Genomic DNA, 56,306 nt, shown 5'->3' on the forward strand with positions numbered 1-56,306 from the left:
GGGTGCCCCCCGTCGGCCAACTTCTTCAAACTGGTCGGGCCCCCGGCGTCCCCGGGCGCCCGACTTGTGCCCCCAGTAGGGCTCGAACCTACGACCTGCGGATTAAAAGTCCGTAGCTCTACCAACTGAGCTATAGGGGCGCGGAGGAACAGTGTAGTGCGGTCGGGGCCGGAAGCCCCAATCGGGGGAGTTCGTGTCGGGAGGCGGGATGGATGGGGAAGTCGGCGTGGCACGCCCGGGTGCGTCGCGCGGCGCGCGAGGATGGGTAACGCGCCGTGTGGAGGGGGCGATGCAGGCGGTAAACATTTGGTACCCAGCTTTGTTCATCTTACCCGGATCTGGATATCATCCAATCATGTTGGCTGACAATCTCTTTGGATTTGCAGGGGGTGAACGTCCCGGGGCGGGGAAGACTCGTGGCATGAGTTGGCGGGCGAAGTGTGGGCGGCGGTCGGGCGCCCGGGTTGCCGGTCGGCTCGAGTGAACCTCCCTGGGCCGCTGGCTAATTCGCGCACCCATCGGACGACGCGTTTAGGTTGCCGAATATTTGCCGTAACAGAAATCGGAATCGGATGGCGCGCTTACTCCTCGGTTTGCCGCGTGTCGGAACGGGATTCCGGGTACCGTGACGCCTTGGTGAATTCCGAAAGAATCGCCGACTCGGTCGGCGCCGCGGAATTCGGATTGTCGTTGCTGTGTCCGAAGGCGCCGCGGCCGGTCCGGCCGGCCACGGTTCGACGGAACTCGATGCCGCAGGAGGAGGCACGTTCGAGACGAAGAAATGCCCGGATGCGCACCCCCTGCGGCGCACCCGGGCAGGCAAACTATACCAGCTGGTGTGTTTCAGGTTTTTCGCGAGTTTTCGTACCGAGAGTTTGAAATCGGGCGAAAACCGGGTTTGAAGTATCGATAAAAACTCATGAATTCGCGCCGAGGGTCCGTTCCTTCGGGGGTGGCTGATTGGCGGCGAGTAGGCTTCGGAGGCGTTTCGAGCATGGCACGGCAGCAAGAGCGGGCGCGCCGGACACGGGCGGCGATTATCAGGTCCGCCGCCGTTGAGTTCGGGAAGAGCGGCTATGCCGCTGCATCGCTCAACCGCATATTGGAAGGGTCGCGTGCCACCAAGGGCGCCATGTACTTCCATTTCGATTCGAAAGAAGATCTGGCGCGCGCGGTGCTGGAGACGGCGGTGGAACGCTACCGCGCCTCCGCCGAGCGCTGGCTGGCCCGAACGGACCTGAGTCCGTTGGACATCCTGCACGGGGTGGTCGACGAGATCGCGCTGCGGCTCGAGCACGACATCATCGTGCAGGCCGAGTACCGCTTGATCATCGAACCGGATTTCTACCGTGACGTGCAGGCGGGCGGCGGTCGCATCCTCGGTCGCACGACCAGGGTGCTCACCGTCCGCGCGATCGACCACGGGCAGCTGCGAGCGGACGCCGATCCCGATCGGTTCACCCGCACGCTCGCGGCCGCGCTGGCCGGCCAGCGGTACATGGTGGACCTGCTCGGCGGACAGGTCGATCTGCGGGCGCGGTTCGAGGAGGCGCTGGAGGTCGTGGTCGAGGCGATGGCCACCCCGGAATGGCTGGAGAAGTTCCGCAGCGACGGCTGGCGCGCGCAAGCCCGCTTGGAGGAACTCGGTTTGAGCCTCTGACCAGCCGGTTTGGGATTCCGGTCCGGTCTGTCATAAGCTATCCCAGCTCCCAACGGACAGCCGTTGAAAGCCGGTCCGGAGAAATCCGGGACGAGCCCCCTTCGTCTAGCGGCCTAGGACGCCGCCCTTTCAAGGCGGTAGCGCGGGTTCGAATCCCGTAGGGGGTACGGTCTTCGGATCGTTGGTAGCAGAGCATGGCCCTGTGGCGCAGTTGGTTAGCGCGCCGCCCTGTCACGGCGGAGGTCGCGGGTTCGAGTCCCGTCAGGGTCGCAAAGAAGCGCCGGAGATTTCCGGCGTTTCGCGTATGGCATTCACTTCGGGTGCCTGCGGCCAGGTAGCTCAGTTGGTACGAGCGTCCGCCTGAAAAGCGGAAGGTCGCCGGTTCGATCCCGGCCCTGGCCACTCCACTCGTAGGCGGCCCATGCTCACGGAGAGCGTGGGCCGTTCTCGTTTCGTCATGTTCTGTGGGGGTGCAACCCCCACGCCCCGCGTGGCGGGCTTCGCCCCCGGACCCCCGGACTTGTGGTTGCGTCTGGTGGGTGTCGTCCGGGTGGTTCCCGGGATCGCGCCCTGGGCCGCTACGTTCACCGAGTTTCCTTGGTGGTCCATGTCGATCGGTGTCCCTTGGATGGCCTGTGCCGACGGGCCTACCTTGGTTGATTTCTGTCGATAGGTCTCCCTGGTCGACTTTTCTCGAGGGATCTCCCTTGGTTGGTGCATGTCGACCGTTCCTCGGTGGAGTCAGTTCCAACGCTCCTCGGTTGATCGAGGTCGACCGGCGGGCGGCCCCTGATTGATCCCTGCCGAGGGTGTCCATGGGCGACGCTGTCGACCGGGTCTCGCCGACCGAGTGAGGGTTGATGCGCGATTGCCTGGGCGTGGCTGTCGGTCCGATGTGGTGAATCCCACAGCGGTGCAGAGAGGTTCACAACAGGAGCCGCGGTCGATCTGCGTGTCGCGGGTAGGCTGGCGCGGACATGTCGACCCTTCTCCTTGCGCTCGCGGGGTTCGCCTTCCTGGACTCGCTCGATCTGCTGCTGATCGGCGTCACCGCGGCCGTGGTCTACGACAGCAGGCTGGGCCGTCGCTCGCCGCTGGTGGGCGGTCTGAGCTTGCTGGCGGGCGTCTTCGCCGTCACCACCGCCTTCGGCGTCTGCACCGTACTGGGTATCGGCTTTCTGACCGATCTGATCGACTTCCGGATAACTCCGGCGGTGCGGTATTGGGGTGAGCTCGCCGCCGGCGTGGTGTTGCTCGTTCTCGCCGGCATTCGGATGACCGGAACCGCGCCCCCGCAACCGGCGACTACCTTGCGACGTCGGCCGTGGATGCTCGCCGGGATCGGCGTGGTGATCGGAATCGCACAGGCGCCGACCGCGGTCCCTTATCTCGCTGGGCTCGCGATGATCTCCGCGCGAAATCCGCTACCTACGTTGTGGCCGCTGATCATCGTCGCTTATTGCGCGTTCGCATTGCTGCCGCCGTTGGTGATACTCGGCCTCGCGATGCGGCGCACGACCGGAGCGCGGCGGATGTATCGGAACGTAGTTCGCGTTATCACCGCTTACGGGCCGAGTTCGGTGCGGATACTCTTCGCGATCTTCGGTGTGGTTCTCCTGTGGGACGCGTTCGTCCATTACCAGAGCCTTTGGTAGATCTCGGCGGTGAATGGCGTCGCCAGAAGCGCGATGGGTCCACGGAAATGCGGTTGAGGTGTGGTGTTCGGTGGGATGCTGAGGGCATGGCTGAGCGCTGGTATTACTGCTTGAAGCACAATCGGGCCGAGCAAGGGCGGCAGTGCTGGTTCCGCGACCGGATGGGGCCGTATCCGGACAAGGCGACGGCGGAACGAGCGCTCGAGATCGCGCATGCGCGCAACGAGCGAGAAGACGCCCGCGATCGGGCCTGGCGCGACGGAGACTGAGGCGGCACGGGAGCAGCCTTCCCCCGGACGGTGAAGTTGATCTTGAGCCGCAGGTCGCGGGCTCGGACGCCGTCGCGCGGGGCGCGGCCGCTCAGCTCGCGATCAGGAGTATCGAGTACGGTTCTCCAGAACTCGACGATTGCTCGGAGGTCCTGGCGTGGGCTGCGAGCGGAAACCAGGATCAGCAGGGAGGGCGACCCTTGAGGGTTACCGTTGTTGTGCCGACCTACAACGAGCGGGAGAACTTGCCGGTTGCGGTGGAGCGGCTGACCGCGCTGCCGGTGCCCGACTTGCACGTACTCGTGGTCGACGACAGCTCGCCGGACGGCACCGGCGAGGTGGCCGACAAGCTCGCCGCCGAACTGCCGAACGTGGTGGGTGTGCTGCACCGGACCGAGAAGGACGGTCTCGGCCGGGCGTACGTCGCGGGTATCACCCGGGCGCTGGATGAGGGCGCCGACGTGGTGATCCAGATGGACGCCGACCTGTCGCACCCGGCCGAAGTCATCCCGGCCATGCTGGAGAAGCTGTCGACTACCGAGGCGGGCGTGGTGCTCGGTTCCCGCTACGTCCCGGGCGGCTCGACGGCCGCCGAATGGAAGTGGTACCGCAAGGCGCTGTCGGCCTGGGCAAACTTCTACGTGAACCTGATCCTGCGTTTGGGCGTCAAGGACGCCACCGCGGGCTTCAAGGCATGGAAGGCCGACACGCTGCGCGCCATCGAGGTGGCCTCGATCCGCAGCAACGGCTACTCCTTCCAGGTCGAGATGAACTACCGCACCATCAAGAAGGGGTTCGTGATCGCCGAGGTTCCGATCCGGTTCGAGGAGCGGACGCTCGGCGCGTCCAAAATGAGCCTCAAGGTGCAGCTCGAGTCGGCGCTGATGCCGTGGAAGCTGCTGTTCGGCCGCGCGGTCTGAGCCACGCCAACAGGTCCGCTTCCGCGGGGAAGCGGGACCCGCTGTTGTATCCGGTCAGCGGCCGAGCCGGTTGCGCATCGCCTCGAGGCCGACGACGAGCGCCGGAGCCAGCACCACGTGCATGGCCGACAGGGCGAGGGTGCTGACGAGGTCGAAATCCGCCGCGAGGGTCAGGCCGATGGTCGCCACCGCCAGCGCCGCGCCGACCACCTGAGCCACCCGCAGCACGCCCACCCACAGGTAGGACAGCAACGCGGCCGCGATCATGCCGATCATCAGTGGCACGGCGGAGGAGACGACTACCACGCTCGCCGTGACCTCGGAAGTCTCACCGGCATCGGTCGTCTCGAACGAGCCGCCGGCTGCCAAGCCGAGCATCCATACGATCAGGTTGACCGCCACCGTGACGGCGACGCTACCGAGGATCGCGACCGGCCGGTTGACGGCGGGAATGCGGAGGGCGGGTGCTGTGGTGGTCGACATGATGGTCTCCTCGTCTGAAGTATTCACTCCGGTGGAGACCATGATGAAACCTCAATAATTATTGAGGTCAATACCGCTGTCGGGCGCGGGCGCAAACCGGCCGATCAGCGGGGCCAATCCAAGAGCGTGTCGATGAACAACTGGCGCACCTGCGCCACGTTGTGGTCCATATCGCCGGGATCCCACGCGCTGACGTCGATCGGGTCCAGGATCGCCACGTCCACCGTTCCGGGGCGGGCGACCATCGCGTTGCGCCAGCAGACCTCGCCCGCGTTCCGGATGACGACCGGGATCACCGGCACTCCGGCCTGCATCGCGATGTGAAACGCGCCTTTCTTGAACGGGCCGACCTCGGGGGTGTAGGAGCGAGTTCCCTCCGGGGACACCGCGACCGACAAGCCGCCGCGTAAAGTCTCCACCACCGGTCGCAACGCCGCCTTGGCCAGCTCGGTATTCCTGCGATCGATGAACGTCGCGCCGACGAAGCGCATGAGCGGCCCGAAGACGGGATTCTTGGTCAGCTCTTTCTTGCCGATGGCGGTCACGCCGCCGCCCAGTACGGCGGGCACGATGATGATGTCGAACTGACTCTGATGGTTGAACAAGAAGACCGCCGGGCGAGGCGATCGCGCGTTTCGCGCGCCGGTGACCCGTAGATGCACTCCCGCGATGCGCAGCGTATTGCGCGCCGCGTGCGCCATCAGCGCGTCGGCCATCAGCTGCCGGTCCTTCGTCGGCGCTTTCGACGCGACTCCGTACAGCGCTCCGCCGAGCAGTCCGGCGAAGCCCGCGGTGGTGCGTGCGTAGTCGCTCGCGCGCGGCGGGCGGCGCGGCCGGAACGTCACCCTGGCCCAGTGCTCCCGGTCGGCCATCTCGGCCAGCGCGTCGTCGGGATTCACCGTCACCGGATGACCTACCAGCGACAGCGTGGGCTGGTCGGCGATCGCGCCCGCGTAGGCGTAGCTGTCTTCGAGATCCACCTCGTGCGCGGCGGCGAACTCGGCGACCGCGTCGGCCTTGCCGTTGCGCCACAGCGTCTTCCCATCGGGATAGCCGGTGAGCACGCCGTCGCGGGTCGCCATGGGCGTGTACAGAACGTGTTCGATGCCCAGCTGCGCCGCGGCGGGCGTCACCTGGAAGCCGGTCAGCGAACTGACCAGCACGACGGTGTGCCCGGCCGCTTGGTGGGTCCTGATCAGCTGCCACGCTTCGGGATACAGGTGCCCGTAGAGAGTGCGCTTGAACAGGCGCCTGCCCAGGTCGTCCAGTTCCTGCTCGAAGCGTCCGGCCAGCGTCTCGGAGAGCTCGCGCAAGAACTGGCTGTATTCGCCGTCGGTCATGTGGTTTCGGATGCCGCCGAGCAGCACGTCGGCGGGTTTGCGGCGGCGCAGCCCGTGCCGGGGGCCGGGGCCGTCGACGACCGTGCCGCCGAAATCGAAGAACGCGGCGACCGCGCGGCCCTGCGGCCCGGAGCGGATGGCGGTGATCGCGGCGTCGAGGTCAGCGCGCGCGTCGGTCATCGAGCCTCCTCCAGGGCCGCGCTATTTCCGCGTCGATCGTTCACCGCGCCTCCAGGTTGGACGGGTCCAGGGCGGCGGCCTGCGCGATGCGGGCGCCGATGGCGCGCAGGCGCTCGGCGAACTCGATTCTGCGCCGTGCCAATTCCGTGCGAAGCCGGGTCGATTCCGCGCCGGGGGTGGCGGGTTCGTCGTCGGGCACGGTTTCCAGCAGGCCGTAGTTGTCGGCCAGCTTCAGCGCGCTGGTGAACAACTCGGTGGAGACCGATTCCGGGCTGTGTAACCGTTGCTGCAGCATCATCTGCTTGCCGACGGCCACGCACTCGGTGATCAACTCCTTGCGGTCGATCTGCTCGCCCACATCCCGGCCGGCCAGCCGTTCGGCCACCACCAACTGCGCGTCGACGAACGAGCGCAGCACGCGGTGGGCCATCGTGAAGCCGGAAGCGGTGAGCTTCGCCAGGATGTCCGAGCCGAGGGTGTCGCGGCGGGAGTGGCTGTACCATTCCGGATCCACCAGCAGCATCTCCGCGACCATCTGGTCGGCGAACTCACCGCGCTCGGGGAAGAAGAACTCGAACTTCAGCAGGTCGCGCAGCCGGAACGCCTCGTCCCAACCGCTCTGTAGGGCGTCGGTGTCGCCGGCGTCGACCGCGGCGAGGATGGACAGCTCGAGGATGGCTCGGTTGACGAACCAGTGCACAGCGCTGTTGCGGTAGAAAGCGGCCTCCAGATGCGCGCCGGACTCGATGGAGTACACCGGCTCGATCCCGCCGCGATATACCGTGACCACCTTCGTCAGCGAAAGCTGTTCCAGCACCACGGCCAGGCCCTGCTCGTCGCGTAGCGCGTCGAGTTCACCGCGCGGCAGCTCGCGCTTGTCGATGTAGCCGAGCACCGGGGCGAGCACCGTGCGCACCTCACCGAGGGTGAGTGCGCGTCCGTCCACACCCAGCAGCGCCAGGGTGACCAACGCGTTGACCGTGATCGGAGTAACCGCGTTGATCCCGACCGCGACTTCGAACGCCAGCCGCTGCACGGCCTTCCGCTCCAATTCGGCGACTTCCGGCGGGTCGCTGTCGACGACTCCGGCTTCGGTGCGTGGCGGCGGGATCGGCTCCATGTGATGCAGCGGGATGGTCAGCGGGGGGGAGGTCATCGGATCGCCGTGCGCGGCGAGCCGGTCGCGCGCCGACAGCGGCTCGCCGAAGCGGACGTACACGTGCCCGGCGGAATGCTGCTGACTCCGGATGTAGCGCGCCAGCCAGGTCAGCCCCTCGGGCTTCTTCTTGCCGCCGACCTGCTCGGTGGCGATGGCTCCGAGCTCGTTGAGCCGCTCGTAGGTGATGGAGACCGGAACCAGCATGACGTCATCGATACGGTTCGAACGCACCGCCGCGGCGAGGTAGTTCAGCAAGCCGTAGCGTGGCGGGCGCAGCTTTCCGGTGCGGGTGCGGCCGCCTTCGAAGTACCACTCCAGGTTGAAGCGCTTGGCCAGCAGATAGGCGAAGTACTCTTCGACGACGGCCTTGTAGACCTCGTCGTCGCCGAAACTGCGCCGGATGAACACCGTTCCGGTGCGTCGGGCGATCGGGCCCATCGGCCAGAAGCCGAGGTTCGCGCCGCCGATCACGTGGTTCGGCGGGAAGTCGTTGCGGGCCAGCACGTCTCCCAGTACGAACGCGTCGACGTAGGAGCGGTGCGAGGGCAGGAACACCAGCGGATAGCGGCGGTTGAGGTCGCGCAACCCGGTCAGGCCGGACTCGTCGGGGTCCACCTTCCAGGTCGAGGCGTGCACCGGCCGCATGGCTTGGGTGAACAGGTCGGAGACCAGCCTGCTCTGGGCGGCGACCAGTTCGTTGAGCGCCTTCTCCGCGCGGCGGTACACCTCGTGCGGGCTCGCCCCGATCTGATCGGCGATCAGCTCCAGCCTGCGCGAGAAGTCGGGGGAGTCGAGGATTTCCTCCGCGACCAGCCTGGGCACCTTGTACCGGTCACCGATGACGGTGCGTTCGGCGCGTTCGAGCGCCACCACCGCCGCGCGCACGACGGCGCGGGCGAACGGCTCGGCGTTGCCCTTCTCGAACAGCGCCGAAGCCTCCGGGTGGTTCACGCGCAGTTCGCTGAGCCGGGCGGGCGCGCCGGTCAGCACGACGTACCGGTCCGGTGACTTCGACAGCAGCCTGCGCTGCGCCAGCCGGTTGGGCTTGCGCGGGTTGGTGAGCAGGACGAGATCGGCGAAGGTGACCCGGCGGACGCCGTCGCGCTCCGGCGGCAGCCACAGCACGCGGATCGGCACCACGAGCGGATCGTCGCGCCTGCCGACCAGCCGGGTGGCGACGGCGCCCGGGTCCAGGTCCAATTGGGTGACCGGCGCGTCGGTGCCGAACTCCGCGCCGATCCCGCCATCGGCAAGCCACTTGCCGACGAGTTCGCGCTCCACCCCCGAGGCGGCGTCGATCAGGGCCACCACCGATTGCGGTGCGGTCCCGGGCCGGGCTGTCGCGGGTGAATCGCCGCGGTGATCGATCATCGATGTTCTTTCCCTCCGCAGGTGACGCTCTCCACTATTCAATCCCGGCGGGTCTACTCCGCGCAGGCAGTCGGCACGGTGAGTTCGGACCAGGCGGCAGGGATGTCGTGCGTGCGCGGCCGGTCGAGCGTTCCCGCGGCGAAGCGCGATCGGTCGCGGGGGACGGGTCCGCGATGGCGCGCGGGCCGCGTAGCAGCACAGATTGCGTTGCGCGTCGTTCGATTACGCGCCGACCGTCCGCTCGAATTGATCGCTCCTGGTTCGCGGTGTGTTCGCGAGCACACCCGCGCGACGAAGCAGGTAATGCTAACCTTACCTCCATAAGTTAGGCCAGGGTAACCTTTGGAGGATCGTTGTCGACCACGGAACGCCTGCGGGTTGAGTATGTGACCGATCCGGCGGCAGCGATGTCCCGGCTGGCGGGGGCGGATCGGTTCGGCGAGTACGTGATGTACGAGCGTCCGGAGGAATGGGTGTTCGCCGCCGATCCGATCGGCAGTGTCGAACTGGATGTGCGGGAACTGCGCGTCACCTGGGAAGGCCGGACGACGACCAGTGCCTGGCAAGGCAATCCGGCGGGGGTGCTCGACCGTGCGCTCGCCGCGCTGCCCCTCGAGGGCCGAAACGCATACGGATGGATCGGATTCGAGTTCTGCGCGTGGACCCTCGACGCCACCGAGCACTTGGACTCGCGCACCACGGTGGCGCATCTGATGATCCCCCGTATCGAGGTCCGGGTCGGTGAATTCGGCGTCCGGATATCGGGCGCGACGCCGGCGGAGACCGGAGACATCCACGACCTGATCGCGCAGTCGCAGGACACCGAACCGCCGCGGGCGCATCCGGCCGATATCCGCATCGATCCCACCGGGTACCGGGACCGGGTTGCCGAGGCGGTCGGCGAGATCCAGGCCGGGCGGTACCAAAAGGTCATCCTGTCCAGGAAGGTCGATCTGCCGTTCGCGGTCGACGTTCCGGCCACCTATCGGCTCGGGCGCGCCCACAACACGCCGGCGCGGTCGTTCCTGCTGCGGCTCGGCGATTTGGAGGCGGCCGGCTTCAGCCCCGAACTGGTCGTCTCCGTGGACGAGCAGCGGGTGGTGACCACCGAGCCGCTGGCGGGTACCCGCGCCTTCGGTCGCGGCGCCACCGCCGACCTCGCCGCCAGAGCCGACCTGGTCACCGATCCGAAAGAGATCGTCGAGCACGCGATTTCGGTCCAGACCTCGTTCGCGGAGATCGCGGCCGTCGCCGATCCCGGCACACCCGCGGTCTCGGACTTCATGGCCGTGCGCGAGCGCGGCAGTGTGCAGCATCTGGCCTCCACGGTGCGCGGCAGGCTGGCCGCGGGCCGGTCCAGCTGGGACGCGTTGGAGGTGCTGTTCCCGTCGGTGACCGCTTCGGGAATCCCGAAGCGTGCGGGAGTCGACTCGGTGTTCCGGCTCGATCACGACCCTCGCGGGTTGTATTCCGGTGCGGTGGTGACCGTTTCACCGACCGGCGCGCTGGAGGCGACCCTCGTGTTGCGCGCGGTGTATCAGAACACCGAAGGTGCGTGGCTGCGCGCGGGCGCGGGCATCGTCGGGCAGTCGCGGCCCGAGCGCGAGTTCGAGGAGACCTGCGAAAAACTGGGCAGCATCGCGCCCTACGTGGTGAAGGCATAGCCTTCGGCGCCACTACTGCTCGGCGCGCAATGCTTTCTTGTCGATCTTGCCGACCGCGGTGACCGGCAGCTTGTCACTGCGGCGCAGGACGTCCGGCAACTTGTAGGTGGCAAGGCCGCGGTCGGCGAGGAAGGTCTTGATCTGTGCCAGCGTCGGCATCTCGCCGTCGACGACCAGTACGGCGCAGACCTTTTCGCCCAATGCCGGGTCGGGCAGCCCGACGGCGGCGGCATGCCGGACGGCGGGATGGGCGAGCAGATGTTCCTCGAGCTCGTCACAGGAGATGTTCTCGCCGCCGCGGTTGATCACGTCCTTGATCCGGCCGGACACCACGAGATGCCCGCTGGGCAGGCGGCGGACCAGGTCGCCGCTGCGGTAGAAACCGTCGGGGGTGAACGCGCGGGCGTTGTGCTCGGGTGCGCGGTAGTAGCCGCGAATCGTGTACGGCCCCCTGGTCAGCAGTTCGCCCTCCGCGCCGGGCGGCACATCGTTGCCGTCACCGTCCACCACGCGGACCTCGTCGGCGGGTGAGAGCGGACGGCCTTGGGTGGTGTGCAGCAGTTCGGCCGGATCGTCGAGCCGGGTGTAGTTGAGCAGGCCCTCGGCCATGCCGAACACCTGTTGCAGGGTCGCGCCCAGCGCCGGGGTCACTTCCTTCGCGTTGACCTCGGCCAGTCGCGCGCCGCCCACTTGCAGCAGACGCAACGAGCTCAGGTCGGCCGTCTCCCATTCGGTGGCGGCGCACCAGAGCTGGGCCAGCGGCGGCACCACCGCGGTGACCGTGACACGGTGCCGCTCGATCGCGGCGAACGCGCTCTCGGGGCTGGGGTCGCCGACGAAGGCGACCGCCGCCCCGACTCCGATGGTGCCGAGGATCCCGGGGCAGGCCAGTGGGAAGTTGTGTGCGGCGGGCAGCGTCGCGAGATATACGTCCTGTTCGGTCAGTTCGCACACCTCGGCGCTGGCGGTGGCGTTGTAGACGTAGTCGTCGTGAGTGCGCGCGATCAGCTTCGGCAGGCCGGTGGTGCCGCCGGAGACCAGCATGAGGGCGATGTCGCCCGGATCGCTCTCGGGTAGCTCGCCGCCGTCGCACGGGATCGAGGTCAGGGCGGTGAACGGGCCGGGGTCCCCGAGCACCAGGACGTGGCGCAGCGAGGGCACCGCCGCCCGCACGGTCGTGGCCAGTTCGCGGTAGTCGAAGTCGCCCACCCGGTCGGCGACGATGTACCCGACCGCGTCGGAAAGCCGGGCGAGGTGCTCGATTTCGGCCCGTCGATGCGCGGGCAGACTCAGCACGGGGATGATCCCGGCGCGCAGCAGGCCGAACAGCACGGTCAGGAACTCGGGCACATTCGGGAGCTGGACCACCACGCGATCGCCGGGAGCGATGCCGAGCGAGAGCAAGCCGTGGGCCATCCGGTCCGCGGCGGCGTCGATGTCGGCGTAGCTGCGCGCGCCCTCCGCATCGAGCAGCGCGGGACGCTGTGGATACCGGCGTGCGGTGGCGCGCAGCATGTCCCCGAGCGGGCGTCCCGCCCAGTACCCCGCGGCTCGATACTCCGCGGCTGTGTGCGCCGGAAAGGGGACGTAGCCGTCGCGGTGCGCGGACTCGGTCGGTGTGGTAGTCACGGTCTGCCTCACAAGAATCAAGCCAAGATGTGCCTTATATAGGTTAGGCAACCCTACTTCACGCCGTCTCGCGCGTGTCCGGATCTGCCGCTCGCGGCTACCGCGCACTAGACTTTTCGCTATGACCAGGTGGGATACCTCGAACATTCCCGACCAGAGCGGCAAGAAGTTCATCGTGACCGGCGCCAACAGTGGCTTGGGGGCCGAGACGGTGCGCGCGCTGGCCGCGGCGGGGGGCGAGGTGGTGCTCGCTTGCCGGAACGTGGCCAAGGGGGAGCGCGTGGCCGCCGATCTCGGAGACCGGGCTGTCGTGCGCGAACTGGATCTGGCCGATCTCGCGTCGGTCCGGGCGTTCGCCGAGAGTGTCGACGGGGCCGACGTGCTGATCAACAACGCGGGCGTGATGGCTCTGCCCGAGGGCCGCACCGCCGACGGATTCGAAAAGCAGATCGGCACAAATCATCTCGGTCACTTCGCGCTCACCGGCCTGCTGCTGGACAAGATTTCCGAACGGTTCGTCACCGTCTCCAGCGCCGCGCACCAGATGGGCCGGATCGATCTCGACGATCTCAACTGGGAGCGGCGCAAGTACCAGCGGTGGGCTGCCTACGGGCAGGCCAAGCTGGCCAACCTGATGTTCGCGCGCGAGCTGCAGCGCAGGTTGACCGCTGCGGGCTCCTCGAAGCTCTCGGTCGCCGCGCACCCCGGCTACGCGGCCACCGAATTGCAGTCGCACACCGAGTCGATCCAGGATCGGCTGATGTGGCTCGGCAACCGGCTGTTCGCGCAGGGCGCTGCGATGGGCGCGCTGCCGACGCTGTACGCCGCGACCACCGACGTCCGGCCCGGCGGTTACTACGGGCCGACCGGGCTCGGCGGCACGCGCGGTTTCCCCGGGCCGTCCGGCTCGTCGAAGGCGTCCAAGGACGAGAAGGTCGCCGCCGAACTCTGGGAGCTGTCGGAGAAGCTGACCGGCGTCACCTACGACTTCACGAAATAGCCGCCGCTTCAGGCGCTGTGATCCACATCGCACCCGCCGTTGTCACACTCCGGCGCACCGCGTCGTCCTCTTGACGAACCCAAAGCAACGACAAGGGACGGACATCATGGAACAGCGCTTCGAACTCTTCACCAACCCGGTCGGCGGCAGCTTCGTCAAGCGGCTCACCATGGCCTCCAAGGTGATCAACGACTCGACCCTGCCCGCCGCCACCTATGAGTTGGTCAAGATTCGCGCCAGCCAGATCAACGGTTGCGGCTACTGCACCGACATGCACACCAAGGACGCCGCGCACGCGGGAGAGACTTCCGCGCGGCTCAACCTGATCGCCGCCTGGCACGAGGCCACCGTGTTCACCGAGGCCGAGCGCGCCGCACTCGCGCTCACCGAGGAGGCCACCCGGATCGGCGACGGACGCGCGGTCAGCGACGCGGTATGGGCGGACGTGCGCAAGCACTACGACGACGACCAGATCGCCGCCCTCATCGCCGCCATCGCGATGATCAACGCTTGGAACCGGATGAACGTCATCGCCCGGACTCCGGCCGGAGATTACGTGCCCGGCCAGTGGGGCTGAGATGTGGCATGCGGCACTGCTCGTTCACCGATCGGTTGCGGGCTGGTACTGTGCCTGACGTGCAGCGCGTGTATTTCTGGTTTAGCAAGCCGGCCCTGGGTGGGCTGGTCTGCGGCAACCACGTGCGCTGACGAACTTCCACCCCGAGCCGGACGTTGGACCGGCTCGGCGGAATTCTCGTCCGTGGGTCGGTCCCGAGAAAAGGAACCCACGACATGACAACCGCAGCCGACGTCGACGCGCGGCATTCCGATCTGGATGATCAACGCACCCTGAACATCAGTCCGCTACGTTCGCCGGCGGAGGTGCGTCGCGTGCACCCGATCACCGATGCCCTCGCCGACACCGTCCGTGCGGGCCGCAAAGCCACCGTCGACGTGCTGAACGGGTCTGACGATCGCCTGATGGTGATCGTCGGCCCGTGCTCGGTGCACGACCCCGCCGCCGCGCTGGACTACGCGCGCCGTCTCGCGGCGAAGGCCGCCGAGCTCGACGACCGGCTGCATGTGGTGATGCGGGTCTACTTCGAGAAGCCGCGCACCAGCCTGGGCTGGAAGGGCCTGATCAACGATCCGCATCTGGACGGCTCGTTCGACGTCAACACCGGTTTGGGATTCGGCCGCAAGCTGCTGGTGGACATCACCGCCCTCGGTCTTCCGGTGGCCTGTGAGTTCCTCGACCCGATCACTCCGCAGTACATCGCAGACCTGGTGTCCTACGGCGCGATCGGCGCGCGCACCGCGGCCAGCCAGGTGCACCGCCAGCTCAGTAGCGCGCTGTCGATGCCTGTCGGGATCAAGAACGGCACCGACGGCGACGTCCAGGTGGCGGTGGACGGTGTGCGCGCCGCGGCGGCCAGTCATGTGTTCCCCGGCACGGATCTCGACGGCCGCTCCGCGCTCATCCGCACCACGGGCAACCCCGACTGCCATGTGATCCTGCGCGGCGGCAGCAACGGCACGAACTACGACGCGGCCTCGGTCGCCGAGACGTGCCTGCGGCTGGAGAAGGCTTTGCTGCCTCGGCGCGTCGTCGTGGACGCCAGCCACGGCAACAGCAACAAGGACCACAACAAGCAGGTCGACGTGGTCGCCGAGATCGCCAGGCGATCGGCGGCGGGTGAGTCCGGCGTCGTCGGCGTCATGCTGGAGAGCTTCTTGGTGGCGGGTCGCCAGGACCTCACCCTGGGCCACGCCGACGAGCTCACCTACGGGCAGTCCATCACGGACGCTTGCCTGGACTGGGAAACCACTGCCGCCCAGCTGGACCGCTTGGCCGACGCGGTGGGGCAGCGGCGCGAGCGCTGAATCCGTCCGGTGGGCCAGGCGCACCTTTCCGAGGACCCGCCCTCCGCGGGCGGTGCACGGTCGGGCTCGTGTCCGGGCAGACGAAGCGGAATTCCTCGTCTGCCCGGACACCAGCCACCACTGCTCGAGAACGTTCGGCGCGAAGACGCCGGTGAGCCATGCCAACCGAATCGAAGCGGTCTCTCCGCACTGTCGGCGGGGCGGTCGGCTCGCGCGGACCAGCAACAGGATGTCCGGCAGCGCGCGGGTTGGATCAAGTGCAGATCAGGCCGGACAGATCGCCGGACGAGATGGTCCGGACGCTGAAGCCTGCTCCGGTCAAGTGTTCGGTGAGCCGGGCGAGCGGCGGTCGCGGGCCGGTCGGATTCGCGGTGTCGGGTGCGCCGTAGCCGTAGAACAGGCACAGTGTGCCGCCGGGCGCCAGCAGCCGCCGGATCAGGGTCAGCTCCGCGGTGGGACGTTTGGTCCAGAACAGGTTGACGTTCACCGCCAGGACGCTGTCGAAATCACCTGCGCCGAGCCCGGTCTCGCGCAGTAGCAAGCCCTCGTCCAAATCCGTGAGATCGGCGTGCACCAGCCGGACACGGCCCGACTCCAGTTGCGCGGCATACCGGACACGGGCGCGACGGATCGCCGTGGCGGAGCGCTCCACCCCGACGATCGTCCCGTCGACCGCCTGCTCGGCGAGGTAGGCGAAAGAATCGCTGGAACCGGGACCGTCTCCAGAACGCGGTCGGCCTGCCGCACGGCCATGGTCCGTACGATCCAGGCGAATCGCGAATCGGCTGTCATCCGCGCCGCCTACGACGTGGCGTCCGAGCTGACGGACGCCTGGGTGATCGGCGTCCGGTCACCGATGATCTCGGCGGGCCAGTCGTTCGCCGGGCCGGGTGGGTCGGTGCGCAGCCGGGCGGCGAGCCAATGGTCGCGGCGCCGTCCGCGCTGGATGCTGCCCAGCCTGGACATGCCCTCGTACCGGAATCCGGCGCGCCGCGCGACCGCGGCCGACGCGTAGTTGCCCACGAACGCGCGCCAGGCGATCCGCTCCAGGGCCAGGCCGTCGGCGCGGAAACCGAACTCGCACACCAGCTCGATCGCCTGGGTCATCAGGCCGCGCGACCGCTGCGCCGGAGCGAGCCAGAAACCGATCTCGGCCGCGCTCTCGTCGAGTTCGCCGAGACCGATCATGCCGACGACCGGTCCGTCGGCGCTCAGCCGCACCGCCCACGTCGGGCTGCGCGCCGCCCAACCCGGGACGACCATCTCCTGGACGAAGGTCACGGCGCTGTCGCGGACGTACGGCACGGGGATGGTCACCCACTCCGCGATGGCCGGATCCTGGCAGCACTCGGTGATGGTGTCGATATCGTCCGTCGTCGGGGCCGACAGCCAGATCGTTCCGTTCGACAGCACATGGTGATCCATCGGGTCATGCTGCCACGGAAGGGTCCGGCGAATCATCCGGTTTCCCCGGCCGCCGATGCCGCAGGGGGCGGTTCGGGAAGCGAACCGTAGACTTCCCCTCGATGGTTGCCGCGCTGCTTTCCGACCTGTTCGAGTCTCATCGGGCGCATCTGCTCTCGGTCGCCTATCGGCTGACGGGCAGCGTCGGCGATGCCGAGGACGCGGTCCAGGAGAGCTGGTTGCGTTTGGCCGGTGCGCACCAGTCCGAGATCGATGACCTGCGGGCTTGGCTGACGACCGTGGTGAGCCGCATCTGTCTGGACCGGCTGCGTAGTGCGGCGGCGCGGCGGGAAAGGTACGTGGGCCAGTGGCTGCCGGAACCCGTGGTCACCGCGCGCACGCCGTCGAGCGCGCCCGACCCGCTGGAAGCCGTGGTGCGCAAGCAGGAGTTCCGGTTCGCGGCGCTGGTCGTGCTGGACACCCTGACGCCGCCGCAGCGCGTGGCCTTCGTGCTGCACGACGGGTTGTCGGTGCCGTTCGACGAGATCGCCGACATCCTCGGGATCTCGGCCGACGCCGCGCGGCAGCTGGCGGTGCGTGCCCGCAAGGCGGTGACGCAGACGCCGCGGCCGGTGCCCGATGCCGAGCACGAGGTGGCCGTGCAGCGTTTTCTGACCGCGCTGAGCTCCGGTGACGTGACCGCCGTCGCCGCGGCGCTGCATCCGGACGCGGTCATGATCGGCGATGCCAACGGCACCACCGCCACCGCGATCAACGTTCTGCACGGTGCGGATCGCATCGCCCGCTTCTACCTGGGCCTGGTGCGCAAGTACGGGCTGGAGAAGGCGCCGGTCTACGAATTCGTGTCGGTCAACGGACAGTTGGGTCTACAGGTCGCGGCGCGTCCGGCAGCGGAGGGCAGGGCCGGTTATCCCGCGCGGGTCGTCGGCTTCACCGTGCGTGACGGTCTGGTCTGGGGTACCTACGATCTGGCGAACCCGGCCAAGCTGGGCGGCGTCCGGCTGGACTGAGGCCGGATACATAGCTGTCCGCTATCGCGAGGCTGCCGATTTCCCCGGCTGGGCTAGTCTCCGGTTATGCTCCCGCGACACCAGACCGTTGCCCGCCTGCGCCCCTTCGCCTCCACGATCTTCGCCGAGATGACCGAACTCGCGGTCCGGTACGACGCGGTCAACCTGGGGCAGGGGTTTCCCGACACCGACGGTCCCGTGAGCATGCTCGAAGTGGCGCGCCGCGCGATCGCCGACGGTCTCAACCAGTACCCGCCGGGGCGCGGGATGCCGGTGCTGCGGCAGGCGGTCGCCGCCGACCGGGCCCGGCGCTACGGGACCGACTACGACCCGGAATCGCAGGTGCTGGTGACGGTGGGCGCGACCGAGGCGATCAGCGCCGCGGTGCTCGGTCTGGTGGAGCCCGGCCAGGAGGTCGTGCTGATCGAGCCGTACTACGACTCGTATGCCGCGGCCGTGGCTCTGGCCGGCGCCCGGCGGCGCACGGCCCGGCTGGTGGCCGAGGGGGATCGGTTCGTCCTCGACCTGGACAGCCTGCGCGCCGCGATCACCCCGCAGACCCGGATGCTCATCGTCAACTCGCCGCACAATCCGACCGGCACGGTGCTGGACCGCTCGGATCTGCGGGCGATCGCCGAAATCGCCTGTGAACACGACATCCTGGTGCTCACCGACGAGGTCTACGAGCACTTGGTGTACGACGGCGCGGAACATGTCAGCCTGGCCACCTTTCCCGGCATGGCGGAGCGGACGATCGTGGTGTCCAGCGCCGCGAAGACTTTCAGCGTCACCGGATGGAAGACGGGGTGGGCGTGCGGGCCCGCCGGCCTGATCGACGGCGTGCTGGCGGCCAAGCAGTTCCTGACGTTCGTCGCGGGTGGACCATTCCAGCCTGCGGTCGCGCACGCGATCAACCACGAGCTGGGCTGGGTAGCGCAGTTGCGGGACGCGTTGTCGGACAAACGCCTTCGTCTCTCGGCGGCGCTGGCCGACACCGGGCTGCGGGTGTATCCGAGTGCGGGTGGCTACTTCGTGGTCGCCGATATCACCCCGCTCGGCGCCGCCGACGGTCTGGGGTTCTGCCGTGAACTGCCGAAGCGTCTCGGTGTGGCCGCGGTGCCGGTCAGCGTGTTCGCCGACGACACCGCCGCGTGGAACCATCTGGTGCGGTTCACGTTCTGCAAGCGTGACGAGACCCTGGACGAGGGAGTTCGCCGACTGCGCCGGGACTGATCACGGAAACCTTGCCGTGGATTGTCAGGTTTCGCTGGCAAGGTGCTCGGCATGGCAACCCAGTACTACACGGCAACCAGCTTCGACGGATATCTGGCCGACTCGGAGAACTCGCTGACCTGGCTGTTCGAGGTGGACGGCGCGGACGAGGCACAGACGAGCATCGCGGGCTTCCTCGCGCAGGTCGGCGCCATGTGCATGGGCGCGACCACCTACGAATGGATAAGGACCAACGAACCACCGGAGACTTGGCGCGAGAACTACGGCGACCTCCCGTGCTGGGTGTTCACCCATCGGGTTCTTCCGGCGATACCCGGTGCGAACCTCCGGTTCGTCTCCGGAACGGTCGAGTCGGTACACCGGGAGATGGCCGAGGCGGCCGGTGAGCGCAACATCTGGATCATCGGTGGCGGTGACCTGGCCGGGCAGTTCGCCGACGCGGGACTGCTCGACGACGTCATGGTCAGCGTGGCTCCGGTGACACTGGGCGCGGGTGCGCCGTTGCTGCCGCGGCGCATCCTGTCCGACCGGTTGCGACTCGTCGGCGTCGAGCAGGCCGGTCAATTCGCCGAACTGCACTATCGCCTGACCGAACCATCCGAACCGTCCGAACCGCGCTGAGCCGAGCGCTTGCCGCACCGCCCTCGCATCGGCTCAGGCCGGTGCGGGGCGGGCGCGGTCGGTGGCGAGCAGGGCGGCGATCGCGCCGAGCATCGTGCCGGTGACGTATCGCTGGGTGCGCAGCCAGAGCGGGCGGTCGGTGAGGAACGTCGCCAGACCGCCCGCGCCGAGGACGATCAGACCGTTCACGGTGAGCGCCACCGCGATCTGCACCACACCCAAGCACAGGCTCTGCAACCACACTGTGCCGTACTCCGGCGTGACGAACTGCGGGATCAGCGCCATGTACATGATCGCGATCTTCGGATTCAGCAGATTGGTGACCAGCCCCATCGTGAACAGCCGTCGCGCGGGGTCCGCGGACAGCGCCGAAGGCGTGAACACCGAGACGCCCCCTGGCCGCACCGCTTGCCAGGCCAGCCACCCCAGATAGGCGGCCCCCGCCAGCTTCACCGCCAGATACAGCCCCGGGACCACCGCGAACACCGCGGTGATCCCCGCTGTCGCCGCCGCCAGATACACCCCGAACCCGGCCGCCACCCCCGCCAACGACACCAACCCGGCTCGCCGCCCCTGCGACACCGTCCGCGACACCAGATACATCATGTTCGGCCCCGGCGTGAGCACCATCCCCAACGCCGCCACCGCAACTCCCGCCGCCGCCGCCATCTCGATCATGCCCCCGATCCTCACCCGCCCCACCGGCCCCTGTCGCGGTCCAGTCGACGGTTGCTGGTCGTCGTCGTACCGGAGAAGGCTCCGCACCCGCGCTGGGCCTCGGCGGTGGCCGTCTCGGGGAAGACATCGCACCGTTGCGGCGTTACACCCGGTCGCTGCCACCCGCGCCCGGCGGGAAAGGCCGGTAACCTGCGAGGTTGTCGGAGGGGTCGGGGAGAATGGCGGGGAATCTATCGGAGGAGGGACTGTGAACGACGGTCCGCTGATCGTGCAGAGTGACAAGACGCTGCTGTTGGAGGTCGACCACGAGGCCGCCGACGCGGCGCGGCAGGCGATCGCGCCGTTCGCCGAGCTGGAGCGGGCGCCGGAGCACGTCCACACGTATCGGGTGACGCCGCTGGCGCTGTGGAACGCGCGGGCGGCCGGGCACGATGCCGAGCAGGTCGTGGACGCGCTGGTCAGCTTCTCCCGCTACGCGGTGCCGCAGCCGTTGCTGGTCGACGTGGTGGACACCATGGCCCGCTACGGCAGATTGCAGCTGGTCAAGCACCCCGCGCACGGGTTGACGCTGGTCAGCTTGGATCGCGCGGTGCTGGAGGAGGTGCTCCGGCACAAGAAGATCGCCCCCATGCTCGGCGCGCGCATCGATGACGACACGGTGGTGGTGCACCCGTCCGAGCGCGGCCGGATCAAGCAGACGCTGCTGAAGATCGGCTGGCCCGCCGAGGACCTCGCGGGCTACGTCGACGGCGAGGCGCACGCGATCGAACTGGACTACGCGACCGACGGCTGGCATCTGCGCGACTACCAGCAGATGGCCGCCGACTCGTTCTGGGCGGGCGGCTCCGGGGTGGTGGTGCTGCCCTGCGGCGCGGGCAAGACGATGGTCGGCGCCGCGGCGATGGCCAAGGCCAAGGCGACCACACTGATCCTGGTCACCAACACGGTGGCGGGCAGGCAGTGGCGGCGCGAGCTGCTCGCGCGCACCTCGCTCACCGAGGACGAGATCGGCGAGTACTCCGGTGAACGCAAGGAGATCCGCCCGGTGACCATCGCCACCTACCAGGTGATCACGCGCCGCACCAAAGGCGAGTACAAGCACCTGGAACTGTTCGACAGCCGCGACTGGGGTCTGGTCATCTACGACGAGGTGCACTTGCTGCCCGCCCCGGTCTTCCGGATGACGGCCGATCTCCAGTCCCGCCGCAGGCTCGGCCTGACCGCCACGCTGGTGCGCGAGGACGGGCGTGAGGGTGACGTGTTCTCGCTGATCGGCCCGAAGCGCTACGACGCGCCGTGGAAGGACATCGAGGCCCAGGGGTGGATCGCCCCCGCCGAGTGCATCGAGGTGCGGGTGACGCTGACCGACGCCGAGCGGATGACCTACGCGACCGCCGAGCCGGAGGAGCGTTACAAGCTGTGCTCGACCGCCCACACCAAGATCGCGGTGGTCGAGTCGATCCTGGCCAAGCACCGCGACGCGCCGACCCTGGTCATCGGCGCCTACCTCGACCAGCTCGACGAACTCGGCGCCGCGCTCGACGCTCCGGTGATCCAGGGCTCGACGAAGACCAAGGAGCGCGAGGAACTCTTCGACGCGTTCCGTCGCGGCGAGATTCCGGTGCTGGTGGTGAGCAAGGTGGCGAACTTCTCCATCGATTTGCCGGAAGCGTCTGTCGCCGTGCAGGTCTCGGGTACCTTCGGCTCGCGGCAGGAGGAGGCGCAGCGTCTCGGGCGGCTGCTGCGTCCGAAACAGGACGGCGGCCAAGCCCATTTCTACTCGGTGGTCGCGCGCGACACCCTCGACGCCGAATACGCCGCCCATCGTCAGCGTTTTCTCGCCGAACAGGGGTATGCCTACCGCATCACGGATGCCGACGACTTGCTCGGCCCCGCCATCGGATAAGCGGAGGCAATTGCTCCGTAAGCTGTGCTAGGAATGAGGTCGTGCGACGCTTCGAATTCGCGGTGGACCGCGAGCACGCTCACGCGGTGAACGAAGTTTTCGCCGACCTTCGACGCCTACGTCTCATGGCGATCGCCGCCGCGGTGGTCGCGGCGAGCGGAACGGCGTTGCTGATCTGGCTGAACCATACCTGGGCGTATCTGCTCGCGGTCGCGTTCGCGCTCGGCGCGGTGACCGCACTGTGGGTAGCCCTGTGGACGCCGCGGCATTCCAGCATCGACAAGCTCTACGCGGACGGCGAGCTGGTTCCCGCGGTGGTCTCGGAGGCTCGTCCCTCCGGCGCGGTGGTGCTGCTCGCCTTGGTCGACGTGTCGACGCCCGAGACCGATGAGCCCCGCTATGCCTTGGTGACCCGGAAGGTCCGTGCCCTTCCTGGTCACGAAGCCAAGGCAGGCGAGCGAGTGCCGTCGGTAGCGGTGCGTACCGATTGGGCGCCACGGCAGGTGGGTGAGCGCTGGCAATCGTTGAGCGCCATGCCGATCTCCTGGGGAACCACCGACGGTTCGGTCATCGCCCGCGCCCGCGCCGCGATCAGCGAAACCGAGTGGCGACTGCTCGCCGACAATCTCGGGCTCGCCGAAAAGGTGCGCAACACCACCACGAAGCGGCTGCTGCTCGATCCGCAGCATTTGCCCGGCGACCTCGGCTCCTGAATCTGCCGCGGACGCACCGTTTCCGGTGCGCGTGCGCCTACACTCGAAAGATGGTTCCAGCGTCCAATCTGCTGGCATTCGTCGCCGCCGCGGTCGTCATCATCGTTGTTCCCGGCCCTGGCGTGCTGTTCACCGTCGGTCGCGCGCTCACCCTCGGCCGGCGCGCGGCGTTGCTCTCGGTGCTCGGGCACGCCGCCGGCGTCTACGCCGCCCTGGTCCTGGTCGCGATCGGGTTGGGGGCTTTGCTCACGACGTCGGTGCTCGCGCTCACCGCGGTCAAGTTCGCGGGTGCGCTGTATCTGATGTACCTGGGAATTCAGGCGATTCGCCAGCGCTCGGCGTTGCGCGCGGCGCTGGGTGCGACGGTCGAACCGACACCGAACGCACGGGTGTTGCGCCAGAGCGCGATCGTCGGGCTCACCAATCCCAAGGCGATCGTCTTCTTCTCGGCGGTGCTGCCGCACTTCGCCGATCCGGCCGCCGGTTCGCTGTCGTGGCAGTTCCTGCTGCTCGGCACGGTCTTCCTCGCCATCGCCCTCGTCTCCGACAGCGCGTGGGCGCTGCTGGCCGCCTCGGCGAGGTCGTGGTTCGCCAGGTCCCCGCGCAGGCTGGAAGCGGTCGGCGGCGCGGGCGGGATGATGATCTTCGGTGTCGGCGCGTCGGTGGCGCTGACCGGCAGCGGCGACTGAAGCCGTTACCATCACCGAGGCCGGTGCGCCGGTACCGGTATGAGGCGGGGTGTAGAGGGGTGGTCACTGGTGTCGAGGTTGTCCGGCCGGATGTACGCCGCGGTCACGTGTGTGTTCGTCGCGGTGCCTTTGTCGCCCGCGCACGCCGATCCGCCCGCGGACCCGCTGGTCGGCGCGCCGGGCCTGGGTGATCCGTACTACCCGCTGGACGGCAACGGCGGCTACGACGTCCAGCACTACGAGGTCGGCATCGACTACGACCCGCCGAGCCGTCAGCTCACCGGCACCACCACGATCACGGCCGCGGCCACCCAGGCCCTGCGCGTGTTCAACCTCGACTTCGCGGGGCCGGAGGTGCGCATGGTGTCGGTGAACCGGCTCCCCGCCGGATTCGACCGCAACGGCGAGCACGAGTTGACCGTGACCCCGATGCTCCCGCTGCTGCCCGGCCTGCCGTTCACCGTCACCGTCGACTACGCGGGCCCCGCGATGAACACCGAAGGCCAGGGGTGGACGTTCGCTCCCAGCGGCGGCGCGTTCGTCGCGGGTGAACCGCACTCGGCGACCAGTTGGTACCCGCTCAACGACACCCCGCTGGACAAGGCCACGTTCACGCTGAACGCCACCGTCCCCGCCGAGTGGGAGGTGGTCTCCAATGGTGTGCGAACCGAGAACGAGGTGCGCGGCGACAAGCGGAAGGTCCGCTGGGCCAACGCCGAGCCGGTGCTGGGGTACCTGACCACCGTGGCGATCGACAAATTCGGCTATCTCGAACAGCGCCGGGCCGACGGCACGCCGCTGATCAGCGCGTTCGCGCCCAACGCGGGGGCGCGCCAGCGCGAGATCGAGCAGCGGCTGCCGGAGATCCTCGACTTCTCCGAGCAGCTCTACGGCCCTTACCCGTTCGACGCCGCGGGCGGCATCTACTTGGACGCCGATATCTCCTTCTCGTTGGAGACCCAGACCCGCCCGCTCTACGCACCGTGGACCGATCTGCAGACCGTCGTGCACGAGATCGCGCATCAGTGGTGGGGCAACTGGGTTTCGGTGCGTCAGTGGTCGGACATCTGCCTGAACGAGTGCTTCGCCAGCTATACCGCCGATTACCTGTGGCCGGAGCGGATGGAGGGCAAGAACGTCGACGACGACTACCGCGAGACCATCCGGAAGTACCGCGACAGCGAGCGGTTCTGGCAGATACCGCTGGAGAATCCCGGCGCCGGAAACGAGTTCACCTCCGTCTATTACCGCGGCCCGCTGTTCCTGCACGCGCTGCGCAAGCAGATCGGCGACGAAGTGTTCTTCGTGGCCGTCCGGGACTTCCTCGCCGCGCACTCCTACGGCAACGCATCGATGCCGGAGTTCCGCGCGTTCGTGCAGTCCAGGTCGCCTGGCGACCTCACGGGGTTCTTCCACGCGTGGCTGAACACCACCGCGCCGCCGCCGGAGGAGTACCTGTTCCCGGGCGTCCTGCGGAGCTGAATCGTCAGTCGTCCTCTACGTGCTCTCCGGCCTTCGCCACCCTGCGTTCGGCTCGCTCCAGCTGGCGTTGCGCGGCGTGCAGTTCGTCCTTGGCCGACCGCTCGGCCGACTTGCGGAACTGCCGCTGTTGTTCGGCGTGCGCGAGTTCGTCGCGCAGCGCGGCGACGCGCTCTTCGGCGCCGGACAGCTCCTCGGTCGCCTCCTCGAGCGCGGACTGTGCCGAGTCTCTCGCCGCGCGGGCTGATTCGAGCGCGTCCCGGGCGTCCGCCAGCTCGCGGCGCGCGCTGTCGTCCGGCTTCCGCCGGGACGCCGCTCGCCCGCGCGGCGCGGCCGGTTCGGGGACCGCGAGCAGACCAGGCCCGCTCGGTCCGAAGCCTTCGTAGCTCGCCGCCGTGGCGAGCGTTCCCGTGCGCAGTCGCTCGGCCGCCTCGGGGTCGGCGAGCGCCGCCGTCAACGTCTGGCCGACCTCCCGCACGACGCCCTCGCCGACCGGATGCCCGTGTTCGGCGGCCAGCGCGCCCGCCTTCTTGGCCAGCGCGTTGACCAGCTGCTGCCGCTGCGCGGTCAGGTCGCGCAGCTGTTCAGCCGAGAGTTCCCGCTGAGCGGCGGCCAAGGCCGCGCCGAGCCGCAGCAAGGCCGCCACGTCCTCGGGCGCCACGCGGGCCAGCAGGTTCGCCGCCCACGCGGTCAGGGTGGGTTTGCGCAGCTTGCCGATCGCGGCGGCGAGTTGCTTGTCGCCCGCCTGCTGAGCCTCGGCCGCCCGGGCGGTGCGCGCCGCGACGAACTGCGCGGGCGTCAGCCCGTACAGGTCGTGTGCGACGTCCTCGACCGTCATATCGATCAAGCGTAACGACCCGGTCTCGGACGACGACACACTCCGCATACCGGACATGAGTCCAGTTGCACAGAAGATGCGAAAGGCGTTGCTAGTGAATTACTCTGCGTTCCTGTTGCTCGGTCGTCTGCTTCCCAGCATTCTCGGTTTCACGCTCATGGGGCTCTACGGAACGCACATGTAGTACGCGGCCGCTCGGGTCACTCGGCGGTCTGATGCGGCCGCTCTGGTCGGGCGGGTATCCTCACCGCGTTCACGACCCCGTGGACGTGTTCGGTAGAGAGGTTTTCAGGTGAAGGTTCCAGGAGCGAGGCTGCTGGCACGAATTGTGCTCGCCCTCGTCGCGGTGGCCGCCGTGGTGGTCACGGTGGCCGGCTGTTCGTTGATCGGAGACGCGGGGAAGTCGGACACCGCCAAGGCAAAGGTCGGCGACTGCATCAACGTCATCGAGGGCTCGTCGGTCGATTCCAAGACCGAGCCGGTCGACTGCTCGTCGGACAAGGCCGTCTACAAGGTCGCGCAGTCCTACGACACGAAGACCGATTGCGCCGCCGACTACACCTCCTACGAGGAGACTCTGGGCGGCGGTACCACCGCGTTCCTGTGCCTGGCGCCGAACTTCAAGGAAGGCAGCTGCTACAACGAGAGCAGCACGACCGGATACAAGCACGTCGACTGTGGCTCCGCTGACGCCACGTTCAAGGTGCTGAAGCGGATCGACGGCCAGGCCGACGAATTGCTGTGCGGCACCGACGCCGACGGCTTCCGCCTCATCGAAACCGACCCCAAGGTCACCTTCTGCACGGGCAAGCCGAAGAGCTGATCATTCCAGCAGGGCGACCGACGCGATCCGGTGCAGCGTGAAGTGCCGGACCGCGCCGGTGACCGGATCCAGCGCGTCCAGTTGCCCGTTGCCCACCTTCAACGGCTCCACTACCCGCTGCGTGGCGACCCCTTGGGCGTCGACGTAGCCGATGTTCACCGATCGCCGCACTCGCGCCGCCAGCTGGAGCAGGGCGAGTGTGGCGGCGGTATTGGTCCGCGTGCCGTCCGGGCGCACCGCGTGCGCGGAGCGGGCGCTGGCGGCACGTTCGCCCGCGCGAAGCTCGGTGACGAGCGATTCGAGCTGTTCGGTGCTCGGCGGTGTCGGCCGATACGGCTGCCGCGCCGCGGGCCGTACCGAGATTCGCGCGCCACGCGGACGCAGATCGACGATCGCGCCGGCCGAGTCCTCACCCGCGGGCGCGAAACCGGCCGCGCGCAACTGCTCGAGCAGTTCGGCCAGCGGCGCCTGGGCGATCGCGACAGTCGGTGCGATCGACCGCAGCGCCAAGGTGCTCGCCACCGGTGCGGACAGCACCTGTGCCAGCAGTGCCGGGTCGTCGCTGCGGATGAACGACTGCGCCATGCCCGCGCGCAACTGACCGTGCCGCCGAGCCACATCGTCGATCAGATAGGTCAGCGCCTGCGGGATCGGCGTCCGGGAATGCCCGGCGAACAGCGCGTGTAGTTCGGCGGCGGTCGAACCGGCGTCCAAGGCGCGCCGCACCGAGGACTCGCCGATCCGGTACACCGTTGCCGCGCCCGCGGATTCGACGTCGGCGACCAAGGCGATGCGGCGCTGGAGATCCGCTGTCAGGGGACCGGGGGCGATCACCGTCAGATCCGCTTGGACCAGCACGTGATCCACCGGTGCGGGCAGTGCCGCCTCCATCGCCGCTTCGGCGTCGGCCACGCTGGTCGGCGCCGCGTGCAGCAGCGCCCGCGCCGCCGAGCCGAGCGCGCCGCGGCCGACGAACCCGAGCGCCGCCGCCTCGGCCAGGGTCTGCTCGACCACCTCCGGCCGGAAGCTCCTGCGCCTGCGCGGCTGCCGCCAGGCCAGCACCCGGCCGATGTCCGCCGGGTCCAGCGCCGTGCCGGACGGATATTCCGCGAGCACGCCGAGGATCGCGCGCCGGTCGCGTGGCGCGTGCGGGGTGCGCAGCTCCACCGACAACGCCGCCAGCGGCTTGTCGTTGGCGTCGCGCATGCCGATCATCCACGGCATCCGATCCAGATCCAGCCAGGTCAGCGCGAGCGTGGCCCAGCGCCGCGCGGGCGGCGATTCCAGCCAGGAGTCGACGAGGGGAGTCGGCGCCCAGAAGTCATCGGCCGAATCGAAGTCCGGTGGAGGTTCCGGCAAACCTTTCTCGAGCAATTTCGCGGCCGCCAGCAGTTCGACCAGCAAACCCGCACGCGGCTCGTCGACACCGGCCTGCTTGGCGATGCGGCGCAGCTCCCGCACGCCCAGACCACCCGCGCGCAAGGCGGGAGCGGGCGCTTGGCCGAGCACCTCGAGCACGGCGGCGCAGTGCCGCAGCAGCTCGCCGACCTCGCCCGCCGCGACCGCGTTCACATCGGCGGGGGTCTGTTTGGCGGCCTCCGGTTGCGGCGGTGTCAGCGCATGAGGGTGGGTGACCGGTTCCCGGCGCAGCACCTGGCCGACGGTGACGGGAAGTTCGACGGTCTCGTCATCGATCCAGTGCAGCAGCCTGCGCGCCAGCAGCCGCTGGATCGGTCGATCGGCCGGAGTGCCGGGTGCGGCGTCCTTGGTGCGGCCGCGCGGGCCCGTCGCGGCCAGCTTGTCCAGCAGGGCCCGCTCGGCGGGCGCGAGCTCGGGCAGCGCCGCGATCACCTCGGGTTCGGTGAGAGCGTCGGGCATCTCGGTCGCGGTGCCGATCGGCCACGGCAACGCCTCGGCGGCCGCCGGGATCAGATGCAGCCCCTGCTCGGCGTCGAGCCAGACCAGCGCACGAGCGGTGAGCCGTTCCAGCGCGTCATCGATGGCGGCCGACGTCGCCCGTTCGCTCAATTGCACATGCAGTTCGGTGCGGCTGAGCGGGCCGGTGTCCGTGCGCGTCACCCCGTGCACCGCAAGCGTTTCCACCAGGGCGAATTCGAGGGTGTTCAGGTCCTCCGTGGCGCGCAGCACCGACGCGCGCTGCTCGATACGCGCGGCGAGCACCGCCATCGAGGAGGGCAGCGGCACGGCCAGGTCCGGCCGAAGCTGCAGCAGCGTCACGAGCTGGGCATCACTGCGGGCGCCGAGCCATCCGGCCAGGGAATCGGTCACGGTCATCCTGTCCAGCCTACGATGACAACGCCCGGCGATCCGATCCGTCACGCGACAGCCCATGGTCGGGGTACGGCCTCGATGCCCCCAGAGGTGGGGGAAGCGGGCGGGTTAGCATGGGGCCGTGGTGAACAAATCGAAGAAATCCTACGTCGACAACGGCTGGCCGAAGATTGCCGACGGTGACCACGCGGTCACCGAGCTCTCGTCGGCCCGTTCCGGTGGCCTCTCGCCCTATGGCGAGGACACCGAGTTTCCGGTCCCCGCGGAGCAGTTGCCCTACATGCACCCGAACACGGTGATCAACCGCTGAGCCCGCGACCGGAACGTTCTCGGCAACGAAGACGGGCCCCGCATCCTCGAGGATGCGGGGCCCGTCTTGACGATAGGTGGCGATCAGGAGGGCAGCAGGCCTTTGTTCGCCTCGTAGAAGTTCACCACCGCGGGGTCGAGGGTGACTCCGCTGGACTTGGCGGCGTTGAAGAAGTCGAGAGCTTCCTTCGGCACAACCACGCCCTGGCTCTGCACGACCTCGAGAGCGCGGTCGACGGCGGAGAAGATCTGCTTCGAGCTGTCCGCCGGCGCGGCCGGGGCGGCCTGCGGCGCGGGGTTCCAGCTCGGGGTCTCGGTGGCGGCCGGCGCGGAGCGCGGGGTGGGCTTGCTGCTGAGGCCCAGCTTCGACGAGCAGGAGGGCCAAGCGCCCCAGCCCTGCGAGGCGAGCACCTTCTCGGCGACCGCGATCTGCTGTTCGCGGGTGGCCTGGTTGGCGGCGGCGGCGTACTCCTGGCCGCCGTGGGCGCGCCAGGTGCTGGGCGAGAACTGCAGCCCGCCCTGGAAACCGTTGCCGGTGTTGATGCCCCAGTTGCCGCCGGCCTCGCACTGAGCGAGTCGATCCCAGTCGGAGTCGGGTGCCGCGCTGGCGTTGCCTGCGAGGGCCACACCGGCGGTGCCGATGATGGCGCCGGTGACGGCAACCTTGGCTACCGTGCGGCCGGTCGAGCTTGGCTTGCGATGGCGTCCACTCATATCGGGTTCGTCTTCCTCTCGACGCACCTGCGACGTCTACGGTTCTGGTTCGGACTGAGAGGTCGTCCGTTCCGCCCTCGCCCCTACGTTTCCGTCGGGGTTCCGGTACCCGCGGGGCGAGGCTCGGTGCGGCGGGCCGGTGGTGCCGGGTGTCCCGGCTGGGATAGACCGTACGACGAACCGCGGGAAAAATCACTATTTGGTAACCGGCGTGTACCAACGGGTCTCAACGCCATCTCGATGAGGGGAGAAGCCTTCGCGCAGCTAGATGGGCCGCGCCCGGTCTGGCCGTCCGCCGTGACCCGCCCGTGACCCTCTCGTTATGTGATGAGGATCACACGTGGGAGCGGGTAACGTTCGTGCCGGGTAACCGGTTTGCGCCGGTTCGGAGGCGGGCGCTGTCGGCGCGGGCGCTCTCGTTCAGCGGGCTCTGCGACCCGAGCGCAGCGCGAACACGAGGGCGAGGACGAACCCCAGCGGCGCGAGCATCGCGCCGAGATAGAGCCACAGACCCGGTTCGCCGTCGGTCAGCACGGGGATCGCGAAGATGGCGACGATTGCCAGCAATCCCAGCGCGAACAGGCAGAGCGCGAGTTGTAGCAACCAGTCGCCGCGCCGGCGGGGGGCGCCGCCGGACGGAGTCGGAGCAGAAGGGTTCGTCACGGCTCGACGGTAAAACTGATGTGCTTGTGTTATTCGCACCGGGGTAGACTCGATGGCAATCGCGTCCTGCAATCCTGCTGGGCGCGTTCTTTTCGCACAAGAAAAGGGCCGGTCGCGTGATCGGCCTGGTGGACAGATGTGCTCGGGCCGTAGGGGTCCGAGTTTTCGATGACGAACGGGTGAGCGCAGTGCCGACCGGCAGGGTGAAGTGGTACGACGTCGAAAAGGGCTTCGGCTTCCTTTCCCAGGACGAGGGTGAGGACGTCTACGTCCGCTCGTCCGCGCTGCCCGACGGTGTCGAGGGCTTGAAGCCGGGCCAGCGCGTCGAGTTCGGCATGGCGGCGGGCCGCCGCGGCCCCCAGGCGCTGAGCCTCAAGTTGCTGGAGGCGCCGCCCTCGGTCCGGCAGGGCCAGGAACGCAACGCGCGCAAGGAACCTCCCGCGCGCAGGCACACGCCGGACGAGTTGCACGGCATGGTCGAGGACATGATCACCTTGCTCGAGGCGAAGGTGCAGCCCGATCTGCGCAAGGGCAAGTACCCGGATCGCAAGACGGCGCAACGCATCTCGGAGGTCGTCCGCGCGGTCGCGCGCGAACTGGACCGATAGGTCGATGTCGCGCCTGCGAATTGGTCCGCGGGCGCCGGACATCACATACGGCGTAGTTCTCGAGCGATGAGGGTGTCGACGAGATCGTTCATCTGTTCGACCAATTCCGCCGCCCCGCCGTCGTGGGCGAGATTGTGCAGCTCGAGCGGATCTTCCTGGCGGTCGTAGAGTTCGTACTCGAATTCGCCGCGCGGGCCCGCGATCTGCTGTGGCGTCGAGTAGCGGGCGAAACTGTAGCGGGGTGTGATCGTGCCTCGCAGGCAATATTTGAGGCCGGGTGCTTGACCGCCACTGGACTTGGCGTCGGAAGTGAGCAGCAGCGCGTCGCGGACGGCGCCTGCCGGGTCGGTCAGCACGGGTGTGAGGTCCTTACCGACGAGCGGGCACGGGGGGACGGCGTCGACACCCGCCAGCGCCGCCAGGGTCGGCACCAGATCGATGTGTGAAGTGAGTGCGGCCGTGCTGGTTCCGTGTGTGGCGGGGTGGCGTGGGTCGGCGATGACCAAGGGCACGCGGTTGTTCTCGCGGTAGATCATCGCGCCCTTCTGTCGCAGCCCGTGCGCGCCGCCCAGTTCACCGTGGTCGGCGACCTGGACCACGACGGTATCGCCCGCGCCGCCACTGCTGGCCAAGGCGTCGAGGACCTGGGCCATCAGGTGATCGGTGCGGCGCAGCAACTCCAGATACCAGTTGCCCCACTGCCGCCACTGCGTGCGCCCCAGTGGCGAGTCGACCTCGTTCGGCATCAGGCCGCCGACGGCTTCGTTCATGGTGCGCCACACCGTTTGCACGCGCGGTTTGGTCGAGAGGTCGGACTCGAAGTTCGGCGGGACGTCGGCGCCGTGATCGGGCACGTCCTCCAGCCGATAGAAGCGCGGGCAGTACATCATGTCGTGCGGGTTGACCATGCTGACCACGCACAGCCACGGTTGGCGGTCGTTGCCGTGCCGCCGCAGCCAGCCGACGGCGTTCTCCACGACGCCGGGGTCTTCGCGGGCGCCCTCGTTGGGCCCCCCGCCGGACAGGATGTCGTAGGCCTCGTCGAATCCGTACGCCGACAGCGCCGTGCTGTCGGCGCCGACCGGCTCGGAGAGGTGCCATTTGCCGATGTAGGCGGTTCGGTAGCCGGCCTTCTTCAGCACGGTTCCGATGGTGGGGATCGTAGTGTCCAGGTTCGGGCTCCAGGCATGCAGCGGCCCGAGGACCGCGCCCATGAGGTCGTTGCCGCGAACGTTGTCGGTCATGCCCGTGACCGGCGCGTGCGATCCGGAGAAGAACGCCGATCGCGCGGGCGAGCACGGCGCCGTCGGTGTGTGGTGCATGGCGAATCGGACGCCCGCGGCCGCCACCGCGGCGCGCGCGGGCAGCGTGAAGCCCGCGGGCAGGACCACGTCCGCGCGCTCCTGGTCGGTCATGATCACCAGGATGTTCGGCCGGGCCGCCGGAGCCGCGGCCGTCCTACCGGCGAGGGCGCCGCTCAGGACGGGCGCCGAGGCGGCCATCATCGCGAGAACTCGACGTCGGCTCGGACCCTGGAGGCCGGTCGAAGACTGAGCGGAATCGGACACGGACGCACCTTCCTGATTCGGGTTGGACGGACGCCCCCACTGTAACTGATGAATTGATGAAATCATTCAATTAGACTTTTCTGCTGGTGGAGACGGCCGCGATACTGTGCACGGGTGTCACGACCCGAGACGACCTCCGCCACGGCGCGCGGCGAACAGACGCGGCATTCGATCCTCGATGTCGCCACTCGCCGATTCGCCGACCAAGGTTTCCGCGCGACCTCGGTGGCGGCGGTGGCCCGGGAGGTGGGGTTGGCGCCGTCGGCGGTGTACTTCCACTTCGCGGACAAAGAGGCTCTTTTCGTCGCCGCGTTCGATCGCGACGCCGCCCGGCTGTGCGATGACGCGCTGGCGCTGTCGGGGTCGATGGACGCCGCGTACTGGCAGCAGGTGGTCAGCCGGTTCGTGACCAGACTCGACTCGTATCCGCTGGTGCATCGAGTCCTCGCGGGACAGGAACCGGGACTGCTCGTTCGGCTGGTCGACGGCGTTGTGCCGCATCGCATCCGGCAAGTGCTCGAAGCGGCGCTGCGGGCCGGTCAGCAGGCCGGGGACATCGCCGAAGAGCTCGATCCCCGGGATACCGCGATAGCGTTGGAGGCCATCTTCACCGCGGTGGTCATCACCGTGGTGCAAGTGGGCGGCAGCGGGTCCTCGGAGCGAGTCGACGCCGTCGGACGCTTGGTGCGCGCCGCGCTCACGCTGAAACGACCGACCTGAACGACCGGCGCGGGGGCGCCACGCGGGAAGTGGCGGCCGATCCTCGAGGCGCGCGTCGCGTCGACTACTACGCGGTGCTGATCGACCAGGTCGCGTGTGGCACGTAGAACTCCCGGCCCGTCTCGTCGCGGGCGAGGATCGGCAGCTGGAACTCCACGCCGATGAGGCGAAGATCGGGTTCCGGTTTCGAATCGATGGTCAGGGCGAGGGCGCGGTCCGGGTAGTCGTTGCGACTGATCACCCGGTCGACTTTCTCGCCGTTCGGCAAGAGGTAGACGAGCTGGGCGAGCCAAGGAGCGTCCGCGACCTGCTTCGGCAGCGACAGCTGCAGGGGGTAACCGGCGGGGACTTCCAGCTCGACGGTGCGGCCGCGGTGGCAGTCCGGGGTGTCGGGGGCGCAGCTCAGTGTGGCGAACACCGTGCCCGCCACGTTCTCCGCGGGCAGGATGCTGCAGTCTCGCATGGTCACCGCGCAGTAGCTGAACGGTCGTACGGTGATCGTCTTGCCGTGCGCGTAGGCGGTGAGGGTGACATCGGGTTCGTCGGCGTCGCGGATCAGCACCGCCAGCACGCCCGCGAAGGCGACGGTGAGCACGAGCAGGGCGGCCGCGACCAGCGCGGCAATCGTGCGTGTGTTGAGCTTGCTCACCAGATCGGGTCTCCTTGCCCTCGTTGCATCCGTTTGGTGTCACCGCCGCGCGGCCCCGGCTCCTGCGCTCGGGGTGCGTCGGCGGGGTACCCGTGCGGCCGGGCGGTCGGCACCTCTTGCTCCGCGTGCTGTGGACGGTTGCCGCCGAGGCCGGGCAGCAGCGAGTGGCCACGGAAGCTGAGGAAAGTCTGCACCAAGCCGAGCACGAGTATCGCGCTGACCACCGCGAAACCCTTCCAATAGTCGGTCGGCAGCAGCACCCCCGCCGCGCCGCCGACGACCCAGCTCAGCTGCAGCACGGTCTCCGATCGCCCGAAGCCGGAGGCGATCGACTCCGGCGGCAGGTCGTCCTGGATCGAGGCGTCCAGCGACACCTTGGCCAGCGCGCTCATCGCGGCCGCGACCAGTGCGGCGGCCGCCGCGCCGAGCAGATTGTCGGCGAACGTCGCGAACAGCGCCACCAGCGCGCAGGCCGCCGTGCAGCCGAGCACGATCAGCGCGGGCCTGCCGAGCTCGAGCCGGGCGCCCGTCGCGTTGCCCGCGAAGTTGCCGATGGCCGCGGCCGCACCGACGACGCCGAGCATGAGAGCCTGCTGCACCGGCCGGTGCTCGGTGGCCTTGGCGACGAACGCGACGTAGAAGGTGAGGAATCCGGTCAGTACGCGGATGGCGCTGTTGCCCCAGAGCCCGGTCACCACGGCACGGCCGAGCGGCTGCCTGCGTTTGCGCGGCGGCACCGACGACTCCTTGTCCGACGACAGCACCTCGGTGTGCGCGTCGGGGCCGTGATAGCTCAGCGTCGCGGGCACCTCGCCTTCGGTCACTTCGACCCAGGAAGGGATGCGCAGGCTCAGGTACGTTCCCGCGCAGGCGATCAGCGCCGCGAACACCAGCGCGCCGGTGGACCCCGCGATCGCCGCGGCCAGCGCGGCCAGCGCTCCCGCGCCGATGGTGCCGCCGACCAGCCCGAACACCGTGAGACGGGAGTTGGTGCGGACCAGATCGATGTCCGGGGGCAGCACGCGAGGCGTCACCGCGCTCTTGAGCACGGAGAACGATTTGCTGCCGACCATCATGCACAGCGCGAGCGGATACAGCGCCCAGGTGTCGAACTGGAGGATCAGCACCAGCGCGACCACCGCGCGCACCGCGAACGACGTCGCCAGCGCCAGGCGGCGGCCGCGCTGCAAACGATCGAGCATCGGGCCGATCAGGGGAGCGATCACCGCGAACGGCGCGATCGTGATCAGCAGGTACAGCGCGACGTTGGTTTTGCTCTCCGCGGTGGCGCTGGCGAAGAACAGCGTGTTGGCCAGCGCCACCGCGATGGCGGCGTCGAGGGCGAAGTTCGCCATGGTCGCGTAGGTCAGCGCCGTGAGACCCGACTCGTCCGCGCCGTCGGCCTTGGCCGCGCGCTGGAAGGTCGCGATGCCTTTCTCGGTGAGCTGTCTGCCTCGCATGGCGGCCACGCGCGTGACCGTCAACTTGCGAGGCATTCGCTGAGCGTCGGAGGGAGCCGGGCTCTCCGGTGGTTGAACCTGTTCTTCGACGGCGGTGTCGGGGTAGTCGGGTTCGGTGCGACCCGGTGGTTCCGAGTGACGTGGCGGCTGCGGACGGTGCGGGAAGATATGCCGAGCCGTGCGGCCGGGGGGCTTCTGTTGCTCGGAAGCGCGTCCGTGTGGAAGCCGTGCGGTCTGCGGGGGTTCTGGAGGCCGTGGTGCTTCCTGCCGCGGACTCGGCGGTGGCGATCCCGGCTGGTCGCGGCGCTCGGAGGTGTGGCCGGGTTCCGGACCCAGCGGTGGCAGCGGCCTGCGGCGTCGGGGCGCGTTGGGTGGCGGGTATCGGTCGAAACCGGGGTGCCGATCGAACGGCGGGGACTCCTCGCCTGCCCACCGATCACGGTCGGGACCGGAAGGTTCGCGGGGAGTAGTCACGACTCCAATTCTGGCGTACTCCCGTGCTGGGCGTTCACTCGCGCTCCGGGGCGGCGGGAAGCGACCGTGGTCGCGCTCGGGGATCGCGCTCAGGCGGGTGTGAAGCGGACCTCGAATATGGTCGGCCAGTTCTTGCCCGTGATGAGGAATCGGTCGGTGCCGGGCAGTTGGGCGATGCCGTTGAGGGCGTCGGCGCCTGCCCGCGCGGTCGCCGGGAGCAGACCGGCGGCGTCGGCGGCCGCGAGCACCGTGCCGGAGTCCGGTTCTATCCGCAGGATCGTGTCGGTGGGCCAGTCGTTGGCGTAGACCGTTCCGTCCGACGCGCATTCGAGTTCGTTGAGGCGCGCGTCGTTGCGGCTGGTCAGCTCGACCGAGCCGACGGGTGCGAAGGTGACCGGATCGCGGAAGGAGAGCCGGTCGGTGCCGTCGCTCATGACCAGTCGTTCACCCATGGCGCACAGGCCCCAGCCTTCGCCGTCGTAGCTCACCCGGCCGCGCTCGGCCAAGGTAGCCGGATCTCGGGCGATGGCGACGCCGTCGTGCCAGGTCAGCTGCCAGAGCGTCGCCCCGGCGACGGTGATGCCCTCGCCGAAGTACGGCGCGGGCAACGCGGCCTCGGCCAGTTCCTCACCCGTCGCCAGCCGGGAGGCGCGCACGCGTGACGCGCCCGCCAGACCGGTGCCCTCGTAGAGGACGTCGCCGTCGATTTCCAAGCCCTGGGTGAACGCCGTCGGATCGTGCGGCCTGGTGCTGACCACCTCGATGTTCATCCTGGGTGTCGTGTCCTCGGGGCTGCCACATCCGCTCGAGAGGAGCAGACCGACCAGCACACCGATGGCCAACGAACGCCGATTGCGCTCCATACGGCAAAATGTAGGCCGTGAGCGCAGTTTCTGTTTCGGAGTCCGGCGTGCGGCCGATTCTGGCCGATGCCGTCGATTTGGCCCGCCGTGCGCTCGTGGAGTTGGAACCATCGGGCGTCGGCGCGCACCTCGGCGTGACGCCCGAGGACGAGAGCGCGGCGACCCACCGGTTCGAGGCCACGCTGCCCGGCTATCGCGGGTGGCAGTGGGCTGTCGTGGTGGCCGCCCCGCCCGGCGCCGACCGGGCGACGGTCAGCGAGTCCGCGTTGCTGCCCGGGCCCGACGCCTTGGTCGCCCCCGAGTTCGTGCCATGGGAGCAGCGAGTTCGCCCCGGCGACCTCGCCCCCGGCGACCTGCTCGCCCCGCCCGCCGACGACCCGCGCCTGGTGCCGGGCTATGTCGCGACCGGCGATCCGGTGGTGGACGAAGTCGCCTACCAGGTCGGCCTGGGCCGCACCAAGGTGATGAGCAGGGAAGGCCGCCAAGAGGCCGCCGAGCGCTGGTACGCCGAATACGGCCCCGATTCGGAGATGGCCAAGGCCGCCCCGGCCACCTGCGGTAGCTGCGGGTTCTACCTGCCGCTGGCCGGATCGCTGCGGGCCGCGTTCGGCGTCTGCGGCAACGCGATGGGCGCCGACGGGCACGTCGTCCACGTCGCCTACGGCTGTGGCGCGCATTCGGACACCGAGGTCCCCACCGGCGGTGGCTCCCCGTTGCACGAGGCATACGACGACGCGGCCATCGAGGTGATCTCGCTCGGCACCGGCGGGAAACGCGCCGACGCGCGGGATTCCGCCGGGTCGTCGACGTCCACGGGCCCGGATCGGAGTCCGATCGAGGCGGTTGATACGCCCGCGACCGTCGAGAAGTCGGAAACCGCAGAGGTCCGCGTGGACGCCGTGGCCGCTGAGGATGTCGTTGGCGCCGAGGGCGCTGCCGCCCCGGATGTCGCCGCCGCCGAGAACGCCGGGATCGCCGAGGGCGGAGGCGTTGCCGGTGCCGAGGACGCCGTGATCGCCCCGGATGTCGCGGCTGCCGAAGGCACGGGGATCGCGGAGGGCGGCGTTGAGGGCGCTGCTGCCACCTCGGATGTCGCGGGTGCGGGTATCGCTGAGGACTCTGCGGTTGCCGAAAATGCTGCTGTTGCCGAGGACGCTGCCATCGTCCGAAACGTCGCGGCTGTCGAGGACAGGGGTATCGCTGAAGGCGGTGCGGTTACCGAGAATGCTGCTGTTGCACAGGATGCTTCCATCGCCCGAGACGTCGCGGCTGTCGAGAACGGGGGGATCGCTGAAGGCGGTGCGGTCACCGGGGACGTTGCTGGTGTCGAAGATGCTGCTGTCGCCCCGGAAGTCGCGGCTGCCGAGGACTCGGGAAGCATCGAGGACGCTGCCCTTATCGGGACCGCGGCTGTCGAAGGTGACGTGGCGACGGAGAACACCGGCGAGGTTCCGAACGCGACCGATGCCGCCCAGCATGCCGGCGGCGCGGACACTTCGGCCGCTGAAGTGGATGGACCCGGGCGGGCAATCGACGCCGTACCCACCGCCGAGGTAGGCGAACTCGATTCCGCCGCCGTCGTCACCGCATCGAGTGATACCGCTGCCGTGCGCGAGACGCCGCCCGCGGGCTCCCTCGCTGAACCGAAGAGCGTCGAGAAGATGGCAGCCGAGGCCGGGTCCGTAGGTTCCGCCCAGAGCGCCCCGAGCGTGGCTGAGGACGAGGCCCACACCGTCCCGGAGCGTGACACTGCCGATGCTCCGGAGGTCTCCGCAGCAAGCGACTCCGCCCAGTCGGAGGCCGAAGCGGATTCGATACACGCGGCAGGCCAGACGCAGGGCACTCCGGCGGTTGGCGCGGCCGAGCCCGGCGCGCAGTCGAAATCGGCTGAGCCCGCAGCGGCGGTATCGGATTCGTCGGTGTCACACCCCGCCGAGTCGCCCGCAGCCGCCTCAGACGTGACCGGGGCGAACGCGAACGAGGCACAGGACCCGACTCTCCCGGGCCCCGGTGACGGCGAGCCGGACCCCGAGGCGCGGCCGGAGTTCCAGTCATCGCCGCGGAATTGACCGAGGCCGCCGATCCGTTCGGCACTTCGGCGCTGCGTGCGGCGGTGCTCGCGGCATGGCGTGATTCGCCGACGCGGTTGCGTGAGGATGCCGCCACCGAGCACGACTTGGTGCGCGCCGGCTACCGCGATCGGTTGCTGACCGAGCTGGCGCAGAACGCCGCCGACGCCGCGCGCAAGGCGGGCGTGGCGGGCGACCTCGTCGTCCGGCTCGACGGTCGAGATCTGCACATCGGCAATACCGGTGCGCCGCTGGACGTCTCCGGCGTGCACGCCCTCACCGCCCTGCGCGCGTCCGGGAAATCCGGCGACGGCACCGTCGGCCGGTTCGGCGTCGGATTCACCGCGGTGCTCGCGGTGAGCGAGGACATCCAGCTGCGGTCGGTCACCGGATCGCTGAGCTTCTCCCGCGCCAGAACCAGGGAAGCGCTGAGCCGGATCGAGATCCGGCCTCCTGCCGTCGACACGGGTGAATTCGTCCCTCCCGTTCTGCGGTTGGCCTGGCCGACCGAGACACGACCGGCCGCCGGGCTCGACACCGAGGTGGTGCTGCGCCTACACCCGGACATCGACGCCGACGCGCTGCTGACCGCGATGCGTGCCGAAGCCGTAGACCTGCTGTTGGAACTGCCCGCCCTGCACCGCATCCGCATCGGCTCGGACGAATTCGTCAGCAGTGCGGAGGACATGGGCGACGGCATGCACGAGGTCTATGTCGACGGCCCAGGCAGTCAACAGCGCACCTGGTGGCAATACCGCACGCCGCGTGTCCGCTGGCTGCTGCCGGTCCGCGACGGCAGGCCGGTGGCGGCCGCTCCCGACGTGCTGCGGGCGCCGACCAGGTCGGACGAGGAACTGTCCCTGCCCGCGCTGCTCATCGCCGATATCCCCATGCAGCCGGATCGCCGCAGGTTGCTGCCCGGCGCCCGGCTCGCCGAGCTGGCGGACGGCTACGCGGATTTCGCTCGCGCTCTTCCGCCGCGCGACCGGCTCGTGCTCGTTCCCACGCCCGGGTTCGCCAGAAGCGAGGCCGACGGTCTGCTGCGTGAAGCGCTCGTGCGCGAGCTGCGATCGCGTCCTTGGCTTCCCGTCATCGCAGACCACCGGCACGCTTCCCAGCGGGGTTCGGCAGACGCCGAGCCACACGAGGCGCCGACCGCCGGTATCGGCACCGAGTCGAATGCGGTCTGGGCCACCGCGCAAGCCGACGCCTACAGCAGCACACCGGTTTCGGTGTCGGGCAGCGAATCCGGTGCATTGCCGGACGAACCGCTCAGCGATTTCGATCACGCCGGCGCATCGTCTGCGCCCCTGGGCGTCGCCGTCCCCACCCGCGCGTACGCCTTCACCGGTTTGACTGCGGAATTGGCCGCCCTGCTCGCGGATGTAGTCGGCCCATTGGTTCTTCCGGATCTCTCCGGACGGGCGCACACCGAGGCCATGGGCGTGCTGGATGTGCACCGGCTCGGGTTGGCCCGGCTCGCGGAATTGTCCGGCGGGCTGGAGCGGCCGCCGAGTTGGTGGCGGTCGTTCTACGCCGCGCTGGAGCCGTTCGTGGAGGATCCGCTCGCAGCCGAAGAGCTGGGCGCGCTGGCCGTTCCGCTGGCAGACGGCAGACTCGTCACCGGTCCGCGCACCGTGGTGCTGGACGATCAGCTCGAGGTCGCCATCCCGGTGCACTGGGCCAGGCTGGTGCATCCGGAAGCCGCGCATCCCCTGCTGGCTCGGCTGGGCGCGCGGTCGGCCACCGCCGAGGACCTGTTGACCGACCCCGCCTTGCACGCCGAGCTGGAGGACCACCCGGGCGACCCCGACACCGCCGATGCCATCCTGCGTCTCGCCGCGCATGCCGCGCCGGAGGCGCTGCCTTCCTGGCTCGGGCTGCTCGAATTGCCCGACAGCGAGGGCGGATCGCGGTCCGCCGACGAACTGCTGCTGCCCGGGGCGCCGCTGCGCGACCTGCTCGTGCCCGACGCGCCGTTCGGCACCCTCGACCCGGAATTGGTGGAGCGCTACGGCGTGGACGCGTTGCGCGCCGTCGGCGTCGGTTGGGATTTCGGTGTGATCGCCGAGGCCGATCCGACCGGTCCGGACCACGACCTGGACGACGAGGAACACTGGTGGGCCACGCTGCCGGACGATCCGCCGGAGCTGGTCGCCGTCCGCGACCTCGACCTGATCGATGACGCCGCCTGGCCGGAAGCGTTGCGGCAGTTGGCCGCGACGCCACGCACCCGCCGCCTGCTCGCCGACGCCGATGGCTACACCGCGTGGTGGCTGCGCAGATACGCCAGGGTCGACAGCACCGCGCTGGGACTGTTCCGCCATCCCGCCGACATCGAGTTCGAGGAGCTGTTACCGGCGTTCACGGTGCCCGGCGTCGACCCCGACGCTTGTCGGGCACTGCTCGCCGACCCCGAGACGATCACCGAAGAGCTGGCCGCCGCGCTGCTGGACGCGCTCGCGGACCCGTCGAGAACACCCTCGCCGGAAATCGTTTCGCGCACGCACGCTCGCCTGGCGGCGGCCGTCTCCGGGGGTCTGCTCGATCTCGCCGACCTGGAACCACCCGATCGCGTGCGAGCCCTCACCGGCGCCGTGGTCGATCCTGGTGACGCGTTCGTTCTCGACCACCCGTGGTTCGGCTTGGCGATACCGCCCGACCGATTGGTGGCGGGCGACACCGAAACAGCTTCGGCCCTAGCGGCTTTGCTCGACCTGCCGCTGGTATCCGAGTCCGTCACCGCCGAGGTGATGGAAACGGGTCGCCGCACCACGTGGGCGGCGGAACCACTGGGTATCGTGTTGCGCCTGATGTTCGACTTGCCCCCGTATGCGGGCGAGCTGGTGGTGCACCACGACCTGACGGTGCGCCTGAGCGGCGCGATCGAGGCCACGGTGGCGGTGCCCTGGTGGCGGACCGGCTCGGCTCTGCACGTGCAGGCCCCGCACCCGCGCCGCTGAGCGGGGCTACTGCGCCGCGTATCCGGTGAGCATTTCGCTGAGCAGATCCAGCTGCCCGCGCACGCTCTCGCTGTCGTCGTCCACCAGCCAGCGCAGCACCACACCGTCGATGACGTTGAGTGTGAACCGGCTCAGTGCCTGCACCGGGACCGACCAGCTGGTGCCGGTCGCGTCGCGCGCGTGCTCCAGGATGTCGGCGACGGTGGAGTCGTTGAAGTTGTACTGCTCGCGCGCGATCGCGAGTTTCGCCGGAGTTTGTTCGCCTTCGCGCAGCGCGTAAGTAGTCGTTTCGTAAGTGAGCAGCTGCCGTTCCGGAGTGGCTTCAATGTTCAGCCACATGAGTTCCAACCCGGCGCGGATCAATTTTTGAAGGGCTTCTTTTCCACTTCCGACGTCCTGCCATACCGTTTCGTTCGCGTCGACGGAATCGCGTAATTCCATCGACAACGCTTTGACCAGCTCGGTCATCAGCGCGTCCTTGTTTTCGAAACAGTAATGCACCACACCGAGCGAGACACCGGCCGCCTGGGCGACATCGCGCGTGGTCACGCCCGCAACGCCCTTTTTCTCGGCAAGGCCGATCGCGGCCTCGATAAGGTGGGCCCGTCGTTCTTCGACGCTCAATCGGGAGGACACCCAAGGGAGTTAAGCGCTCACGGCCCGCGCAGTCAATTCGCAGGGCGGAAAAATTTGGACTGGACGAGTGACCAGCTGTGTGGTTCCCTGCAACGGGACGAAGGGAGACGGGTATGCCGGTGTCGCGCAGAACTGTTCTGGCCCGGACCGCGATCGGTTCCGCAACACTCGCGGCCGCGACGGTGCCCGGAATGAGCGGCGCGCTCGGCGTACCCGCGGCGGTCGCTGATCCGGGTACCGGCGGTTATGAGATCGGCGTCGGGCTCTCCGACATCACCGGCCCGGCCGCCGAATGCGGGATGATGGGCTACTCCCAGCTGGAGCAGCAGACCGCGGGCATCCATCTGCGCCCGCGGGCGAGGGCGTTCGTCATCGGCTTCGCGGGGCGGCGGATCGTCTTCGCGGTCGCCGAGAACGGGATGATCTTCCAGTCCGTGCACCGCGGCGTGCTGGCCGAATTGGCGCGGCGCTTCGGCGATCTGTACACCGAGCAGAACGTCCTGCTCACCTCCACGCATTCGCACGCGACCTGCGGCGGCTCCAGCCACGACTACGCCTACAACCTGTCGATCCTCGGTTTTCAGCAGCAGGTGTACGACGCCGAGGTGAACGGGATCGTCGAGGCGATCGTCGCCGCGCACGCCGATCTCGGCCCCGGCTCGCTCGCGCTCGGCCGCACCGAGCTGCACGACGCGAGCGTGAACCGCTCGCGGGTGGCCTGGGAACTCAATCCCCCTGCGGACAAACAGCATTTCCCGGATGCCATGGATCCCGCCGTGACCACGCTCGTCCTGCGCAAGGGCGGGCGGATGGTCGGCACCATCACCTGGTTCGCCACCCACAACACCTCCATGACCAACACGAACCGGCTGATCAGCTCGGACAACAAGGGTTACGCCTCGTTCTCCGCCGAGCACATCGAGCACGGCGTGCGCTACCTGGACGGTGAACCAGCGTTCGTCGCGGCCTTCGCGCAGACCAACGCCGGTGACATGTCCCCGAACCTGAACCTGCGTCCGGGCTCCGGCCCCACCGAGGACGAGTTCGACAACACTCGCATCCTGGGTGAGCGGCAGTACGCGGCGTCGAAAGACGCCGCGGCCAGCGCGCGATCGATCTCCGGACCGGTCGACGGGATGCTCTGTTACATCGACCTGGCCGATATCGCCGTGGACGGCCGTTTCACGCCGGATGGCCTGCCCCGTCGCACCGCGCCGGCCGCGGCAGGCGTTTCGCTGATCGCGGGCAGCGTCGAGGACGGTCCGGGCCTGCCCGGCGGCCCGATTCCGGAGGGTGTGCGCAATCCACTTCTCGCGGCGCTCGGCGACCCGGCCCAGCCCGCGCCGACTTGGCTGGCGGACGCGCAGGCGCCGAAAGCGATCGCGGTGCCGCTCGGTCTGCTGCCTCCGGTGGCGTGGGTGCCGAACGTCCTGCCGATCCAGCTCGTTCGCGTCGGCGAGCTCTATTTGGCTGCCGCCGGAGGCGAATTCACCATCACGGCCGGGTTACGCGTACGCCGCGCGGTCGCCGCGGCGCTGAACGTCCCGCTGGAGCAGGTGCTCATGCAGGGCTACGCGAACGCTTATCACGAGTACGTCACCACTCCAGAGGAATACGACTCGCAGCAGTACGAGGGCGCGTCGACGCTGTTCGGCCGCTACACGCTGTGCGCCTATCAGCAGGAGTTCACCCGTCTGGCCACGGAGTTCGCCCACCGCAGACAGGTGCCGCGCGGCCCCGCACCCCGCGATGTGTCCCATCTACAGCCGAACTTGCAGTCGGGCGCCGGTCCGGACGCGGCGCCGCCGGGGCGCGGCTTCGGCGACGTGCTGGTGCAGCCGCATCCGTCATACGACCGTGGTGGGCGGGTGGTGGCCGAATTCGTCTCGGCGCATCCGAAACACGACACCCGCCGCAACGGGACATTCCTCGAGGTGCAGCGCAGGAATGGCTCCGGCGAATGGGCGCGGGTGGCCAACGAGGGCGAGTGGGCGGTGCGGTTCCACTGGAGCAAGCGCGGGCTCGCCGAGTCGGTGGCCCGATTCACCTGGGATATCCCGCTCGACGCCGAGCCGGGACACTATCGCTTCCGGCACTACGCGAGTCGTCTGGATTCCGACGGCTCGCTGCACCCGTTCACCGGCACGACCGACGAATTCGAAGTAGGCCCCCCGTAACCCGGTCGGCTACAAACCGGTCTGCGCGCCCTTGTCCCCGCGTCGTGCGCCGCGGCGCTGAACCAGATAGATCACGAGGGCGATCAGTCCGACCACCAGCCCCATCAGGCAAATCGGTCGAGCCGACGCCCACCGGTCGCCACCCGCCCACACCACCACGGTGGCGATCAGCCACAGCGCGCTGCCGACCGCGAGCACGGGGCGCGGATCGGTCAGGCGCGGCGGAAGCTGCGGGACATTCTGCGTCACGGGCTCAGCCTAATCGGCCCCGCCGGAGCAAGCCGGTGCGAGCCGACGCGAGGTGGTCGCGCAGCGGCCCGAACCCGCGACCTGCGGCGCGTGGTCCCGTATCGTTTGCCACTGTGACAACGCCATCGGATGTCAGAGCCCTTGCTGGCGAGCTCTCGCTGGCGGTCGTTCGACTGACGCGGCACCTGCGCGGCCGTCGTGCCGACTCGCAGATCTCGCTGACCCAGCTTTCGGCCCTCGCCACCCTCGCGCGGGAGGGCGCGATGACCCCGGGCGCGCTCGCGGCGAAGGAACGTGTCCAGCCCCCCTCGATGACGCGGGTCATCGCTTCGCTCACCGACCTCGATCTGGTGGAGCGCAATCCGCATCCGACCGACGGCCGTCAGATCATCGTCTCGCTGTCCCCGGCGGGCCGAGCGCTCATCGCCGACGAAGCCAGCGCCCGTGAGGCGTGGATGACCGAGCAGCTGTCCACACTCACCGAGGAGCAGCTCGTCGTGCTCACCCGCGCGGTGGCGATCATGAAGCAGATCGTCGCGGAGTCCGAGTAGCGCAGTGGAATTCGGCGTCCACGCCGCCGACGGCGCACGGATCAGCGGTGTGGCCGGTCGAGCCGGGCGATGATCCCGGCACCCCACCACAGCAGGCGGCCCGCGATCATCAGGCAGAGGACGAAAGCCGGATAGACCAGTACGCCATAATCCTCGGCCCACCTCGGCAGATTGGTGAGCTGAGTGCCTGCGGCGACGAGCCCCAGCAGTCCCAGAACCACCGCGATCGGCGCGAGCGGCGCGGTGTCCGAGTCGGCCCGGCGGGCGGTGCGGTCGGTCATGGTGGAGCCCTCCTGTGCGGTCGGCTCGGCGCCCGATCGGGGCGCGCAGGGCACTGGATCTATCAGTTACCTTCTAGCTAACTTTCGCACGAGGGTGTGATTTCGTTAACAGTCTGTGATGCAGATCACATGAGGATCGCGAAACCGCAGCACATTCGCCCACGGTTTCGCGACCTTGCGGTCACGACGAGACCCGAAGCCACGCAGGCCCATCCGGCCGGGCCGAAGTCCGCCTACCGCGCACCGAACGGTTGATCGCTGTCCACGATGTCCCGCCCCAGTGGGAACAGGGAAATCGGAATGAACTTCAAGTTGGCCCAGCCGAACGGGATGCCGATGATCGAGACGAACAGCGGGATGCTGGTGAGCAGGTGGCCCAGCGCCAGCCACCAGCCCGCCACGATGAACCAGATGATGTTGCCGATCAGCGAGCCCGCGCCCGCCCCCGGCTTCTCCACCGTGGTCCGCCCGAACGGCCACAGCACGTAGGCGGCGATCCGGAACGACGCGATACCGAAGGGGATCGTGATGATGAGGATGAAGCAGATGATCCCGGCGGCGATGTAGCCGAGTGCCAGCCAGAACCCGGCGAAGACCAGCCACAGGATGTTGAGAACCAACTGAATCGGCTTCATGACTCCAGCATGCCAGCCGCCCGCCGATTCGGGCATTCCTTCTTTCCCGGCGGCGGGACGCGATGCGCGCGGGTCAGAAGAACCAGCCGAGCATCGGGTCCCGCTCCGCGCGGAAGGCGTCGTCGAGCGCACGCATGTGCGCCGAATCCTTGCCCCGCAGCCGGTTCGCCGCGGCGAACACCCGCGCGGGATACGCGCCGAGATACATGCTGCCGAGCACGTCGATGCCCAGTTCGATATCAGCGGCACGGTCGGTGGGTGCGCACTCCGCCTGTCCGTCGCGCACACGCAGGGCGAACGTGCCGCCCGCGTCGCGGAAAGGGTCGGTCACCTCGAGCACCACGTCCAGGTCGCTCGCGTAAGCCCGGGCGGTCAGGGCGGCGGGAACGTCCATCAGGCGAAGCCACAGTCCGTCGTAGCGGGCGGTGGTGCGCACCAACCGGGGATCGGTCAGCAGATAGGGCAGTGGGTCGTGGTCGGTGAGCACGGCGTCCACCCGCTCGACCAGATCGAGCCCGAGCAGGGCTCGCCACAGCGCCGCGTGCGCCTCGGCGGTGACTGTCCGCAGTTCGACGACCTCGACCGTTCGCGCTCTGCCGTCCGCGTGGAATCGGTAGAGGGCGTAGCCGTCGGCGTGCAGGAATCCGAACAGGGTGCTGCCACCCTCCCGGAAACGCTCCGGATCGTCGAACACGATGTCCCAGGCCGCCGCCGGACGTACCTGCGCGCCGGGCACCAGCCTGCGCCAGCGGTCGTAAATCGTCTCCGCCGCCGCGCGCAGGTCGCCCGGCGCACGCAGCGTGACGCCGCCGGGATCCGGCGCCGACGGAAGGAATGCGGCGAATCGACGATCGATGCCGACGGCGTTCTCCCGCGTCGCGGGCCCGTAGCCGAACCGGCCGTAGATACCGCCCTCGCTCGCGGTGAACATGGTCAGGGGCAATCCGGCGGCCTCGACGCGCCGGTGCTGCTCGGTGTACATGGCGCGCAGAATGCCGCGCCGCCGGTGCGTCGGCGCCACACCGACGCCCGCGATGCCGCACACCTGCACGGTCCGCTCGCCGGGCACCGTCACCGTGAGGGTGGTGGCTTGCGAGTGCCCGACGACCTGCCCGCCCTCGACCGCCACGATCGAGTTCTCGGGAGGGAACAGCAGCGGTATCCGCTCCAGCTCGGCGGGATCGTAGCGGGTGCCGAACGAGGTCTCCACCAGCGTCATGATCGCGGGCCCGTCGTCCTCGGTGGCCGACCGGATCGTGATTCCAGGCAGCGTCATGCTTCGACCATTCCACGTTCACCCGCCTGTCCGCACCGGATTTTCCGGCGCCCGCGACTGCCTGGCGAACCACCGATTCGGACCCGGTCGCGACCGCCCGGCAGGATGGAGCGGTGGCCGAAGTGATCGATATCGATGACCCCTCCGACCCCAGGGTCGACGACTTCCGCGATCTCAAGTCGGCCGACCGCAGGCCCGATCTCCCCGGGCGCAAGGGGCTGGTGATCGCCGAGGGCGTCGTGGTGGTCCAGCGGATGCTCGATTCCCGTTTCGCGCCTGCCGCGCTGCTCGGCGTGGAGCGCAGGCGCGTCGAGCTCGCCGACGACTTGCTGGGCGTCGACGTGCCGTACTACCGCGCGACGGCCGAGGTGATGGCCGAGGTGGTCGGTTTCCACCTCAACCGCGGCGTGCTGGCCATCGCTACCCGTCCCACCGAACTCGGCATGCACGAGGTGATCGAGCGGGCGCGCACCGTCGCGGTGCTCGAAGGCGTCAACGACCACGAGAATCTCGGTGCCATGTTCCGCAACGCGGCCGGACTGGGGGCCGACGCGATCCTGTTCGGCGATCGCTGCGCCGACCCGTTGTACCGCCGCGCCGTCCGGGTATCGATGGGACATGTGCTGCGGGTTCCGTTCGCGTCCGTGCCGGATTGGCCGGGCGGTCTGGATATACTGCGGCGCAAGGGTTTCCAGATCATCGCGCTCACTCCCGACCCGGCGGCGGCGAATCTGGCCGCGGCGATGACGGGGGAGCGGGTGGCATTGTTGCTCGGGGCCGAAGGGCCAGGGCTGACCGAGGAGGCGATGCGAGCCACCGACGTCCGCGCTCGCATTCCCATGACGCCCGGCACCGATTCGCTCAATGTCGCTACCGCGGCGGCGATGGCGTTCTACGAGCGGGTGAGGACCGCGTGACCGGACCGTTTCGACCGTATCCGTCCTACCAGGACCCGACTCCGTGGGGCGCGGGCCTCACCGTGGCGACCATGGTGGCGCTGTTGGCCGCGATGGCGGTGTATTCCTTCGGGGCCGCGCTGGCCGAAGTACATCCACTGCTCGCGGTGGCGGTGAATCTGATCGCGGTCGGCGGCGCCGCGCCCACCGCGTGGCGCTGGCGTTTCGCCCCGGTGACGCGGTGGATCATCGGCGGCGGCGCGGCGGGCGTGCTGCTGGGATGGGTCGTGCTGTTGCTCGGCGGATTCGCCGCCTAGCCTGGCCGCCCAGGCTCACTGCGACGCGCCTAGGAGACGGGGTCGTGCCCGCGCAGCCAGCCGAGCAAGCCGCGCCTGCGCCGGGCCGAATGCGGCCCGCCCTCGGCTGGGCCGCGAATCATCGAGTCGGGCATCTTCCCCTTCGGGTGCAGCGCGAATCCGCAGATCGGGATGTCACCCGGCCCGATCGCGCCCGGCGTCGCCGCCGCGCGGTAGTGGAAGCCGAGCCATTCGTCGTTGGCGGCGTCGGCGAAGTCGGGCGGATCGAAGGGCAGCGACTGGGGGTCGGGCAGTTCGCCCGCGCGCCAGCGCACCGGATGCTCGCCCGCCCAGTACGGCCGCTCCCACACCAGCGGAAGTCCCTCGTCCTCCAGGATGTTCACCCGGGTGGAGCTGAACGATCTACGGAACTCGCCGCGCTCCCAGTGGGCGAACGCTCCCCAGCCGTGCTCGGTGTCGAACGACACCAGATAGGTGTGCTCGGAGGCCAGCGGGCGCACCAGCAATTCCGGGAGTTCGGTCGGGTGGATGCGGGTGGCCTGAGCCGAGCACAGCACCGTCACACCGGGAAAGCAGCCGATGGACACCGCGGCGGTGTCCGGGCCCGCGCATCCGGCCAGCGTACCGATCATGAGCGGCTGCACGTCACGGTCTTCGTGCAGTTGTTTCGCCAGCGCCAGTGCGGCCGCGGGATCCGGATCGTGGTTCGCGCGCAGTACCGCCACGGGGTCGGGTGCGTCGACGTACCAGAGCGACGAAGCCTTGGACAGCATTCCGGCACCTCCCGACAGTTGCACGAATCGACTCCGCGAACTTCGAGCGACGCACGGTGGCGCCGACCGGCGCACCGGTGAGGTGACCTGCTCGGCGCCGACGCACGTCGTCGACCACACCGAAAACTTACTCGCCCCGCACCGGCCTCGGTACGGCTTCGCACCGCGAATACGCGACGCGCCCACCGGTTTCCGCGCCGGTGTAGGGAATGGTTCCATCGCGCATGGGCGATCGATCGCGACAACTGATTCCCGAGCACATAAGTAATTCACCGGGAACCCTCAAACCTGAGGCGGCACCTGACGCAGGACCTGTACGCGAATCCCGCGCCCTCACTTCGTAGGGTGAAGCACCCAGATGCGACGAGCGCGCTAGTGACCCGAGCTGCGCACCCCGAGCAACACGTCCTCCCAGGACGGCATCGGGGCCTTACCGCGCTTGCTGCGACTGGGCTTCGCCGGAGCTTTGGCCGCGGGCTTCGCGGGCTCCTCGGTGGTGGCGGGAGCCTGTGCGGCGGGCACGGGCGCACTGGTCTCGGCGACGGGGGTGGTGGCTGTCGCGGCGCCGTTGGCGGGCACCGCGTTGGCCGCGGTCGGAGCCGCGTTGCCGTTGGCGGGCGTCGCGCCGTTGGCCGCCGGGATCGCCGCGGCGCTGCCACCGGCAGCGACGGCGCGCTGCTCGTAGTACTCGTCCAGCGTGGGCTGGCTCTGCCGGCCGGCGGTGCGTGCGGGCGGCGCGGCCGGGGCGGGACGCGGTTCGGCCACCGGCTCCGGCTGCGGCGCGACCGGCTCTGGTTCGGGAGGCTGGATCGTCGCCAGACCGCGCAGTGCGCGCCCGAAATCCGGATCGATGAGATCGGAGGCCGGATCGTCGAGCGGGGAGACCGAGCCGCCGTGTGCGTCCGGCTGGTAGCGCCAGTGCGCGGCGATCTCGGATCGCCCGTTCTGCCACTGCAACTGGGCGACCCAGAAACCCTTCTCGTCTTTCCAGGCGTCCCATTCGGCGCCCTCGATGTTGTGCCCGCGCGCGGTGAACGCGGCGGTGACCACATCGATGAGGGTGTCGACGGCCGGACCGTCGGGGCGGACCGGGTGGGCTTTCTGGGCGAGTTCGGCGGCGCGGGCTCGCTCCAGCAACACCGGATAGGCGAAACGCTCGACACGACTGGCCGGCATTCCGGATTCCTCGGTGACCTGTTCCACGGAGGCTCCAGCGCGAATACGGGCCTGGATATCTCGGGGACGCATAGTTGCTTCCATTTCGATCTCTATCTGGCCGAATCGGGCAAGGTCTCCGCGCGCGGCGGCTCGTAGTTTGTCGTCGGCGGGCAGCCGGAACTTCTGACCGGACTCGGTGTCGATACACACGATGTGCGTGGAGTCGGGCGTCACCCCGATCACTCGAAGTTCACGCACCGTTACCTCCTTATCGCGTCGACTCGCGACACCGCCCACTTTACGAAACAGTAGTGCACATCTGAGATTCATGGGGCAGGACACGCGGCACGGAAATCTCCGAAGAGATCTCCGCGCCCCGCTAATCTGCTCTGTTCGATCCGCTGAACCTAATTCAGCGGCGTGTCGATCCCGGGCGTGTTGCCGCCGTCGAGGGCCGAAATGCGCGGCGGTCAGCCGAGATTCTGCACGACCCAGTCGATGGAGCGGGTCAGCTGACTCACGTCGTCGGGATCGATCGCCGGGAACATGCCGATGCGCAGCTGATTACGGCCCAGTTTGCGGTACGGCTCGGTGTCAACGATGCCGTTGGCGCGCAGGATCTTCGCCACCGCGGCCGCGTCGACCGAGTCGGCGAAGTCGATGGTGCCGACCACCTGCGAGCGGTGCGCCGGGTCCGCGACGTACGGGATGGCGTACTCGCTGGACTCGGCCCACGAGTACAGCCGCGACGAGGAGTCCAGCGTCCGCTTGACCGCCCAATCCAGACCGCCGTTGCCGTTGAGCCACTCGATCTGGTCGGCGAACAGCAGCAGGGTGCCCAGCGCCGGGGTGTTGTAGGTCTGGTCCTTGGTGCTGTTGTCGATCGCGATCGGCAGCGACAGGAAATCGGGCGTCCAGCGACCCGAGGCCTTGATCTCCTCGACCCGGGCCAGCGCGGCCGGGCTCATCAGCGCTACCCACAGGCCACCGTCGGAGGCGAAGCACTTCTGCGGCGCGAAGTAGTAGACGTCGGCGTCGGTGATGGTCACCGGGAGGCCGCCCGCGCCGGAGGTGGCGTCGATGGCGACGAGCGCGTGCTCCGACCCCGCCGGACGCTGCACCGGGATGGCGACGCCGGTGGAGGTCTCGTTGTGCGCCCAGCCGATCAGGTCCGCCGACGGGTCCGACACCGGCTCCGGCGCGCTGCCCGGCTCAGCCGAGACCACGATCGGGTCGCCGATGAACGGGTTGCCCTTGGTCACGGCGGCGAACTTCGAGCTGAACTCACCGTTGGTCAGGTGCAGCGAACGTTCCCGCACCAGGCCGAACGCCGCGGCGTCCCAGAACGCGGTGGTGCCGCCGTTGCCGAGCACCACCTCGTAGCCGTCCGGCAGGCCGAACAGATCGCGCAGACCGGAGCGCACACGCGCCACCACATCCTTGACCGGCTTCTGCCGATGCGAGGTTCCGAACACCGAGGCGCCGACGTTCACCAGCGACTGCAGCTGCTCCGGGCGCACCTTCGAGGGGCCGCAACCGAACCGTCCGTCGGCGGGCTTGAGATCGTCGGGAATGGTCGGAAACGCAGAGGTCATGGCGAACAGGGTAGTCGGTGGTGTGACTGTGGCAGCGCCCACACTCCGGCTAACGTAAGCGCCCATGGGCATGCGGTCAGCTAACTCGGGGTGGCGTCTGCGCGAGCGGGCACGGAATTTCCGGCTGCGCGGCGCGACGGTCTCCGACGTGACGCGGCGGGAACTGCTGATCCGCGGGGAAGCGGGGACCGCGACGATCCTCGGCGTGCGTCCGCGGCGTACCGAACCCGGGCACGTGTTCTGGGTCCGGGTGCAACTGCCCGGTGAGTTCCCTTACGAGAGCCGGGTGCGGCAGCGGGTGGCCGACACCGACCTGGAATGGATGGGGCCGGGCGACGTCGTGTGCTGCCGGGTGGACCCCGACGACCGCGATCGCCTGGTGCTGTACGTGCCCGATCTCGACGAATCCGGCCGGGCGAGCATCGCCAAGATCCTCGCCGACGGCCGCCGCGCCGACGCCACCGTGCTCGCCGCCGCACCGGTCGCGGCCGACTACTCCGGTCGCGACGACCCGGTGCTGCGCCTGGACCTCGAACTGCGCGCCTGGGACGAAGCCAAGCCGTGGCGGGTCCGGCTGGTCCAGCCGGTGCCGCTGCACGCCCTCAGCCTCGTGGACCTGGGCCGGCATTTGGAGGTCGCCTTCTTCGAGGTCGACCGCGGCGAGACGGTCGCCGTCGACTGGGCCGCCTCGCTCGAGGAGTGAACCGTCAGCGAACGCGAGCGCCTGTCGGTGCGCGAAGGTGAAACCCATGGCGCGCAGCTCGCGCAGCGCCGCGATCACGCCCGCCGGATGGTGTGCGAGCCGGACGCGCCCGCGCGTCGGCGGCGGGCGGGTTCCCTAGGCTGTCGGGATGGCAACCTCGAGTGTGTGGTCCGTGACGACAACCACACCCACCGAAGACGCTGCCCAATCCATCGCCCGCGCCGCGGTATCGGAGAAGTTGGCGGCGGGTGCGTTCATTACCGGGCCGATCAGGTCGGTGTTCCGACATCTCGGCGAGTTGGGTGAAGGCCAGGAGTGGCGCGTCGAACTGCGCACCTTGACCGCGACCCGGGACAAGCTCGCCGCCAGAATCAAGGAACTGCATCCGTGGGACAACCCGGAGCTGACCGGCCAGCCCATCGAATGGTGCTCCGACGATTACGCGGACTGGGTGGAGCGCTCTACAAGCGCGCTGGAATAGGAACTTGCGCGGCGGCTCATGCGGCGATGGGTGTGGCATCGCGGGCGACTCTGCCCCGCCGGCGGCGGACATGGATTCGCACTACCGGTCATCAGCCTCGGGCCGCGCCAGCGGGCCACACCACATCCACTGGCACGCGTGCCGCGCGGGCCAGTGCTACCACGGAGCCGGTCCCGCCCTGCTGTCCGTCCTCCGCATCCCACACCGCGACCAGCCGGTCTACTGAACCGACGACCGCCGCGTTCGCCGCCTCATACGCTTCACGGCCCGCCTCATCGAAGTCCATCACTCGGACCGAGACCGCCCGCTGTACGAGGTCATCGAACAGTTCGGCGTGATCGGGCTTCACCTTTGCTTCCCGGTAGTTCCGCGACGGCAACACCACCTCGAGCTGCCCACCAGCGTCGAGGACAGCTCGAGCGAACACCGAATCTGCACCGCGGGCGATGCAGCTCACCCCGACCACCGCTCCGCCATCCGGAGTCGCGGCGAGCAGATCCCGGATCGCGGTGTACACCAGAGACTGAGTGTCCTCGGTGATGTTCATGTGCCCGGTCACGCCGATCCGCACCATGGGTTTATTCGCTCCCTACGCTGTCGCGGTGACCAGCGGCCGCATCCGCTCCCGCAGATCGACTACCGCACGCTCCCTGACGAAATCTCCGGTGCGGTTGTACACCCGGGTGAGCTTCTGCGCGACTCGATCCGAGGCGGTCTGCTTGGCCACCTCCAGTGCGGCGCGCCCAATCCGGCACGCCTCCTCGAGTTCGCCCTCGATCAGGCGGGCTTCGACCATGTTCAGCTGATCCAAAGCCGCCGACCGTCGCCGGTTCGGGTCGCGCAGGGCGATTGCCTGCCCGATCTGCTCTGCGGCCTCACCCGCATAGCTCGGGTCCCGTCGCGCGAGTTCGAGCAGCCGCCCGCCGATCGTGCCCGCCAGCTCTGCGGCATCAAAGTAGCGGATCCAGTGCGGGTCTTCAGTCCGGTCACCACCGGCCAACGCGCTGCGCGCCTTGTCGCAGGTTCGGCGGAACGCGGTCGGCCGTTCCAGCTTCGCGTAGGCCCACGCCTCCCGCGTGTACAGCATTGCCTCTGCCGCCGGGGTGAGGCGCCCAGCTGAATACTCCTGCGCCAGCCGTACCAGTTCCAGCGCGTCGCCGGGCTGGTGGAGCGAGAGCAGTTGGCGGGCCATTCCCGCGAGCACCACCGCGCAGAACGCTGGGTCGTCGGCTTCGCGAGCGGAGCGTACTGCCAGCGCGTAATAGCGTTGCGCGAGATGTTGCTCGCCGGAGTCCCACGACATCATCGCTGCGGTCTCGGCGAGCTGGGCCATGGTGCCCGCCAGTCGCCGCCGGATCTCCGTCGGGTGCGCCTCGCCGAGCAGTTCGTTCACTTCGGCAAGCTGCCCGACTACGGCCTTGCGGCGCAAGCCGCCGCCGTGCTGGTCGTCCCACGTTCGGAACACACGGGCCGCATTCTCCAGCGCCTCGACTTCTTGCAGTCCGATTCCGGGGCGGCTGCGGCCTGACACCATCGGCACGCTGTCCTGCGCCAGCCACCGCTCTATCGGTTCGAGCAACGGTGCGCCGACCACGACACCGAGCAGAGCCCGGCTGAGCTGGCGGCGATCAAACATCAGATCCTCCCTGGCGAGGTCGTCGGCGACCGTGGTCGCCGCGGCCGTCCACACGCCGGGAACCCACTGGACCCCGGCCGTATCGGCAGTGCCTCCCGACGATAGGGGCAACATGGTGGCTTCGGCGAACCGCGCCCGCTGCTGCGGGGTGGCGCGCTCCAGCATCCCCATCACGTCGCTCACGGTTCTCTCGCTGAGCGTGATCGCGTGACCGAGCGCGGCCCATTTCTTCACCGTGGACAGCCCGATACCTGATTTCTCGGCGAACCGCTTCTGCGTGAGCCCCAGTGCGACCCGCAATGCCGTTGCCTGCGCACCGGTCCATGTGACCTGCATACCCAACATTCGCCCCCTGCCGTATGTGCGTATATCGCAAGTAGACCGGAGTAGACCGGGAGTTAGCCCAGCGTAGACCGCGTGTGCCTTCCGATGCGCCTGTGCGGACGCGATGTTGGTTACGGCCCCGGCGCGGGGTGAACTCGTTACCTCATCCGGGCATACCACCGGCTTTGTCACCCAACTTGCCGAGTGAAATCCCCTGCGCCGGGTGCCTTCCAATCGATGATGATGGGAGCGGCGCGAGAATGGGAGAGGCGAAGTTCCGGCTGTCCGAGGTGGGGCAGTGGGAAACAACGGACGGCACGCCGTATGGGCCGCTGTCGCGGGTGCGATGCCCGAATACTTGGAACTGCCTACGTCTGGCCCCGATCACGCCGTCCGGGTATCTCGGCCCGCACGACCGCAATATTCCCGGCCCCTGCAAGTGGGTGGGAGCCGCCGTCCTCGATGACCGCCACGACGTCCCGAACCAGTACCTGATCACCCTCGGTCTGGCTACCGGCATAAACCGCATGCGGTGGCCCGGTGGTGGCCGCGATGAATAGGCCGACGACGGTGCTCGCCGACGACGCCACGCTGGTGCTGGAGACTCCCACGGCACGGTGCCGCTTCTACCGGGAGG

The 56,306-nt window shown here is 68.8% G+C and carries 55 protein-coding genes and 4 tRNA genes (1 of these 59 running past the window's edge); 33 read left to right on the forward strand and 26 right to left on the reverse strand.

The annotated features are described in order from the left end of the window. Nucleotides 1-67: 67 nt before the first annotated feature. Nucleotides 68-140 (reverse strand) — tRNA-Lys (locus M8859_RS17095). 555 nt (nt 141-695) lie between these two features. Here M8859_RS17095 and M8859_RS17100 point away from each other — a divergent pair. From M8859_RS17100 to M8859_RS17135, 8 genes are all read left to right on the forward strand, one after another. Beyond that, nucleotides 696-902 (forward strand): hypothetical protein, encoded by a 207-nt coding sequence (locus M8859_RS17100; protein ID WP_159925136.1) that lies wholly within the window; start codon nt 696-698, stop codon nt 900-902. Nucleotides 903-994: 92 nt separating this feature from the next. Continuing rightward, nucleotides 995-1,660 (forward strand): TetR family transcriptional regulator, encoded by a 666-nt coding sequence (locus tag M8859_RS17105; RefSeq protein ID WP_195070310.1) that lies wholly within the window; start codon nt 995-997, stop codon nt 1,658-1,660. 94 nt (nt 1,661-1,754) lie between these two features. Next, nucleotides 1,755-1,827 (forward strand) — tRNA-Glu (locus tag M8859_RS17110). A 29-nt stretch (nt 1,828-1,856) separates the two neighbouring features. Then, a tRNA-Asp gene (locus M8859_RS17115) sits at nt 1,857-1,930 on the forward strand. A 58-nt stretch (nt 1,931-1,988) separates the two neighbouring features. Continuing rightward, nucleotides 1,989-2,062 (forward strand) — tRNA-Phe (locus tag M8859_RS17120). Between the two features lie 575 nt (nt 2,063-2,637). Beyond that, the gene (locus tag M8859_RS17125; protein ID WP_195139923.1) at nt 2,638-3,315 is read left to right on the forward strand and encodes a GAP family protein; all 678 of its coding nucleotides are present in this window, start codon (nt 2,638-2,640) and stop codon (nt 3,313-3,315) included. An 86-nt stretch (nt 3,316-3,401) separates the two neighbouring features. After that, on the forward strand, nt 3,402-3,584 hold the full coding sequence (locus M8859_RS17130) for a hypothetical protein (RefSeq protein ID WP_159925130.1): 183 nt from the start codon (nt 3,402-3,404) through the stop codon (nt 3,582-3,584). A 200-nt stretch (nt 3,585-3,784) separates the two neighbouring features. Further along, the gene (locus M8859_RS17135) at nt 3,785-4,504 is read left to right on the forward strand and encodes a polyprenol monophosphomannose synthase (RefSeq protein WP_255466173.1); all 720 of its coding nucleotides are present in this window, start codon (nt 3,785-3,787) and stop codon (nt 4,502-4,504) included. 54 nt (nt 4,505-4,558) lie between these two features. Here the strand turns inward: M8859_RS17135 and M8859_RS17140 are convergent, their stop codons facing one another. From M8859_RS17140 to M8859_RS17150, 3 genes are all read right to left on the reverse strand, one after another. Further along, the gene (locus M8859_RS17140; RefSeq protein WP_159925128.1) at nt 4,559-4,987 is read right to left on the reverse strand and encodes a DUF6069 family protein; all 429 of its coding nucleotides are present in this window, start codon (nt 4,985-4,987) and stop codon (nt 4,559-4,561) included. Between the two features lie 104 nt (nt 4,988-5,091). Beyond that, nucleotides 5,092-6,507 (reverse strand): HAD-IB family hydrolase, encoded by a 1,416-nt coding sequence (locus tag M8859_RS17145; protein ID WP_159925126.1) that lies wholly within the window; start codon nt 6,505-6,507, stop codon nt 5,092-5,094. 40 nt (nt 6,508-6,547) lie between these two features. After that, entirely contained in the window at nt 6,548-9,037 is a 2,490-nt protein-coding gene (locus M8859_RS17150; RefSeq protein WP_249644525.1) for a glycerol-3-phosphate 1-O-acyltransferase, read from the reverse strand. A 353-nt stretch (nt 9,038-9,390) separates the two neighbouring features. Between M8859_RS17150 and nbtS the strand changes: the two genes are divergently transcribed. Next, nucleotides 9,391-10,701, forward strand: coding sequence for a nocobactin biosynthesis salicylate synthase NbtS (nbtS, locus tag M8859_RS17155; RefSeq protein WP_249644526.1), 1,311 nt, complete (start codon nt 9,391-9,393; stop codon nt 10,699-10,701). A gap of 12 nt (nt 10,702-10,713) precedes the next feature. Here nbtS and M8859_RS17160 read toward each other — a convergent pair whose 3' ends face one another. Continuing rightward, the gene (locus M8859_RS17160; RefSeq protein WP_308221205.1) at nt 10,714-12,330 is read right to left on the reverse strand and encodes a (2,3-dihydroxybenzoyl)adenylate synthase; all 1,617 of its coding nucleotides are present in this window, start codon (nt 12,328-12,330) and stop codon (nt 10,714-10,716) included. Nucleotides 12,331-12,451: 121 nt separating this feature from the next. Between M8859_RS17160 and M8859_RS17165 the strand changes: the two genes are divergently transcribed. The 3 genes from M8859_RS17165 to M8859_RS17175 all read left to right on the forward strand — a co-directional run bounded on the left by M8859_RS17165 (nt 12,452) and on the right by M8859_RS17175 (nt 15,214). Then, complete coding sequence (locus M8859_RS17165; protein WP_159925118.1) at nt 12,452-13,330, forward strand: oxidoreductase; 879 nt, start codon at nt 12,452-12,454, stop codon at nt 13,328-13,330. A 106-nt stretch (nt 13,331-13,436) separates the two neighbouring features. Next, nucleotides 13,437-13,907 carry a carboxymuconolactone decarboxylase family protein gene (locus M8859_RS17170; RefSeq protein WP_159925116.1) on the forward strand — a complete coding sequence of 157 codons (471 nt, stop codon included), beginning with the start codon at nt 13,437-13,439 and terminating at the stop codon, nt 13,905-13,907. 215 nt (nt 13,908-14,122) lie between these two features. After that, nucleotides 14,123-15,214, forward strand: a complete 1,092-nt coding sequence (locus M8859_RS17175; RefSeq protein WP_159925114.1) for a 3-deoxy-7-phosphoheptulonate synthase — start codon at nt 14,123-14,125, stop codon at nt 15,212-15,214. A 253-nt stretch (nt 15,215-15,467) separates the two neighbouring features. Here the strand turns inward: M8859_RS17175 and M8859_RS17180 are convergent, their stop codons facing one another. After that, nucleotides 15,468-15,989 carry a class I SAM-dependent methyltransferase gene (locus M8859_RS17180; protein ID WP_308221208.1) on the reverse strand — a complete coding sequence of 174 codons (522 nt, stop codon included), beginning with the start codon at nt 15,987-15,989 and terminating at the stop codon, nt 15,468-15,470. Between the two features lie 26 nt (nt 15,990-16,015). Continuing rightward, complete coding sequence (locus tag M8859_RS17185; RefSeq protein ID WP_249644527.1) at nt 16,016-16,639, reverse strand: GNAT family N-acetyltransferase; 624 nt, start codon at nt 16,637-16,639, stop codon at nt 16,016-16,018. 101 nt (nt 16,640-16,740) lie between these two features. Between M8859_RS17185 and M8859_RS17190 the strand changes: the two genes are divergently transcribed. The 3 genes from M8859_RS17190 to M8859_RS17200 all read left to right on the forward strand — a co-directional run bounded on the left by M8859_RS17190 (nt 16,741) and on the right by M8859_RS17200 (nt 19,503). Then, nucleotides 16,741-17,649: a sigma-70 family RNA polymerase sigma factor gene (locus M8859_RS17190; protein ID WP_249644528.1), complete on the forward strand. Its 909-nt coding sequence runs from the start codon at nt 16,741-16,743 to the stop codon at nt 17,647-17,649. 66 nt (nt 17,650-17,715) lie between these two features. Next, the gene (locus tag M8859_RS17195) at nt 17,716-18,882 is read left to right on the forward strand and encodes a pyridoxal phosphate-dependent aminotransferase (RefSeq protein WP_249644529.1); all 1,167 of its coding nucleotides are present in this window, start codon (nt 17,716-17,718) and stop codon (nt 18,880-18,882) included. 51 nt (nt 18,883-18,933) lie between these two features. After that, nucleotides 18,934-19,503 (forward strand): dihydrofolate reductase family protein, encoded by a 570-nt coding sequence (locus M8859_RS17200; RefSeq protein ID WP_249644530.1) that lies wholly within the window; start codon nt 18,934-18,936, stop codon nt 19,501-19,503. Between the two features lie 33 nt (nt 19,504-19,536). Here M8859_RS17200 and M8859_RS17205 read toward each other — a convergent pair whose 3' ends face one another. Next, nucleotides 19,537-20,181, reverse strand: coding sequence for a LysE family translocator (locus tag M8859_RS17205; protein ID WP_249644531.1), 645 nt, complete (start codon nt 20,179-20,181; stop codon nt 19,537-19,539). A gap of 247 nt (nt 20,182-20,428) precedes the next feature. Between M8859_RS17205 and M8859_RS17210 the strand changes: the two genes are divergently transcribed. The 4 genes from M8859_RS17210 (at nt 20,429) to M8859_RS17225 (ending at nt 24,971) form a co-directional block, all read left to right on the forward strand. Further along, nucleotides 20,429-22,087 (forward strand): DNA repair helicase XPB, encoded by a 1,659-nt coding sequence (locus M8859_RS17210; RefSeq protein ID WP_159925100.1) that lies wholly within the window; start codon nt 20,429-20,431, stop codon nt 22,085-22,087. Between the two features lie 41 nt (nt 22,088-22,128). Next, nucleotides 22,129-22,800, forward strand: coding sequence for a DUF3239 domain-containing protein (locus M8859_RS17215; RefSeq protein WP_159925098.1), 672 nt, complete (start codon nt 22,129-22,131; stop codon nt 22,798-22,800). A gap of 50 nt (nt 22,801-22,850) precedes the next feature. Next, nucleotides 22,851-23,489 (forward strand): LysE family translocator, encoded by a 639-nt coding sequence (locus tag M8859_RS17220; RefSeq protein WP_249644532.1) that lies wholly within the window; start codon nt 22,851-22,853, stop codon nt 23,487-23,489. 69 nt (nt 23,490-23,558) lie between these two features. Beyond that, a complete protein-coding gene (locus M8859_RS17225; RefSeq protein WP_308221206.1) occupies nt 23,559-24,971 on the forward strand; it encodes a M1 family metallopeptidase in 1,413 nt (470 codons plus the stop codon). 4 nt (nt 24,972-24,975) lie between these two features. Here M8859_RS17225 and M8859_RS17230 read toward each other — a convergent pair whose 3' ends face one another. Then, on the reverse strand, nt 24,976-25,806 hold the full coding sequence (locus tag M8859_RS17230; RefSeq protein ID WP_159925094.1) for an efflux RND transporter periplasmic adaptor subunit: 831 nt from the start codon (nt 25,804-25,806) through the stop codon (nt 24,976-24,978). Nucleotides 25,807-26,098: 292 nt separating this feature from the next. On the opposite strand from M8859_RS17230, the gene M8859_RS17235 reads away from it, so the two are divergent. Further along, complete coding sequence (locus tag M8859_RS17235; protein ID WP_195070319.1) at nt 26,099-26,629, forward strand: LppU/SCO3897 family protein; 531 nt, start codon at nt 26,099-26,101, stop codon at nt 26,627-26,629. On the opposite strand, the gene M8859_RS17240 is transcribed toward M8859_RS17235, so the two are convergent. Continuing rightward, complete coding sequence (locus tag M8859_RS17240; RefSeq protein ID WP_249644533.1) at nt 26,630-28,924, reverse strand: helicase-associated domain-containing protein; 2,295 nt, start codon at nt 28,922-28,924, stop codon at nt 26,630-26,632. Between the two features lie 118 nt (nt 28,925-29,042). Between M8859_RS17240 and M8859_RS17245 the strand changes: the two genes are divergently transcribed. Further along, nucleotides 29,043-29,231: a hypothetical protein gene (locus M8859_RS17245; RefSeq protein ID WP_159925090.1), complete on the forward strand. Its 189-nt coding sequence runs from the start codon at nt 29,043-29,045 to the stop codon at nt 29,229-29,231. Nucleotides 29,232-29,314: 83 nt separating this feature from the next. Here the strand turns inward: M8859_RS17245 and M8859_RS17250 are convergent, their stop codons facing one another. Next, nucleotides 29,315-29,944 (reverse strand): resuscitation-promoting factor Rpf1 domain-containing protein, encoded by a 630-nt coding sequence (locus tag M8859_RS17250; protein ID WP_159925088.1) that lies wholly within the window; start codon nt 29,942-29,944, stop codon nt 29,315-29,317. 420 nt (nt 29,945-30,364) lie between these two features. Beyond that, on the reverse strand, nt 30,365-30,607 hold the full coding sequence (locus tag M8859_RS17255; protein WP_159925086.1) for a hypothetical protein: 243 nt from the start codon (nt 30,605-30,607) through the stop codon (nt 30,365-30,367). Nucleotides 30,608-30,795: 188 nt separating this feature from the next. Between M8859_RS17255 and M8859_RS17260 the strand changes: the two genes are divergently transcribed. Beyond that, nucleotides 30,796-31,215, forward strand: coding sequence for a cold-shock protein (locus tag M8859_RS17260; RefSeq protein WP_195070398.1), 420 nt, complete (start codon nt 30,796-30,798; stop codon nt 31,213-31,215). A gap of 41 nt (nt 31,216-31,256) precedes the next feature. Here M8859_RS17260 and M8859_RS17265 read toward each other — a convergent pair whose 3' ends face one another. Then, nucleotides 31,257-32,783 (reverse strand): sulfatase family protein, encoded by a 1,527-nt coding sequence (locus M8859_RS17265; protein ID WP_159925082.1) that lies wholly within the window; start codon nt 32,781-32,783, stop codon nt 31,257-31,259. Nucleotides 32,784-32,897: 114 nt separating this feature from the next. Between M8859_RS17265 and M8859_RS17270 the strand changes: the two genes are divergently transcribed. Then, nucleotides 32,898-33,503, forward strand: coding sequence for a TetR family transcriptional regulator (locus M8859_RS17270; protein WP_159925080.1), 606 nt, complete (start codon nt 32,898-32,900; stop codon nt 33,501-33,503). Nucleotides 33,504-33,570: 67 nt separating this feature from the next. Here the strand turns inward: M8859_RS17270 and M8859_RS17275 are convergent, their stop codons facing one another. The 3 genes from M8859_RS17275 to M8859_RS17285 form a co-directional block, all read right to left on the reverse strand. Next, nucleotides 33,571-34,152, reverse strand: a complete 582-nt coding sequence (locus tag M8859_RS17275; RefSeq protein WP_159925078.1) for a DUF2771 domain-containing protein — start codon at nt 34,150-34,152, stop codon at nt 33,571-33,573. Next, a complete protein-coding gene (locus tag M8859_RS17280) occupies nt 34,149-36,086 on the reverse strand; it encodes an MFS transporter (RefSeq protein WP_249644534.1) in 1,938 nt (645 codons plus the stop codon). Before M8859_RS17280 ends, M8859_RS17275 begins: the two co-directional genes overlap by 4 nt. 89 nt (nt 36,087-36,175) lie before the next feature. Beyond that, entirely contained in the window at nt 36,176-36,949 is a 774-nt protein-coding gene (locus M8859_RS17285; RefSeq protein ID WP_195070321.1) for a glutaminyl-peptide cyclotransferase, read from the reverse strand. 17 nt (nt 36,950-36,966) lie between these two features. On the opposite strand from M8859_RS17285, the gene M8859_RS37650 reads away from it, so the two are divergent. Both M8859_RS37650 and M8859_RS17295 read left to right on the forward strand, forming a co-directional pair. After that, nucleotides 36,967-39,018: a DUF3027 domain-containing protein gene (locus tag M8859_RS37650; RefSeq protein WP_370523796.1), complete on the forward strand. Its 2,052-nt coding sequence runs from the start codon at nt 36,967-36,969 to the stop codon at nt 39,016-39,018. Continuing rightward, nucleotides 39,015-41,981: a sacsin N-terminal ATP-binding-like domain-containing protein gene (locus M8859_RS17295; protein WP_249644535.1), complete on the forward strand. Its 2,967-nt coding sequence runs from the start codon at nt 39,015-39,017 to the stop codon at nt 41,979-41,981. The genes M8859_RS37650 and M8859_RS17295 overlap by 4 nt, the downstream gene beginning before the upstream one ends. 6 nt (nt 41,982-41,987) lie before the next feature. Here M8859_RS17295 and M8859_RS17300 read toward each other — a convergent pair whose 3' ends face one another. Then, nucleotides 41,988-42,617, reverse strand: a complete 630-nt coding sequence (locus tag M8859_RS17300) for a TetR/AcrR family transcriptional regulator (protein ID WP_223520420.1) — start codon at nt 42,615-42,617, stop codon at nt 41,988-41,990. A gap of 113 nt (nt 42,618-42,730) precedes the next feature. Here M8859_RS17300 and M8859_RS17305 point away from each other — a divergent pair, with 113 nt between their 5' ends. Beyond that, entirely contained in the window at nt 42,731-44,794 is a 2,064-nt protein-coding gene (locus M8859_RS17305) for a neutral/alkaline ceramidase (protein ID WP_249644536.1), read from the forward strand. Between the two features lie 9 nt (nt 44,795-44,803). Here M8859_RS17305 and M8859_RS17310 read toward each other — a convergent pair whose 3' ends face one another. Beyond that, nucleotides 44,804-45,043, reverse strand: coding sequence for a DUF2530 domain-containing protein (locus M8859_RS17310; protein WP_159925072.1), 240 nt, complete (start codon nt 45,041-45,043; stop codon nt 44,804-44,806). A gap of 113 nt (nt 45,044-45,156) precedes the next feature. Between M8859_RS17310 and M8859_RS17315 the strand changes: the two genes are divergently transcribed. After that, a complete protein-coding gene (locus tag M8859_RS17315) occupies nt 45,157-45,594 on the forward strand; it encodes a MarR family winged helix-turn-helix transcriptional regulator (RefSeq protein ID WP_043686798.1) in 438 nt (145 codons plus the stop codon). A gap of 41 nt (nt 45,595-45,635) precedes the next feature. Here M8859_RS17315 and M8859_RS17320 read toward each other — a convergent pair whose 3' ends face one another. The 3 genes from M8859_RS17320 to M8859_RS17330 all read right to left on the reverse strand — a co-directional run bounded on the left by M8859_RS17320 (nt 45,636) and on the right by M8859_RS17330 (nt 47,786). Next, nucleotides 45,636-45,875, reverse strand: a complete 240-nt coding sequence (locus M8859_RS17320; protein ID WP_159925070.1) for a hypothetical protein — start codon at nt 45,873-45,875, stop codon at nt 45,636-45,638. Between the two features lie 233 nt (nt 45,876-46,108). Continuing rightward, complete coding sequence (locus M8859_RS17325) at nt 46,109-46,510, reverse strand: YccF domain-containing protein (RefSeq protein WP_159925068.1); 402 nt, start codon at nt 46,508-46,510, stop codon at nt 46,109-46,111. Nucleotides 46,511-46,583: 73 nt separating this feature from the next. After that, nucleotides 46,584-47,786: a GNAT family N-acetyltransferase gene (locus tag M8859_RS17330; RefSeq protein WP_159925066.1), complete on the reverse strand. Its 1,203-nt coding sequence runs from the start codon at nt 47,784-47,786 to the stop codon at nt 46,584-46,586. A 113-nt stretch (nt 47,787-47,899) separates the two neighbouring features. Between M8859_RS17330 and M8859_RS17335 the strand changes: the two genes are divergently transcribed. Both M8859_RS17335 and M8859_RS17340 read left to right on the forward strand, forming a co-directional pair. Continuing rightward, nucleotides 47,900-48,703 carry a TrmH family RNA methyltransferase gene (locus tag M8859_RS17335; protein ID WP_159925064.1) on the forward strand — a complete coding sequence of 268 codons (804 nt, stop codon included), beginning with the start codon at nt 47,900-47,902 and terminating at the stop codon, nt 48,701-48,703. Beyond that, a complete protein-coding gene (locus tag M8859_RS17340; RefSeq protein ID WP_255466171.1) occupies nt 48,700-48,999 on the forward strand; it encodes a DUF2537 domain-containing protein in 300 nt (99 codons plus the stop codon). The genes M8859_RS17335 and M8859_RS17340 overlap by 4 nt, the downstream gene beginning before the upstream one ends. 29 nt (nt 49,000-49,028) lie before the next feature. Here M8859_RS17340 and M8859_RS17345 read toward each other — a convergent pair whose 3' ends face one another. From M8859_RS17345 to serC, 3 genes are all read right to left on the reverse strand, one after another. After that, nucleotides 49,029-49,772 carry a DUF6928 family protein gene (locus tag M8859_RS17345; RefSeq protein WP_159925062.1) on the reverse strand — a complete coding sequence of 248 codons (744 nt, stop codon included), beginning with the start codon at nt 49,770-49,772 and terminating at the stop codon, nt 49,029-49,031. Between the two features lie 372 nt (nt 49,773-50,144). Then, nucleotides 50,145-51,188 carry a septation protein SepH gene (gene sepH, locus M8859_RS17350; protein WP_159925060.1) on the reverse strand — a complete coding sequence of 348 codons (1,044 nt, stop codon included), beginning with the start codon at nt 51,186-51,188 and terminating at the stop codon, nt 50,145-50,147. A 212-nt stretch (nt 51,189-51,400) separates the two neighbouring features. Continuing rightward, complete coding sequence (gene serC, locus M8859_RS17355) at nt 51,401-52,525, reverse strand: phosphoserine transaminase (protein WP_195070325.1); 1,125 nt, start codon at nt 52,523-52,525, stop codon at nt 51,401-51,403. A gap of 64 nt (nt 52,526-52,589) precedes the next feature. Between serC and M8859_RS17360 the strand changes: the two genes are divergently transcribed. Beyond that, entirely contained in the window at nt 52,590-53,228 is a 639-nt protein-coding gene (locus tag M8859_RS17360) for a hypothetical protein (RefSeq protein WP_195070326.1), read from the forward strand. Between the two features lie 148 nt (nt 53,229-53,376). Next, entirely contained in the window at nt 53,377-53,709 is a 333-nt protein-coding gene (gene cutA / locus M8859_RS17365; RefSeq protein ID WP_159925054.1) for a divalent-cation tolerance protein CutA, read from the forward strand. Between the two features lie 91 nt (nt 53,710-53,800). On the opposite strand, the gene M8859_RS17370 is transcribed toward cutA, so the two are convergent. Together M8859_RS17370 and M8859_RS17375 are read right to left on the reverse strand one after the other, a co-directional pair. Continuing rightward, a complete protein-coding gene (locus M8859_RS17370; protein ID WP_249644537.1) occupies nt 53,801-54,283 on the reverse strand; it encodes a hypothetical protein in 483 nt (160 codons plus the stop codon). Between the two features lie 15 nt (nt 54,284-54,298). After that, nucleotides 54,299-55,681 (reverse strand): NsdA family TPR-like regulatory protein, encoded by a 1,383-nt coding sequence (locus tag M8859_RS17375; RefSeq protein WP_249644538.1) that lies wholly within the window; start codon nt 55,679-55,681, stop codon nt 54,299-54,301. A gap of 248 nt (nt 55,682-55,929) precedes the next feature. Between M8859_RS17375 and M8859_RS17380 the strand changes: the two genes are divergently transcribed. Continuing rightward, nucleotides 55,930-56,229: a hypothetical protein gene (locus M8859_RS17380; protein WP_249644539.1), complete on the forward strand. Its 300-nt coding sequence runs from the start codon at nt 55,930-55,932 to the stop codon at nt 56,227-56,229. Continuing rightward, a protein-coding gene (locus tag M8859_RS17385; protein WP_249644540.1) for a DNA-directed RNA polymerase subunit beta crosses the window boundary here: on the forward strand, nt 56,222-56,306 show its 5' portion. The gene runs 407 nt beyond the window's last position; only the first 85 of its 492 coding nucleotides appear in the window; the start codon lies at nt 56,222-56,224; its stop codon lies off the right edge, out of view. Before M8859_RS17380 ends, M8859_RS17385 begins: the two co-directional genes overlap by 8 nt.

The organism is Nocardia sputi (assembly GCF_023501985.1).

Coding starts and splice junctions, on each gene's coding strand:
- M8859_RS17230 (WP_159925094.1), bottom strand. CDS start 25,806: ATGACGGTCGAGGACGTCGCACACGACCTGTACGGGCTGACGCCCGCG.
- M8859_RS17190 (WP_249644528.1), top strand. CDS start 16,741: ATGGTTGCCGCGCTGCTTTCCGACCTGTTCGAGTCTCATCGGGCGCAT.
- serC (WP_195070325.1), bottom strand. CDS start 52,525: ATGACCTCTGCGTTTCCGACCATTCCCGACGATCTCAAGCCCGCCGAC.
- M8859_RS17240 (WP_249644533.1), bottom strand. CDS start 28,924: ATGACCGTGACCGATTCCCTGGCCGGATGGCTCGGCGCCCGCAGTGAT.
- M8859_RS17345 (WP_159925062.1), bottom strand. CDS start 49,772: ATGCTGTCCAAGGCTTCGTCGCTCTGGTACGTCGACGCACCCGACCCC.
- M8859_RS17145 (WP_159925126.1), bottom strand. CDS start 6,507: ATGACCGACGCGCGCGCTGACCTCGACGCCGCGATCACCGCCATCCGC.
- M8859_RS17305 (WP_249644536.1), top strand. CDS start 42,731: ATGCCGGTGTCGCGCAGAACTGTTCTGGCCCGGACCGCGATCGGTTCC.
- M8859_RS17140 (WP_159925128.1), bottom strand. CDS start 4,987: ATGTCGACCACCACAGCACCCGCCCTCCGCATTCCCGCCGTCAACCGG.
- M8859_RS17195 (WP_249644529.1), top strand. CDS start 17,716: ATGCTCCCGCGACACCAGACCGTTGCCCGCCTGCGCCCCTTCGCCTCC.
- M8859_RS17170 (WP_159925116.1), top strand. CDS start 13,437: ATGGAACAGCGCTTCGAACTCTTCACCAACCCGGTCGGCGGCAGCTTC.
- cutA (WP_159925054.1), top strand. CDS start 53,377: ATGGCAACCTCGAGTGTGTGGTCCGTGACGACAACCACACCCACCGAA.
- M8859_RS17220 (WP_249644532.1), top strand. CDS start 22,851: ATGGTTCCAGCGTCCAATCTGCTGGCATTCGTCGCCGCCGCGGTCGTC.
- M8859_RS17165 (WP_159925118.1), top strand. CDS start 12,452: ATGACCAGGTGGGATACCTCGAACATTCCCGACCAGAGCGGCAAGAAG.
- M8859_RS17325 (WP_159925068.1), bottom strand. CDS start 46,510: ATGAAGCCGATTCAGTTGGTTCTCAACATCCTGTGGCTGGTCTTCGCC.
- M8859_RS17360 (WP_195070326.1), top strand. CDS start 52,590: ATGGGCATGCGGTCAGCTAACTCGGGGTGGCGTCTGCGCGAGCGGGCA.
- M8859_RS17320 (WP_159925070.1), bottom strand. CDS start 45,875: ATGACCGACCGCACCGCCCGCCGGGCCGACTCGGACACCGCGCCGCTC.
- M8859_RS17175 (WP_159925114.1), top strand. CDS start 14,123: ATGACAACCGCAGCCGACGTCGACGCGCGGCATTCCGATCTGGATGAT.
- M8859_RS17285 (WP_195070321.1), bottom strand. CDS start 36,949: ATGGAGCGCAATCGGCGTTCGTTGGCCATCGGTGTGCTGGTCGGTCTG.
- M8859_RS17380 (WP_249644539.1), top strand. CDS start 55,930: ATGGGAGAGGCGAAGTTCCGGCTGTCCGAGGTGGGGCAGTGGGAAACA.
- M8859_RS17200 (WP_249644530.1), top strand. CDS start 18,934: ATGGCAACCCAGTACTACACGGCAACCAGCTTCGACGGATATCTGGCC.
- M8859_RS17370 (WP_249644537.1), bottom strand. CDS start 54,283: ATGGTGCGGATCGGCGTGACCGGGCACATGAACATCACCGAGGACACT.
- M8859_RS17105 (WP_195070310.1), top strand. CDS start 995: ATGGCACGGCAGCAAGAGCGGGCGCGCCGGACACGGGCGGCGATTATC.
- M8859_RS17185 (WP_249644527.1), bottom strand. CDS start 16,639: ATGGATCACCATGTGCTGTCGAACGGAACGATCTGGCTGTCGGCCCCG.
- M8859_RS17250 (WP_159925088.1), bottom strand. CDS start 29,944: ATGAGTGGACGCCATCGCAAGCCAAGCTCGACCGGCCGCACGGTAGCC.
- M8859_RS17375 (WP_249644538.1), bottom strand. CDS start 55,681: ATGCAGGTCACATGGACCGGTGCGCAGGCAACGGCATTGCGGGTCGCA.
- M8859_RS17125 (WP_195139923.1), top strand. CDS start 2,638: ATGTCGACCCTTCTCCTTGCGCTCGCGGGGTTCGCCTTCCTGGACTCG.
- M8859_RS17150 (WP_249644525.1), bottom strand. CDS start 9,037: ATGATCGATCACCGCGGCGATTCACCCGCGACAGCCCGGCCCGGGACC.
- M8859_RS17130 (WP_159925130.1), top strand. CDS start 3,402: ATGGCTGAGCGCTGGTATTACTGCTTGAAGCACAATCGGGCCGAGCAA.
- M8859_RS17330 (WP_159925066.1), bottom strand. CDS start 47,786: ATGACGCTGCCTGGAATCACGATCCGGTCGGCCACCGAGGACGACGGG.
- M8859_RS17205 (WP_249644531.1), bottom strand. CDS start 20,181: ATGATCGAGATGGCGGCGGCGGCGGGAGTTGCGGTGGCGGCGTTGGGG.